This is a genomic window from Marinifilum sp. D737 (assembly GCF_026672275.1).
Taxonomy (GTDB): domain Bacteria; phylum Bacteroidota; class Bacteroidia; order Bacteroidales; family Marinifilaceae; genus Marinifilum.
On the sequence record NZ_JANQCD010000003.1, the window covers coordinates 115,344 to 173,014 of the forward strand.

At 38.8% G+C, this 57,671-nt stretch carries 28 protein-coding genes (1 of these 28 only partly in view); 24 read left to right on the forward strand and 4 right to left on the reverse strand.

Annotation, left to right across the window (positions count from 1 at the left end):
- Positions 1 to 249 precede the first annotated feature (249 nt).
- The 3 genes from NQ163_RS03760 to NQ163_RS03770 all read right to left on the reverse strand — a co-directional run bounded on the left by NQ163_RS03760 (position 250) and on the right by NQ163_RS03770 (position 10,343).
- Positions 250 to 888, reverse strand: a complete 639-nt coding sequence (locus NQ163_RS03760; protein ID WP_268188950.1) for a hypothetical protein — start codon at positions 886 to 888, stop codon at positions 250 to 252.
- 1,652 nt (positions 889 to 2,540) lie between these two features.
- Positions 2,541 to 3,536 (reverse strand): DUF4421 family protein, encoded by a 996-nt coding sequence (locus tag NQ163_RS03765; RefSeq protein WP_268188951.1) that lies wholly within the window; start codon positions 3,534 to 3,536, stop codon positions 2,541 to 2,543.
- Positions 3,537 to 3,758: 222 nt separating this feature from the next.
- Entirely contained in the window at positions 3,759 to 10,343 is a 6,585-nt protein-coding gene (locus tag NQ163_RS03770) for a carboxypeptidase-like regulatory domain-containing protein (protein ID WP_268188952.1), read from the reverse strand.
- Positions 10,344 to 10,733: 390 nt separating this feature from the next.
- Between NQ163_RS03770 and NQ163_RS03775 the strand changes: the two genes are divergently transcribed.
- Entirely contained in the window at positions 10,734 to 11,438 is a 705-nt protein-coding gene (locus tag NQ163_RS03775) for an NUDIX hydrolase (RefSeq protein ID WP_268188953.1), read from the forward strand.
- A 165-nt stretch (positions 11,439 to 11,603) separates the two neighbouring features.
- Entirely contained in the window at positions 11,604 to 13,934 is a 2,331-nt protein-coding gene (locus NQ163_RS03780) for a glycoside hydrolase family 3 N-terminal domain-containing protein (protein WP_268188954.1), read from the forward strand.
- An 80-nt stretch (positions 13,935 to 14,014) separates the two neighbouring features.
- Here NQ163_RS03780 and NQ163_RS03785 read toward each other — a convergent pair whose 3' ends face one another.
- Positions 14,015 to 18,019, reverse strand: a complete 4,005-nt coding sequence (locus tag NQ163_RS03785; RefSeq protein ID WP_268188955.1) for a hybrid sensor histidine kinase/response regulator transcription factor — start codon at positions 18,017 to 18,019, stop codon at positions 14,015 to 14,017.
- 485 nt (positions 18,020 to 18,504) lie between these two features.
- On the opposite strand from NQ163_RS03785, the gene NQ163_RS03790 reads away from it, so the two are divergent.
- The 22 genes from NQ163_RS03790 to NQ163_RS03895 all read left to right on the forward strand — a co-directional run.
- Positions 18,505 to 21,684, forward strand: coding sequence for a SusC/RagA family TonB-linked outer membrane protein (locus tag NQ163_RS03790; protein WP_268188956.1), 3,180 nt, complete (start codon positions 18,505 to 18,507; stop codon positions 21,682 to 21,684).
- Between the two features lie 21 nt (positions 21,685 to 21,705).
- On the forward strand, positions 21,706 to 23,256 hold the full coding sequence (locus tag NQ163_RS03795) for a RagB/SusD family nutrient uptake outer membrane protein (protein WP_268188957.1): 1,551 nt from the start codon (positions 21,706 to 21,708) through the stop codon (positions 23,254 to 23,256).
- A gap of 88 nt (positions 23,257 to 23,344) precedes the next feature.
- Positions 23,345 to 24,958, forward strand: a complete 1,614-nt coding sequence (locus NQ163_RS03800; protein ID WP_268188958.1) for a hypothetical protein — start codon at positions 23,345 to 23,347, stop codon at positions 24,956 to 24,958.
- Positions 24,959 to 25,125: 167 nt separating this feature from the next.
- A complete protein-coding gene (locus NQ163_RS03805) occupies positions 25,126 to 26,613 on the forward strand; it encodes a sulfatase (RefSeq protein ID WP_268188959.1) in 1,488 nt (495 codons plus the stop codon).
- 83 nt (positions 26,614 to 26,696) lie between these two features.
- Positions 26,697 to 28,145, forward strand: coding sequence for a sulfatase (locus tag NQ163_RS03810; RefSeq protein ID WP_268188960.1), 1,449 nt, complete (start codon positions 26,697 to 26,699; stop codon positions 28,143 to 28,145).
- A gap of 51 nt (positions 28,146 to 28,196) precedes the next feature.
- Positions 28,197 to 29,693: a sulfatase gene (locus NQ163_RS03815; RefSeq protein ID WP_268188961.1), complete on the forward strand. Its 1,497-nt coding sequence runs from the start codon at positions 28,197 to 28,199 to the stop codon at positions 29,691 to 29,693.
- A gap of 56 nt (positions 29,694 to 29,749) precedes the next feature.
- Positions 29,750 to 31,243 (forward strand): sulfatase family protein, encoded by a 1,494-nt coding sequence (locus tag NQ163_RS03820; protein ID WP_120239164.1) that lies wholly within the window; start codon positions 29,750 to 29,752, stop codon positions 31,241 to 31,243.
- Between the two features lie 19 nt (positions 31,244 to 31,262).
- Positions 31,263 to 32,705, forward strand: a complete 1,443-nt coding sequence (locus NQ163_RS03825) for a sulfatase (protein WP_268188962.1) — start codon at positions 31,263 to 31,265, stop codon at positions 32,703 to 32,705.
- Between the two features lie 5 nt (positions 32,706 to 32,710).
- On the forward strand, positions 32,711 to 34,411 hold the full coding sequence (locus NQ163_RS03830; RefSeq protein WP_268188963.1) for a sulfatase family protein: 1,701 nt from the start codon (positions 32,711 to 32,713) through the stop codon (positions 34,409 to 34,411).
- Positions 34,412 to 34,414: 3 nt separating this feature from the next.
- Complete coding sequence (locus tag NQ163_RS03835; protein ID WP_268188964.1) at positions 34,415 to 35,965, forward strand: sulfatase; 1,551 nt, start codon at positions 34,415 to 34,417, stop codon at positions 35,963 to 35,965.
- Between the two features lie 111 nt (positions 35,966 to 36,076).
- Positions 36,077 to 37,825, forward strand: coding sequence for a glycoside hydrolase family 9 protein (locus NQ163_RS03840; RefSeq protein ID WP_268188965.1), 1,749 nt, complete (start codon positions 36,077 to 36,079; stop codon positions 37,823 to 37,825).
- 9 nt (positions 37,826 to 37,834) lie between these two features.
- On the forward strand, positions 37,835 to 39,637 hold the full coding sequence (locus NQ163_RS03845; protein ID WP_268188966.1) for a cellulase family glycosylhydrolase: 1,803 nt from the start codon (positions 37,835 to 37,837) through the stop codon (positions 39,635 to 39,637).
- A gap of 212 nt (positions 39,638 to 39,849) precedes the next feature.
- Positions 39,850 to 41,991 carry a sulfatase family protein gene (locus NQ163_RS03850; protein ID WP_268188967.1) on the forward strand — a complete coding sequence of 714 codons (2,142 nt, stop codon included), beginning with the start codon at positions 39,850 to 39,852 and terminating at the stop codon, positions 41,989 to 41,991.
- Position 41,992: 1 nt separating this feature from the next.
- On the forward strand, positions 41,993 to 43,477 hold the full coding sequence (locus tag NQ163_RS03855; protein WP_268188968.1) for a sulfatase: 1,485 nt from the start codon (positions 41,993 to 41,995) through the stop codon (positions 43,475 to 43,477).
- Between the two features lie 1,075 nt (positions 43,478 to 44,552).
- Entirely contained in the window at positions 44,553 to 46,268 is a 1,716-nt protein-coding gene (locus NQ163_RS03860) for a sulfatase family protein (protein WP_268188969.1), read from the forward strand.
- A gap of 98 nt (positions 46,269 to 46,366) precedes the next feature.
- Complete coding sequence (locus NQ163_RS03865; protein ID WP_268188970.1) at positions 46,367 to 48,805, forward strand: GH36-type glycosyl hydrolase domain-containing protein; 2,439 nt, start codon at positions 46,367 to 46,369, stop codon at positions 48,803 to 48,805.
- 137 nt (positions 48,806 to 48,942) lie between these two features.
- Entirely contained in the window at positions 48,943 to 50,571 is a 1,629-nt protein-coding gene (locus tag NQ163_RS03870; protein WP_268188971.1) for an MFS transporter, read from the forward strand.
- A gap of 136 nt (positions 50,572 to 50,707) precedes the next feature.
- A complete protein-coding gene (locus tag NQ163_RS03875) occupies positions 50,708 to 52,396 on the forward strand; it encodes a polysaccharide deacetylase family protein (RefSeq protein ID WP_268188972.1) in 1,689 nt (562 codons plus the stop codon).
- 12 nt (positions 52,397 to 52,408) lie between these two features.
- On the forward strand, positions 52,409 to 54,802 hold the full coding sequence (locus NQ163_RS03880; RefSeq protein WP_268188973.1) for a GH36-type glycosyl hydrolase domain-containing protein: 2,394 nt from the start codon (positions 52,409 to 52,411) through the stop codon (positions 54,800 to 54,802).
- An 18-nt stretch (positions 54,803 to 54,820) separates the two neighbouring features.
- On the forward strand, positions 54,821 to 55,771 hold the full coding sequence (locus NQ163_RS03885; protein WP_268188974.1) for a glycoside hydrolase family 5 protein: 951 nt from the start codon (positions 54,821 to 54,823) through the stop codon (positions 55,769 to 55,771).
- A 201-nt stretch (positions 55,772 to 55,972) separates the two neighbouring features.
- Positions 55,973 to 57,541: a sulfatase gene (locus NQ163_RS03890; protein WP_268188975.1), complete on the forward strand. Its 1,569-nt coding sequence runs from the start codon at positions 55,973 to 55,975 to the stop codon at positions 57,539 to 57,541.
- A gap of 28 nt (positions 57,542 to 57,569) precedes the next feature.
- On the forward strand, positions 57,570 to 57,671 hold the 5' end (the start) of the coding sequence (locus NQ163_RS03895; RefSeq protein ID WP_268188976.1) for a cellulase family glycosylhydrolase. Its footprint extends 1,242 nt past the window's final position; 102 of the gene's 1,344 nt are visible here — the first part of the coding sequence; its start codon is at positions 57,570 to 57,572; its stop codon lies beyond the right edge, outside the window.

Here is a 57,671-nt window from a genome sequence, read left to right on the forward strand (position 1 = left end):
GGAAAAGCAATAAAGTTATTTAGGAAAAAGAACTTTTACAAAACTAAGATAAATGAAAAAAGAGGCTGTCCAAAAAGCAATTTCTAAATATATGATTCATGTTAAAAGAATTGAAACATCTCATTTTCAAATCTGGAAAATTTCTCTCGAAACGGAATCAGCATGACTATAATATAGAACACTTTTTGAACAGCCCCGTGGCTATTGAAACGAAAATAAATGCTTACAAAAATTAATTATAGATGTAGCTTATTTTATGGCCTCCAGAGTGATGCTGGCCACATTTGATTTTTGCCCAACAATTTGTCCTTTGTATACGAAATAAGCATAATAGTACCTGGTTTCTGGTTTTGAAGGATCCATTCGAGCTTTGGAATCTTTCCAAATATGACGAATAATGGTTTCCTCATATTCTTTTTCTTCACTGCCGTAGCTAATTTTGCAAAACAAACGAATGCCATCAAATACCGATTTTTTGTATTTAATTTGAGGCACACCCGATACCAGGTCAACATCTAATATCGGACGTTGTATATCGGTATCGATAATACGTTGAGCAGGATTAAGTCCAAAATCTTCCAGAACGGCGGGAGTACAATTGGGATTGTTCACCAATTCCTTTCTCAGTCCACGAACCACCTTAATGCACTCATTGTGAATAATCTCATACTCTTTGGTTGTGGAGCGCGATTGAGCTTTAATAATGTTCTTCTTCTCGCTCAAGGCCTTGTCATCCTGAATTGACTTTACAATTTTGGCAACTTTTTCATCAGAAAGAGCTAAGACATCTTTATAAACAGGAAGTTTTGCAATGATGTTTTCGCCCTGTGCATTAAAATCCTCCTCAGATTTTGAAATGTAGTCGCCATTAATTTTGATTTGTGTCATGACATTTATTTATAGGTTTGATATTAATATTTTGTTATTAAAATCTTATATAATAAAATTGGGATGTATTTTTTAAAATGTCAATAGCAATTGGAGTGAATAACATTTTTTATCATGAAATAAAGTTCTTAAGCCCAGTAAATGCGCTTGTTAGACAAGATAAAAAATAAATGAAATTTTTTGAAAATAATTTTAAATGATGTTTATTTTATGAGCAAAATGAATTATTAGAAAATGCGTTAAAAATATATGATAATAAAAGTTGAGGAATTTTTTCATTAAGCAAGTATATCTCTTTTGAATAAGTATGAAAAAAGTCAGTGAATACAAAGCTTGTAGAGTTTTTGGAGAGTAGAGTGTGTTTTAGGAAGAATTTTGTGATTTAGATATGGTTTCATACAGTAAGTTTCTTATTCTTCTGAAAGTGCCTTAAAATAAGATTGTTGATCTGTATTGGATCTATAGGGTTAAAATTATTAAGTTCATAAATATTTTCATGAGATAAGAGTTTTTTTTCTCAAAAAAAACAAAATCACCTCTCAAAACAGATTTTTGAAGTGCAAATTAATTTTTCTGGAATTTATAAAAAGCTTTCTGGAAGAATTATTAGAGCTAGCGGAAGTTCAAAAAAGCATAAGCAAAGTTTAGAAATGCCAAATGAACTATAGAAAATGCCCAAGCGAAGTTCAAAAAAGCTTTTTGAAAGTTCGATTGGCCCTAACGGAAGTTCAAAAAAGCATAACCGAAATTCCGGAAACCTTTTTCTAAAGTCCGTTGGCTCTAATAAAAGTTCCGTAGGAATTAAAATGTTTTCAGAAAGTACTTTTCCATTTGACTATTTTAATCTATCATATTGCCTATACTATATTCTGTAGATATCAATTCAAATTTTGTAAAGAAAAAAATCAATTAAGTCACTTATTACGAAACAAAAACCATCATTAATCGGAGGTTTTTGATTCTCTTAAAATTTATTACTGTAAAATATTTGCATTAAAAATGATTGTTTATAAATTTAGCAGAAGAATAATTAGCAGATGTACAATACTACCAGCTACTGCGCGAATCTTAAAGTCACAGGAAGGAATCTGTGCGACAGCAAGGGGGATTTAATCAACTAAAAAGTTGGAATATAAAGAACTTCACGAAGGTAATATAGAATAAAAAATAGCTATAATTAAAACTTATTATTTAATCAATATATCATTTAACTCATTAATATGGAACAATCACTTTACCAACCAAACCCGTTAATGTCACTATTACCATTAATCTTGATGATGGTACCAATGGTATTTATCATTAATAGACTGGCAAAAGAAAAAGGAAAGAACGTTAGTTTATAGACAATATTGGCATGTATACCTTTTGTTAACATGATTATTTTACCATACATCGTGGGAACTCCAAGCAAGATTCATGAGAAAAAAATGAACAGGATTTTGGACTTATTAGAGAAGCGTGAAAAAGATGGCATTAACTAGAAAAAAACGCTAGTAAGAGCTTTTTAGTTTGTGCTTTAAGATCAAACCCAGACTATTATATTATAAATACATGATTGAGTCGTAAATATAAATTCCATAATAAAGAAGTATTATACTTTATAAGTTTTAGCAACCACATGCTGGATTGATGTATTTGTATGCAAAAACCTAGCCTTTGCCTTTCTTTTTAAATAGATTGGGAGCATTGAATCGCATTCCAAAAAAGATGTGATAGAAAACATTGGTTTCTGTATTCCTTGCCGTGCTATTCTCTTGTTTGAACCATGTGTCGGAAAAGGTGGCAAAAAAACCTGTATAAAACTTACTGCTGTTATAACCCATTCCAACTTTACAATCTGCTCTTAGCAAGAGGTTATTCTGATTCGTAACAAAATTTCCACCTTCTGTGCGTGTGGTAAGTTTGGTATTTAGGTAACCAATGCTCGCAAGCATTCCTATGGAAGCATATATTTTCTCTTTAAGCACAAATGTATGTGCATATCCCGGTCCGATATGCAACTCTATGTTTTTTGATTTCTGGGTGTTTACTGAATTGGATTTATCATTAATCCGGTAATAATCGAAGTTGAAAACCGGCATAAAACTCCCTGCACTTTTCAATTGGCGCTCTGTTTGGCTAGTTATACTGCGTAAAGAGAATTTTGAGTTGTGAATATAGCCCGATAAAATGGATACTCCTTCGTAATTTAAATCAGGAAATTGGATATATGCATCTCCTTTTGTCCAGTTGATATAATCATCGGTGTTTTTAAGATAATAGCCTTGAACTTTTGAGTAGGTGATATTCGAAAACCAATTTTTAAATACCAAGGCTGCATCAAGTTGAAATGCTGTTGTCTCGCCTTTTGAATCATTGTCTCCATTGCCTGGCAAAAAATCAGGAGCAAATTGAATGCCCAATGAAATGAACTCATAGTGTAACTTCAGTCGCAAGTTGTTGGGAGTATTTGGGTAAAGAATGGTTTTGTTTGAGGGAGTTTCAACCCGAAATGTTTCATATGAATTATTAAATGAAATATCAGTGGCAATTATGCCTTTCATTTTCTCGATCCAGCCTTCTTCGTAAATATTAGCTGGAGTATCTGATATTTGCGCTTCAGCTTTCAGAATCAGTATTGTAAAAATAGCACTGATCAGTGCCATTCGAATAAAATAGATCTTTTTTGCTGTTCCGCACATTCCTTTAAAATTATTTTGCTACCAATAACCAAAGATTACTCCTATACAAGATATTAAAAAAAAACGATAGCTGAGATTGTAGTTTGTGCTTAGCATGGTATTAAACAATATTGTATTGGTATAGTATAAAAAGCATCAATCTTTTGCAGGATTGATGCTTTTTATATTGAAAGTTCGATTTAAATCTTAATTGCTTTCCTGAATCGAAATTCGATTTCCTTTGGAATGTCCTGTAAATTCAGGAGCATACATACTTTGTATGCTGGCATTTCCATTGGAGAAATTCCCCTTGTTGTTGGCTCTCAGATCGTATTCAAATACATATCTGCCTTTAGGCAAATTGTCAAAGAAGAAATGGCTTGCCACATCTTTGGTACTTTGATAGTAGCCCAGGCCATCTTGCCATTTGTAGCCCGAAAGAACATCCAAAGGTTCCATTCCGGCAGCTCGTAAATCTTTCAGGTGAATGAATTCCAGATCATTTTTCGATTCTATTACCAATTGAACCGTAATTAAATCGCCAATTTTAATTGGAGTGTCTGCTGAGATAGGATCCAGAACTTCACCTTCATCTGTAGATCTCTTAATGTACATGCTTTTTTGTACGATCAAATCTCCCTGATCAGAATCGCTGATTTTATCCAGGTCTTCGAAGTATTGCCAGTAAACACCTCCAAAACCGGTTATATTGCTCTTGTTGCTAACTGTTACCTTAGCCATGGATGAATCGATTTCTTTCTTTTTCCAATTCAATTTAAAGTAACCTGTTCCAGCTTCCTTTTGAACCGGTTCCAGTTTCTCACTGCTTATTTTCTTATCTCCAATTGTGATTTGGGTATGCTGGTCAAGAGCCAGAGAATTGTTTCCGTGCATTAGCAAAGCATAAATGGCCTCGGTAGTAGCCTTTGTGGTTGGCCATTTGTTGGTTTGTTTCTTTTTAAGCAGCCATTGTTTTAAACGGTTCACTTTATTCATATTGCCATCTACTTCGCTAAAGGTTTCAATTAGTAAAGCCTGGCACTCAACGGCAGATTGATACCAATACCAACCATTTTTATTGCTCTTCCAGTACATGCCATTTTCCTCCTTAATAACAGCTTGTTCTGTTAAGGCATCCGTAATTTGCTTGGCGGCATTCTCTTCTCCGTTTCTTTGCAAAATCAATGCAATTAATGCCTTATTGTACAATGATTTGGTTAGCCAATCTTCTTTGCATGCTTCGATATACAATTTTGTGATTTCTTGCAGTTGGTCTGATAAAGGATAGTTCGCCTTAAAGAAACTTCTGCCATACAAATAATGCAAGCTGCTTGAAGATAGAGAAACATCCTTGTCTTCTTTTGAATTTTCAGCCCAAGTCTTGTGCTGTTCTATAAATTCTCTATCGAGATAAGCGATGGCTTTCTTTTCAATTTTTTTACATTGATCGCGGTATTCATTATTGATATTCAGCTTTTGCAAATGACCCAATCCAGCCAGAATATGTTGGGTAATAAAACGGTTTTCATTTCCACCGGCAAACCAAGGAAATGCTCCAGATGAAAGCTGCATTTCTCTAAGTTTGTTTAAAGATTGTAGTTGCTGTAATTTTAGTTTATCCTTTTCAAAAAGATTGGCCAATCTGGCTTTGTTTTTCTCATCATCCTGCGCATCTCTTAGCCAGGGAGATTCTGCAATCAGGATAGATTTCAATTCTTTATTGTTCTCCAATGGAGATGTCAACGATTGACCTTTTTTCCAGGCTTGAATGACCTCCTTTATTTTAGGATTCTTTGTAAGGATATCCCTGGCCAATGCATTGGCATAGAATCTTGAGAAGCTTTGTTCTGCACATTCATGTGGAAACTCCATCAGGTAAGGCAATGATTTTAAAGCCAACCATGCCGGATTGCTTGTATATTCTATCGTGTACTTGTGATTGCTTTGTGTATTAGAATTGCCATCCTTTAGCTTTTCGAACTGAATTTCCTTTGTAGTGCCCGGCTGAACCCAAATCGACTTTGCTTCTGTTACCAAGCTTCTGTTGGAAAGTACCGGAATAATTCCCATTTCACCATCGCTGTGCGATCCTGCTTTAGCTACAATTTTATATTGAAGGGCAGCAAGATCTTTAGGAACTTTTATGGTCCAGTTCAAACTTGTATTTCCTTTGGCATCTACTACAAAATTGTGCATTGGATTAAAATCCACTTGATTTTTATTGATAGGATTTCCAGTTGCGCCATCGAACAATTGCAAAGCAGCAGATCCTTGTAGCTTCTCTTTGGTAAGGTTACTGATTTTTGTACTTAGTGTAATGGTATCACCCTCTCTTAAAAAGCGTGGGACGTTAGGAATTACATTAAGATTTTTCTGTGTAACAACGAACTTTTCAACATAGCCATTTTCAGAGGATTTGTTGTGAGCAAAAAGCATCAATCTCCATTTTGTAAGTGCTTCCGGACTATTGAATTTGAAAATAATTTCACCCTTTTTATTGGTCCACAAGTGAGGGTAGAAGAAAGCCGTTTCTTTTAAGTCGTTCCTGCTTTCCACCTGTGTCAATTCTTTCAAGCCTTTTTTCGTGCTGATAACTACCACACCATTACTGGCTCTTGAACCGTATAGTGCAGTAGCAGATGCTCCTTTTAATACGGTAATGTCTGCCACATCTTTTGGAGAGAATTGTGCTCCTGTTTTTGCATCTACTGGTACTCCATCGATAATATACAAGGGAGAGTTAGAGTTTCCTGTACCACTATAACCTCGTATTTTAACAAAACATTCTTCATCCATTTCTTCATTCTCCTCAACTATTTCAATAATATCGACTCCTGATATTTGTCCATTCAACTGTAGCATAATATCATCTCTTATATCACTGGCTTTTACGTAGGCATATGTTCCGGTCCTTGATGTTTCTCGGGCAATTCCCATAGCGGTAACCACTACTTCATCACATCCAACATGATCATTCTGTAAAGCCATATTGTAGGTGCCAGCTTTCGAAACCATCATTTCTTGTGTACTCATTCCCACAAAACTGAAGGTCAGTTCAGAACCTTTGGGTGCATTGATCGAGTAGAATCCATCGATATCCGTGCTAACGCCAGTTTTTGTACCCTTAATCATGATTCTAACGCCAGGAATAGGCATACCCGTTTCATCCGTTACAATGCCATTCACATTACCTTGTACATGTTGTATTGTGTTCTGCTTTCGCTTCAGTTGCTTCAGATATATCTTATTGGTATACTCGGTATCACCAAAATGGCATCCAAATCGTTTCAATTCATGATATTGTTTTAGGTATGGAACGGTATTGGTAAAACGAAATGAATTAAAATTCGAAAAATACTGTAAGCCAAAGAATCTGCTTTGAATGTATGGTGCCGAAGAGTACCTTTTTTTACGGAATCCAATATTAGTTCTCCATGAATGAGGTTTAAACTGATCCAGGGAAGTATCGTACATGGAAGCCAGAACTTCGGCTTGTACCTTCTTGTTGTTCGAATTGGTAATTTTAAAACTCCAGCTCTCTTCCTGTCCTGGTGTAAGTTTATTTCTGAAGCTTAAGGTTTCAATATTCAGCTTGTTTTCTACTTCTTTAAAGACTGCAGAGAACTGTTCTTTTACAATGCTGTTGTATTTTACAAAGTAGAGGTTAAAGTCCAGTTTGTTCGTGTAAGATTCTTTCACTGGAATTTTTACAATGCTGTAGCCATCTTCAATATTTACCAGCTTTTTGAATACATTCTCATTTCTGTAGTAAGCTTCTACATGAACATTTAGTTGTTGGCAAGCCGTTTTTAGCTTTAATATTACGTACTTGTCTTTCTTAAAATCCAGGTTCACAATTTCATAAGAAAACATCTGGTGATCGGCCAATTCATTATTATCAGGATGAAAAACTTCAAAGTTCTTGCTTGTAATCACCGTATCCTTCTCATTATCGGTAGCTGTTACTTCCAGCTGATAAATACCAGCTTCCCACTTCGATAGTTTCGGAAGAGCGAACTCTTTTGATTCCTTTGGTCCTGCCTTTTTGATATAAACGGTATTTCCTTTTGTCCAATGTTGTTCTACATCGGTGCTGTCGTACACTTCATGTGGAAAGTCTTTGATAAATTGTTCTTTTGAAATGGAATGGATTTCTACGATCTCCCAAGGTTTTTTTCTAACCACTCTTCCTGGTCCATTCAATTTTTTAATACAAAGTTCCACATTGGCATCAATCAAATGGTCATTTAGATTTTTGGTCTGGATGCTAATCGTTTGATCCTTATCCGAATTCAGTCGACCGCCCATTAAAACATCTACTTTCAGGTTGTGATAAGCAACTTTAATGTTTTTGGAAGAACTCCTGGTTTCTCCATTTTGATCGGTTACGTCAGCTTTTATCGAGTAGAGAAAAATTGGTTTATCCTCTTTTTTTGCCAGTGAATCGGGAATGGCAACAAAATCAATGGAAAATTTGCCTTGTGCATTGGTTTTGCAAGTTCCTGTTTTAATAGTTTGGGACGAGCTGCCATAAAAGCCACGTCTCCAGTCATGCACTCTTTCTCTGCTGATGGTATAACTTACTTTTGAATCGCTGATATTCGACCCCAGAAAAGCTTTGGCAAAACCTGTAGCACTTACACTGTCGCCAATTACGTAATTGTTCTTTACAGCATTAAATATCACTTCAAATTTTGGTCGCTTGTATTCTTCTACCGAAAAACTTAGCTCTGCGTAGTCAAAGTCGTCAATTTGGTCATAGAATGGATCTGGATCCTCAATCTCATTACCGAAATCTTCATCCATTTCGATGGTGAATTGGCCTGTAAGCAAATTATCCGGCAAAGTAAATTCACCACTAACACTACCGTATTCATTGGTTTTTAATCGAAACTCTTTGAGTTCTTCATAATTGGCATCAGAAATGCATATCGATACATAGGTATTAGGAACTACTTGCGATTTTCCATCTTTCTTTTCGCTTAATATGCCTTTGAAATACATTGTTTGTCCGGGGCGGTAGATACTCCTGTCCAGGTACAAATAGCCTTTGGCCATATGTTCCTTGTCTTTGTTTCGATCTTTGTAAAATCTGTTGATGTAAGAATAATTGCTAATCGAGTCGGTACCATCTGTCGCAATAATTTGGTAATGGTGATTCTTGTTGTTCTTTTCAATTAAAAATTCACCATTGCTGTTGGTAAATCCATTGCGTTCGAAATTTTCAGGCTCACTGCTAACAGATATTTTTACATTTTCTTTGGGTGCTCCTGTTTCCCTGTCCAGAATTTTTATTAGCTCATGCTTTTTTTGCTTAATACTAAGCATTGTAAGTTTGCTTATTGAAATCACTGCATGGTTGTAGATTTCATCTATAGAGCTAATCTTTTTAGATCCTGAGGAAAGCAAAATGTAATTCCCAGCAGGCAGTGCAGGAACATCTACTTCGGTGGTATATTCGTAATAGTCCTTTTTTGGCTGAAGCAAATAGAATTTTGATGCACTCGCTTTTGTTTTCTTCAGTACATTCAATAATAAACTATCCTTTTTATAGGTGGATTTGTTCTTGTAAAAATCGTAGGGAACAGGATAGGCTGAAAGATACAAGCTATCAACACTTTTGAATTGAACTTTGGCAAGAAATGCTTTGTTAGGTATATTGTATTGCTCAGTTTGAAGGGATACAGAGGCTTGTTCAATTTTATTTTTCAAAATGGTACACAGCAATCCTCCATCGGAGTTTGGGTATTGTTTCACAACCGAATTGCAAAGATCTAATGCTTTAATGCGATAGTTTTTTAAGATGGGATCGTATTTGGCATTGTAAGTATTACTCTCCTTGAAATAGTAATCTGCAATTTTGTAATTGATCATGGCCGAAGCCGTATGCTTTGCAAATCGATTGGAAAGTCTGTTTAGTTCCTGGATATACAGTTCTTCTTTGTTCTCGATATTTCCTTGTTCCTTGGCAAAATTTAATCGCTCCAATAGCACATCAACATAGGCTGTTGTATCAGAACCCTCATGAAACAATTCAAGTTCTTGGTACAATAGTAAAGCATTTCGATTCGAGAATAAGCTATCTTTTGTGAGGAATAATTCTTTGCTAAATTCCTTTGTAGATTTAAACACCACAGGATTGTTGATGTAAAACTGTTCCTTTGGCCTGGTAAAATACCATGTGTTTTTTTGATAATACTGAATGGCTCGATGCGCAAGAAAATCGTATAAAGTAGGTCTGAATTTGTGAGAAGAGCGGCTTTCTGTTAGGATATCACGATAATCATCAATGGAGATGTTTTGAAGAATTTCTTTGTTTTTCAGGGATCGTTTGTAATGTAAAACAATTTGTTCCCCAAGAGTATTCATGTCCCATTTTTCAAAGTCCACAGCATTAACGAATCCCTTAAGTTTTGTCCTTTTGTTTATTTTGTATCGGTTCTTATCCAGGTATTGTTTAAGAAATTGTGCATAAATAGATTCCAGAAGAGCAGAAGTAGGAGCATCACTTTCTTTCAAGTGAGCTTCCAGGTTTTGAATAACCTTCTTTTGAGCATCTTCTTCTAACAGCAGGCTAAATTTCGATTGGTAAATAAACCCCTTGACAATTTGATCGCTTCGTTTTGATTTTTTGGCTTGCTGAAGAATTTGATTCGTAACTCGGTTTGCACTATGGAATCTTCCTTCTAACTCAAACTGTTCAAGCTCGGTCCATAATTTATCCAATTCTTTTTGTGCATGGCAGATGTTAATACCTAGAACTAACAAAATTAAGATGGCTAACTTTTTCACGATTGCATGATTTTTAATGTGATATGGATTAAAAGAGTATCAATCTCATAAATTTTATGTATTTCATAAAAATACAATTATTCATAATGTTTTTATCGATAGCATGATTTTTATTTTAAAATAGGATTTATATATAGAATAGGTCTAAACAAATGTGAACTTAATTAAGTGGGAAATAAAGCATGGAATTCTTACCATATGTCATGATTGGTTTAAGATAAGCTTCCAAAAAGAACCCAGTTTATACCATCTTGAATTCTAAGTAAACTATAGTTTCAGCATGATCAGCTTAATTTGAAGAGAATAATGTGAAGCAATTGAAGATTGTATGCTTTTAAATTTTTGTAGGAAAAAGCAAACATACCAATTGCAAGCTAAGAACTAAGCGGAATGGAATGTGCGATATTTAGGGGATTTATTTCAATTGAAAGTGTTGTGTTGCGTTACGACAAAAACGAACTTCAGGTTCTTGTTGATGAAAGAGCTGTGACACAAAACAGAGGCAATTCAGAAAGAGAAAACAATGCTTTTATTGCAGCTCAAATTACTGAACAAGAAAAATCACTTCATGAAATGGTAAGTGAAAATCTCAAGGAATTAATTTCTTTTGAGAAGATATATGTGGAGCAGGTTCAAACACGGATTCAATCCCAATATCCAAAACATATAGAAATCATGTATGATAATCATTCTGAAAATGCTTCCAAACATCCCGTTGTAATTATTGGCTGCTGTGTATTGGTGGCCTCTTCGGAAAACAAAGCGGATCATGAGAAGGCAAAATGGGTTCCCGTATCTGATTCTAACGAATTTGATACTGTTTTACATCCACTTTTACAAGAAGCGCTAACATTCCTGAATCGAAAAATTGAGCAGGATCCCATCGCATTTTATTTGTTACCTGAAAAATTTAGCCTGAATGAGTTACAGCAAGTATATGAAACGGTTACATGCAGACGCTTGGATAAGAGAAATTTCAGGAAAAAAATTGCTCAACTACAATACTTAACTCCATTAAACGAAAAACAGAAAAACGTAAGGCATAAACCAGCAAGTTTGTACTGTTTTAATGGTAGTGCTTTTGAAAGAAATTAAGTCTGAATTGTAGCTGTAATTATTTTAAAGTTCTTGTTATTCAGATGAATGATCTGTTTTTTGAAATCAAATTAAGAACCTAGTTTAAACCTAAATGAATTTAGATTAAACCATGAATTTTGTGCCAATATCTATGTTTAGATTTTGATTTAAACAGTAGCAACAATGAGAAGAAACAGAAAGAAATTACTGGCAATATATTTGGTTGGTTGTATAGGCTTTTATTCATCATGCAAGAGTAAAAATGATGGAGAAGCAAACTATCTTAATCCAGATTTACCAGTTGATATTAGGGTAGAAAATTTGCTGTCTCAAATGACTTTGGAGGAGAAGATTGCCCAAATGTGTCAGTATGTTGGACCTGATCATATCAGAGAGGCAGAGATGGTGATGAGTGAGAAAGACTTGCACGACAATGATGCAATGGGATATTACCCGGATTTGTCGGTAGAAGATCTGGAAGATATGACACGCAAAGGAATGGTAGGTTCGTTTTTACATGTGAAAACACCGGAAGAAGCCAATCATTTACAAAAACTGGCCAGAGAAAGCCGATTAAAAATCCCGGTATTAATAGGAATTGATGCAATTCATGGAAATGCCTTAAATGTAGGAGCAACTGTATATCCAACGCCCATAGGAATAGCAAGTACCTGGGAACCGGCTCTTGTTGAGCGTAGTGCTCGCGAAACCGCTCTTGAAATGCGTGCCATGGGTGCACAATGGGCATTTACTCCAAACATTGATATCGCTCGTGATGCTCGTTGGGGTAGAGTAGGTGAAACATTTGGAGAAGATCCACATTTGGTTTCAGAGATGGGAGTAGCCATGATTCAAGGAATGCAAGGAGATAATTTCACCGGAGAAGATAAGGTAATTGCCTGCGCCAAACATTTAATTGCTGGCAGCGAACCGGTAAACGGACTCAATGCTGCTCCTATGGATGTTTCGGAACGAACACTACGAGAAGTTTTTCTCCCTCCTTATCAGGCGGCAATTGATGCCAATGTATTCTCTATGATGGCAGCGCATAATGAACTCAACGGTGTGCCTTGTCATTCCAATCATTATATTATGACTGAATTAATGCGCAATGAAATGGGCTTCGATGGTTTCTTTGTCAGCGACTGGATGGATATTGAGCGATTGGTGGATCTGCATTTTGTAGCCGAAACTGAAAAGGAAGCCTGTTATTTATCGGTGGATGCTGGAATGGATATGCACATGCATGGGCCAAGATTTCACGAGCCTGTAAAGGAATTGGTTGAAGAGGGCCGACTAAGCGAAGAAAGAATTAACCAATCGGTGCGTAAAATTCTTGAGGCAAAGTTTCGTTTAGGCTTGTTCGAAAATCCTTTTACCGATTTGGAAATGGCCAAGAAGCAGATATTTGCCAAAGAACACCAGCAAACCGCTCTTGATATGGCACGAAAATCAATTGTCTTATTAAAGAATGAAGAGATATTGCCTATCAATACAACAAAATATCGAAGAATTCTGGTCACAGGACCCAATGCAAATAATCAAACGATTATGGGAGATTGGTCGGCAAAACAACCTGATGAAAATGTGCTTACCATATTTGAAGGTTTGAAACAGGAAGCGCCGGCAAACTGTAAATTAAGTTTTTACAATTGTGGCGAGACTTTATTGTCAATTGAAGATTCAAAAATTGTAAAGGCCGCATCACTCGCCAAAAATCATGATCTAACCATCGTAGTTGTTGGTGAAAATTCCATGCGTTACAAATGGGATGATAAAACCTGTGGAGAAAATACAGATCGTTCAAACATTCAGTTGCCAGGAAAACAACAAGAATTAGTAGAGGCTCTGCACAAAAGTGGAAAGCCTGTTGTTGTGGTATTGGTAAACGGGAGACCTTTGGGAGTGGAATGGATTGCCAATAATGTTTCTGCATTACTGGAAGCATGGGAACCCGGAAGTTTTGGAGGTCAGGCAGTGGCCGAAATTTTGTTTGGGAAGCTTAATCCAAGTGCAAAACTTCCTATTTCAATTCCACGAAATGCAGGGCAAATTCAAACCGTATATAACCACAAACCATCTCAGTATTTTCACAAATACAAAGCCGATGAAAGTAGTGCCTTATTTCCATTCGGATATGGTTTAAGCTACACCAATTTTGAATACAGCAATATAAAACTGAGCAAACAAAGAGTTAAAAAGAATGAAACAGTTCAGCTTTCAGTGCAGCTTACCAATGTGGGGAATCGAAGAGGTGATGAAATTGTACAGCTTTATATTCGTGATGAGTATAGCTCGGTAACCCGACCAGTAAAGGAATTGAAGGCTTTCAAAAAAATAGATCTTGCACCTAATGAAAGTTCAGTTCTGGAATTCCGGATATCGCCTAAGATGCTTGAATTCTATGATATTAATATGAATAAGAAGGTAGAAGCAGGCAAATTCATAGTAATGATTGGTGGATCATCGCTTGATGAGGATCTTCACAAGCTGACCTTTGAAGTGATTGAATAGAAATTATAAGAATAAAAAAGAGCAATAAATATCATTTATTGCTCTTTTTTTGCTGCCTGCAACAGCTCATATCATATGTTTTAGGAGCCATACTTACTTGGACTCACACCATAAAACTTTTTGAATGAAGTACTGAAATACTTAGGGTCGGAAAAGCCTGTGCTGTAAGCGATTTCACTAATGCTATATTTTCCTGTTTTTATAAGTTCAGCTGATTTTTTTAATCTGATAATTTTCACAAAATCCTGAGGAGACTGATCCGTCAATGCTTTTAGCTTTCTGTACAATACTGGTCTGCTCATAAAGAGTTTTTTACTGAACTCTTCAACCGAGAAATCGGTATTATCAAGATTTTCGTTTACAATATCCATACATTTCTGAATAAATTCCTGGTCGAGTTCATTTTTGTAATTGATTTGCTCTGTAGTGTCTTCCTGTTTCAAGAATTTCTCTTTCAGAACCTTATGAGAATTCAAAAGATTAGAGATTTTCGATTTTAAAATTCTCAAATCAAAAGGTTTCTCAATATACCCATCGGCACCTAATTCATAGCCTTCAATTTTGTAATCGGAAGAGGTTAGGGCTGTTACCAGTATAATTGGAATATGACAGGTTTCGATATTCTTTTTTAAATGATTACAGAATACTCTTCCATCCATTTCGGGCATCATAATATCCGATACAATAATATCAGGTTCTTCTTCTTTGATCAGTTCAAGAGCTTCTTTACCATTGGAAGCCTGCATAATTTGATACGAAGAGCTTAGTTCTTTTCCAAGAAAGGTATTCAGTTCTTTACTATCTTCTACAATTAAGAGTTTTGGAAGATTCGTATCTGGTTTTGGTAATTTATCTGCTTTGTTCTCTTTTACTTCAGGCTTAATGGAAGTTCTAAATACGGGAATGTATTTTTCGTCAGTTTGTTGGTCGATAAAATCGTTGACATTGAAATGCTTATTGCCCATTTTGAACTTGATAAAGAAGCTGGTGCCGGCTTTAGGTTTACTGGTAAAACTAATGGTGCCTGAATGAGCATTTACCAGTTGTTTCACAAGTAGCAAGCCTACGCCACTGCCGGTTTCCTCCGAGTTAATGGCATTTGTAGCACGGTAATATCTTTTAAAGATGTTTTCCTGTTGATTTTCAGGAATTCCTATCCCACTATCCTCAACTTTTATCAAACATTGATTACGCAGTAACTCAATGCATATGCTTATTTTTCCTTCCTCAGGAGTATATTTAATTGCATTGGAAATCAGGTTGTAAAAAATCTTGTCAAATTTTAAGTGGTCATACCATAATTCAATTACTTCCTGGCTTGATAGCAATTGAAAATGCAACCTTTTCTTTTCGAGCAGGGGTTGGAATGAACTGGATACTTCGGTCAGGTGTTCTACCAAATTGTGTCTGCCAACCTGCAGTTGCATCTTTTTCATTTCGGCCTTTTGAAAATCCAGGAGCTGAGTGAAATAGGTTGTGAGTTTATCTACATTTTTAAGAGCCATATGAAGCAATTCCGAATCTTGCTTAGGCAAATTTTCTCTTGACGAAAGGCTGGTTAAGGGCGATTTTATTAGAGTTAGTGGTGTTTTTAAGTCATGTGCTACATTAATGAAAAACTGAATTTTCTCATTGGAGTTCTTTTCTTGAATTCGGATTCGGATAAATTTGAAAATAAAACTAGCAATTCCTAAGAAAAGAATAAGGTAAATAGCATAAGCCCAGTAAGTTTGCCAGAAAGGAGGTTGTACCTTAATGGTAATTTCTCTTTGTTTTCCATTCCAATCATCTTGCAGGTTACTGGCTCTTACTTTAAATGTATAGGTTCCGGGATGAATGTTAGTATAGTTGGCTATGGAAGCAGAAGATGAAGGAGTCCATTCATCTTCGAATCCCTCTAATTTCCAAGAGTAACGATTCTTTACAGGATTAGTGTAGTTAATTCCTACAAAATCAAAAGAAAAGGAGTTTTGGTGGTAATCCAGCACAATTTCCCGGGTTAGGTCGATATGTTTTGAAAGTGGTGTATTAGGATTACCTATTGGATATGATTTATTGGATATTTTAAAATCCGTAAAAAATATCTTGGGCGCTATTAGTATTTTCTGAATCTGAAGAGGATCGAAGGATACAAAACCGCTTTCGCCTCCAAATATCATTTTACCCTGTGAGGTGATGCAAGAAGCTCCAATACTGAATTCTTTAATGGATAAACCATCCGAAATATCGTAATTAACAAACTTCCTGCCAGGAGGATTAAAAAGAGACAAGCCATTTGTCGTACTCAACCAAATTTGCTCCTTTTTGTCGGGAAGGATGCCATAAATTGTGTTAGAAGGTAAACCATCTTTCTTCGTAAAATGACTGAATTTCTCTGTTTTAGGATTGAAAATATTTAATCCACCTCCTTCTGTTCCAATATATACCTTGCCATTTTTATCTTCATAAAAACAAAAACAGGCACTACTGCTAATTGCATCAGGATTATTTTTGTCTGGCACAAAAAGTTTGAATTCCCCATTGCTTTTATTAAAAAGGTAGAATCCCTCACGACAACCAATATATAGGAAGTTGGAACTTCCTTCATATATATTCTGAACACTATAAATTGGATAAGAAATTATCTTTTTCGTAGTTGGATTGTATTTTAACAACTTTCCCCTGATTGAGCCAATCCATATATTCCCATCTCTGTCTTTTAAAATTTCATATACGTAAATGCTTCCTTCATTTTCTTCCAGCACATGTTTAGGAAATGCTGGCTGAATTTTGCCTGTCGATAAATTTAATTGATCTATTCCGCCACCATAACTGCCAATCCATATTTCGTTATTGCTCACCTGTTCAAGGCTAAGGATTGTATTGCTGCCTATTTGTTTCTTCTGATTTGTCCTGTTGTAAAAGTGTTGCCATTGATTGGTAGAAGGATTTAATTTGCTGATGCCTTTTTTGGTTCCAAACCACATGTTGCCAAATGAATCTTCAAGAACGGCCCTGCCTGTATTGTTGGCTAGAGAATTTTTCTTGTTTACAATGTGTTGTATTGGTTTAAAGGGTAGAAAGTTAGGGTCGTAAATGTTAACGCCTCCTCCGTAAGTAGCAATCCAAAAACGATTTTCGTCGTCACGCAGCAAATCATATACACCATTACTACTTAAAGAATTAGGTTTATCTTCGTTGTGATTAAAATTTCTCACAATTTCCAAAGATTCGTTGATTATATAGGCTCCAAGACCATCAACACCTACAAGATAGTATCCTGAATGAATAGGAATAATTTTTTTAATCCATATTCCATCTGCAATTTCACTGCTAAGACTATTGCATTTTATAATTTCTTTTTTGGCTAAGTCCCAAATAAAAACTCCATTGTCGATTGTACAGATCCATATTCGGTTTACTGCATCACGAAACAGGTAATTGCAATACGAATTTGACAATTGGTATTTGTTGGTTTTTAGTTCATTTAGCGGGCTTATTCTATAATTTTTAGCATCTATTTTAAATATCCCATTGCTTGTTCCAATAATAAAATGCTGTTGATCGAATGGCAGAATAGACAAAACTGGAGTGTTGATCTCTTTAATTTTAATCAAAGAATCTTCTTTTGATTTAAAAATGTAGGCTGAGTTATCAGCACCTATTAGGAGATTACCCTCACTATCTTCAGTCAATACATTGATACGCAAAGAAGCCAATTCTTTTGCGTTTGTGCCTTCTACCCTGAAATAAGTATCCTTTTCGGCATCATAGGAAAAAAGTCCATTTAGTGTTCCTACCCAAAGTTTGTCATTTTGATCCACTAATAAGGTTTTGGCAACATTTGTCTCCGAATTTAACTCATCTTCAGACATCAGTTTGTAATGTTTAAACTCATATCCATCGTATCGGTTAACCCCATTTCGTGTGCCGAACCAAAGAAGTCCTTTAGAATCTTCGGCAATAGAGTATACAATATTGTTGCTCAGTCCTTTGTGTATGGTAAGGTGCCTCAGGTCGATTCCTTTAACCGAAAAGCAAACTGAGATTAAAATTGAAGTAAGTAGTAAGTAAAATTTCTGCATCATATTGGCTAAAATATTCATCTCAATCAATAAAATTGACTGGTGATCAAACTTGTAACAAATATACGGATTGAAGCTTAAACTCGCAGAGAAACAGCGCGAAAAGAACGGAAAACACACCATTGAAGAACGATAGTTAAACCCTGGTATGTGACAACAGAAAGTATTTTCGTTTCTTTGTTGCAGAAAGAAATGTTAACGCTGTTAAGAAAGGATTTTAGTATTATTCTTTAATCTGGAAACCATGGTGTTTATTGCATTACAGAGCCCTTTGTTATTTTATGGCAAAGGTTAGGACATGTAGTTTGCAATTTAAGTTTAAGAAGAAGGTGTGAATGTTGAGTGATTATCTTCTTTAGGCTCAGAAAAACAGGTTGTTACCATTGGAGGTTTGCTTCGGAATAAGATGGAGAGAACGGTAATTTAAGCTTTTAGAACTATGAATGAACCCGTTTCGATTGTGGGATAGCGAATTTAGCAACTGTTAACATTAAATCTAAATTTCAATGAAACGACTTAAAATTATTCTTTTATTTCTGTTTTTGGGGCTGCAATCCTTTGCACAAAGCCAAATAACAGGAACAATAAGCGGAACTGACGGGTTGACCCTACCCGGTGTAAATGTATTGGTAAAAGGTACATCTGTTGGTACTACTACCGATATTAACGGAAAATACACGATTGAAGTTCCGGGAACAGAAGCGATCTTACTGTATTCTTTTATTGGTTTTGAAAGTCAGGAAATTCCTGTAGGAAACCAAAAGGTGATTGATATAGTATTGCAACAATCAACTGAATCACTGGAAGAGGTTGTAGTTGTAGGCTATGGTGAAGTTCGCAAACGTGATGTTACTGGTTCTATTTCAAAAGTAAAAGAGTCCGAAAACGTTGCCAGACAATACTCCAGCGTTGATGCTCTTTTGCAAGGGCGTTCTTCAGGTGTACAGGTAGTATCTAATCCGGGTTCTCCGGGAGCAGCGGTAAGTGTTCGTATTCGTGGTACAAACAGTTTGCGTGGAAACAACGAACCATTATATGTGGTTGATGGTGTTATTATTAGTTCTGCAGGTGAGGATGTATTGGATGCTTCAACAGATGCCAATGAGCTTCAGGCTCCTCAGAATGGGTTGACAGGTTTGAATCCTCGTGATATTGAAAGTATCGAAATTTTAAAAGATGCTTCGGCAACAGCAATTTACGGTTCTCGTGGTGCAAATGGTGTAGTTTTAATTACTACCAAGCAAGGTCAAAAAGGCGATGGCAAAGCAAAAATTAATGCCTATGGTTCTGTTGAGTTTTCATGGATTTCGAAGAAGTTAGACATGCTTGATGGTGTGGGATATGCGAAATATCGTAATGAAACTGCATTGTTGGAAGGAAATAAAGTAAACTTCCATATCTCTCCTGACAATAAAGTGTATGACATTACCTATGTAACGGATCCTAATACAGGAATAGAATCTCCGGTTATTGCACAGAATCCTATGGAGGATAAAAACTGGCAGGATGAAGTATATGAAATGGGAATTACTCATACCGAAGGTGTAACCGTTAGTGGTAGAGGTGAGAAGTCGAAATATTATTTCTCGGCTGGTTTTGCTGATCAGAAAGGGATTGTTGAAACTTCGCAAATTCAAAGAGGAGACCTTCGATTAAATATGACCAACGAACTAACTGATAAGTTAGAGTTGGATACCAGAGTTTCCATGATGTACCAGGATGGAAGTTTTGCACAATCAGGAAGTAAATCGGGAGGGAACCGAAGCTTTACCAAGCAGGTATTGTCGTATACTCCACTTGTAGGTTTTGGAGATGAAGATAGTGATGACCTAGATCTTGATGTTTCAAATCCATATGCCTGGCTTACTGATTACCAGGATGAAACCAAGGAGCTTAGAATTAATGCTTCATCATCACTTACTTACGAATTGGCAAAAGGATTAAAGTATAAGATTCAAGGAGGATTGGACTATCGTAATAAAGACAGGTCAAGATTCTGGAATACAGGTGTATTTAAAGGACAGAAGGAAAATGGTGTATTGGCCATGTCTACCCTTGATCGCTATTCTTATACAATGGATAACCTGTTGATGTACAACACAAAGTTGAATGAGAACCACCGTATCAATACTACTGTTGGTGTTACCTTCGATGGAAGTCATGCAGAAGCTTCGGTATATGAGGTTACCGACTTTCCAATTAAATCATTAGGGATAGATGCTCCTGAATTGGGACGTATTATTACCCAGCCATTGGATAAGATTACAACCGAAGAGTCAATTCTTTCATTCCTGGGGCGTGTGAACTATAGTTTAATGGATAAGTATGTATTTACCGTTAGTTTCCGTGCCGATGGATCTTCTAAATTTGCCGATGACAACAAATATGGTTACTTCCCGGCGGCTGCTTTTGCATGGAGAATGATTGAAGAAGATTTTGTAAAAGACCTAAACGTTTTTGAGAATTTAAAATTAAGAATGGGATGGGGACAAACAGGTAACCAGGCCATTGATGCTTATAGTACACTTAAAAACTACAATACGGTATACTATGTAGATTCCAATAATAATACATCTATCGGAAATGTGGCAGGAAACATTTCAAATCCTGATTTGACCTGGGAAACAACTACCCAATACAATGCAGGTTTGGATATGTCATTTTTCAGAGGTCGTTTGAGCCTGGTAACAGATGTTTACTATAAGAGAACAGAAGATCTTTTGCAGGAAATTCAAATTGGTTCTTCCAATGGTTTTACAACAATGCCAATTAACAGAGGAGAGATTGAAAACAAAGGGATTGAGCTATCTCTTGATGGAATTATTATCGATAAGAAAGACATTTCATTAAATGTTGGTGGTCATATCTCCTTTAACAGAAATAAAGTAGTTGAATTGGGCTTGGATCCATCTTCGGTATGGAACAATGGAGTTGAATCGAAAGAGGTATTCTACCTGGGAAACAATGTTTCTACAGGAACATATTTTAAAGCTCCTGCCAATATTTTTATGGAGGGTAAAGCTGTTGGAATGCTTTGGGGATATAAAACCAATGGGATTTATCAGAATGAGGCAGCGGCAGCAGAAGGACCAACTTACCAGGGAAATGCTAATGTAGCAGGTGATGTTGTTTTTGTAGATCAGAATGGTGATGGCAATATCAATGAATTGGATAGAACCTTTATTGGAGATCCAAATCCTGATTTTACTTATGGTTTTAATATCAATTTTAATTACAAGCGCTTTACTGCCAGTGCATTGTTCGAGGGAGTGTATGGCAACCAGATTGCCAATGGAAACTCAATGGAGATTGCATTTGCAGAAGGAAACAGTAAAAATGTACTTTCCGAAGCATATTACAAAGCATGGCGTCCGGGAGCAGCATCCAGTTCTCACCCAAGAGTTGGTTACGATTTAAATGAAGTGTTCACCGATCGTATTGTGGAAGATGGCAGCTATTTCAGAATGAGCAATATCACTTTAGGTTACGATCTTCCGGTAGAATCTCTTGGTCTTAGCAAAGTGAACCTATATGTAACAGGACGCAACCTGTTTACCATTACAGATTATAGTGGATACGATCCGCAGGTAACAAGTTTTATGTACGACGGAACCATTATGGGAGTTGACTGGACAGGTACTCCTAATGCCAAAAGCTTTTTGGTTGGTTTAAATGTAACATTCTAAGGATCTATAAAACGAAAAATTATGAAATTAAAGATAAAAAATATACTTTCTTTCATCTTGGTAGGAGCAATGTTGGGAGCATGTTCCTTAGATGAAGATCCAACTTTTCCTTCAGAAGAATTGCTTTTTTCGGATATTGAAGGAGCGAATACTGTTTTAAATGGTTGCTATTCCGGATTAGCTGATTTTAATTATTGGGGTGCAGATTTTCATCACCTTACCGATTTGGGTTCGGGAATGTACAACACCAATAAAGATGCAAACTTAAAGGATATTGCAGCTTTAAATCCATACTCTTCTCAAAATTACGTAGAGAATGTTTGGAAAGGATGTTTCAGAGCCATTGAGCGTTGCAATGATTTAATTGCAGGTATAAACAAGAGCAGTTTAAGTGAAGATGCTACCAGGGATATGTTGGGACAAGCTTACTTCCTAAGAGCATTTACTTACTTTAACCTTGTTCGTTTGTATGGTAAAGCACCATTACGTACCGAGCCTGCCAGCAGCGAAAATGTAAATGCAGGATTGAGTTCTTCAGCTCAAATTTATGAACAGCTTATTTCTGATGCTAAATTGGCAAAAGAAAATCTGGATGAATACAGACTAGATGGTCGCCCTACAACTTATGCTGCAAGCATGTTACTTGCAAAAGTATATATGACTCTGGCAGCTAATCAAACCAGTGCAGAAACAGAATATTGGCAGTTGGCTTACAATGAAGCAATCGAAGTGTATGGAAAATTCTCATTGGTTGCTGATTATCGTAGCCTATGGTTCGAAGAAACCAGCAACTATACTTCTGAATCCATTTTTGAGATTGCAGGAAATGTTGAAAATACACTTCGTCACCTACAACTTTTTACGGCCAGTAATGGTAACCTGGGGAGAAGTGTTTGGGGAAGAATTAAGCCTAATGTGGAAATGTATGACCAGCATGCAGCAGCTTATTCTGCCGATCCAAGAATTGGAGCAACTTTCCAGACAGAGTGGTACAAATACAATTCAACAGGAAAAGCTACGCTTCAGAAAACTTATCCTGTTTTCAAAGGCAGACAGAATAAGGATAAAAGTTATCCCTTTCTTGCCAAATATTTCATAAAGAACCCAGAATCTTTAAATTATAATACAAATATGAATTTGGTAGCATATCGTTACAGCGATTTGTTATTGATGCTGGCTGAAATAGAGAATGAACTGAATGGACCTGCCAATGCATATCAATATGTGAACGAAGTATTGGATCGTGCAAGAAATTCGGCAGATACACCTACGGCTGAACCAACAGACTGGACTGGCTTAAGTCAGGAACAATTCAGAGAAGCAATTATGGCAGAGTACAATTTTGAGTTGTTAGGAGAAGGACACGATTGGTTCAATGTTCGAAGAAGAGGATATGACTATTTTAAGGAAAAAGTAATTGACGCGCATAACAATACTCCAATCTATAATTTTACTAAATCAAGAGATGTTGAATATGCAGACAATGCGAGAACAATGTTGTTCCCAATTCCAGCGTCTGAAATTACGGCGAATCCTAATATTTCTGCCTCAGATCAAAATCCTGGATATTAAAACAAGTCCGAATGTATGATTGAATATGTGTTGGTCGTTTTTGGCTAGTACCAACGCATATTTATCACTAACCAAAAAATCTGAAAAAATGAAGAATTATATACGAACATATTTCATGTTTGCAGCATTGCTTGTACCTGTTTTTACAGCTTGTGATGATTCAAGTGAAATTAGTCCATTAGAAAAAGAACTATCCTTACCAGTTCTTTCAGCATATGAAACAGTGTCCTCAGGACCAAAAGAGTTGATTCAAACCGCAGAGGCAAATGTTAATGTTGCCATAGGCGATTATTCTTTTAATTTGGCAGGAGTTAGTACCGATAGTGGTGAAGATATTAGTGCTGTATCCGATTTGTTTAGCATTGATACTGAAACAGGAGTGATATCGATTAGCTCGACAAATGGTAAGAGTGCTTCAGAACTTGCATTTGGCAGATACAGCTTTAGCGTTGGTGTTAGTCATATTGGTGGTGTAGAAGTTTTTGAAAATATTGCTGCCATCGATATTGTTGATTTGCCTTTTACCATTGCTTACAATAACAACCAGTTTGAATTGGCTTTCGGACAGTTGGGAGAATTTGCCACAGTTGCAGTAAGTAGCGACAATGAAAACCTTGAAGTATTAAGCTATGAATTAACGGCGGCTCCGGAAGGTATCGAGATTAATGGTACAACGGGAGCATTGAGTAAAACCTCTAAGAATGTACCGGCAGGAGTGCACCAGTTGTCACTAAAAGTTCAAACCAACGAAGGAGTTAAGAACTTTACTAACCTTGTTGAGTTGACCGTAGGTGACCGACCACAATTGTATTACACAAACAATGGAGTACAGTTTACAAATGTAGCGATCTCTTCATGGTCTGGCTTTAGTACTGCAATTGGAGGAAAAACTGAAGATCTGGGTACTGGTTTGTCATACAGTTTAAAGGATACCGATATCCAAGGTTTAAGTATTGATGCCAATTCGGGTGAAATTACACTGGCAGAAGACAGCAATCTAAATGAAGGAAACTACACTGTCAATATTACAGTAGTGGATGAAGCTGGTTTTGAAGTAAACTATAATGAACTCTTTACCATTTCTGTAGCCAATAGCTGGGAACAGATTGCAATGGATGATATAGATGTATCGGCTTATGCGGATAAAGAAGCTCGTCCGGTGAATGACCAGTATGCCTATTTCGAAACAAGCAAGTTAAATGCTTCTGCAGTTGAGTTTATCTCATACAAACATGCACCTGATGGAGGTACAGGTTTTGTTGCCTACGGATGGTCTTTCAATCTTGGTAAGAACCTGGAAATTGATGCTCCATTATTGCGCGAAGTTAATATGGATGGCACTTACCGAAAAATGAAGGTTTCCTTTGGAGAAACTTCGGTTGGTAAAATTCAGTCGGATAATGTATTAAGAAGGTTGTACTTTGGATATACCAAAACAGAACTTATTGACAATTCAAACTTTGTAGATGCGGAGTGGAACTTATTAATTGATGAGAATAGCGACAAGTGGGCTGTAAATAATTATAAAACAGATTTTAAACAGATCGAAACAGAATTTGTAATTGATGATCCTGCTCAAGACAAGCTATACTTGCAATGGAGAGTAACATCTACTACACCAGCAACAGGCTTTACAAGAGCTTGCTTCAATGCTGTAAAGATTGAAGTTGTGAAGAAAACAGCTCCTGTTTTTGAAGAATAATTGAATAGAAGCTCTTTTTAGGTCAACGGAAAGATGACTTGAAAAGAAATAAATAAGTAAAGGAGAGTTGAGGATGGTTTATTCCATCATCCTCTCCTTTTTTTTAACCCTTTTTTTTGAGATCCATCTCAAGGAGTGATTTCAAAACAGACCAGAACAATCTAATTATGAAACGAATAAAAAACTCCTCACTTTTGTTAACTGGCTTACTGGGGCTGGCAGCTACAGAATCCTGTTCCGTTCATCAGGAGGAAGTTAAGCCCAATATCCTATACTTTCTTGTGGATGATATGGGGGGAATGGATGCCCATTATCTGGGGTCGGATTTTTATGAAACCCCAAATATGGATAGGCTGGCATCTCAGGGGGTAAAATTTACCAATGCCTACGTTAGCCATCCGCGTTGTGTTCCATCCCGTTATTCAATAATGACAGGGAAATATCCGGCAAGAATAAACCGTCCGGGGCCAGGAAAAATGAAGCTTGAAGAATTAACTGTTGCAGAAGGTTTGAAGGAAGCTGGCTACTCTACATTCTTTGCTGGCAAATGGCATCTGACGATGGGAGGAGAAAGTATGCCGGAGAATCAAGGTTTTGACTACAATATTGCAGGAGGAAATGCAGGAGCACCTATTTCTTATTTTTACCCCTATAATTCACCTGCACATCACCAGTTTAAAACACCTATCCTGGGACTGGAAGATTGTCATGAAGACGAATATCTTACCGACAGATTAACCACCGAGACAATTGAGTATTTGAAGCAACATGTTGGCAATCATCCGGATCAACCTTTTTTTGCTTTCCTGTCTCATTACGGAGTGCATGAGCCTTTTCATGCTAAGAAAGAGTACATTGAAAAGTTTAAAAGGAAATTGGACTCCATTGAATTTAAGCAGCCAGAATTTATCAGAGAAAGTCATGGATATACTAAAATGAGGCAAGACAATGCTGAATATGCTGCCATGCTTTACAGTGTAGACGAGAGTTTAGGGAGGCTTATGAAAACATTGGAAGACCTAAAACAAATGGACAATACGATTGTAGTATTTTACTCTGACAATGGAGGATTATCAAATACAGGAACGGAAGTTCGTCCATTGGCTACCTCAAATTATCCATTGGCTACCTCAAATTATCCATTGCGAGCCGGTAAAGGTCATTTGTATGAAGGCGGAGTGCGTGTTCCTTTGTTCGTAAAATGGAATGGAGTGACAAAACCAGGTTCCGTTTGTAATGCATTTATTACGGGTACAGACTTTTTTCCCACTTTTCTGGAGGCAAGTGGAATGAGCTTGCGCCCACAGGATCATTTAGATGGTCAAAGTTTTCTTTGGGCATTGAAGGGAGAACAGAACCCTAATCCACAACGAGCAATTTACTGGCACAACTGTTTGGCCAGACCATTAAGAACAGGAGACTACAATAGCACAGCAGTAAGAAGGGGCAAGTATAAGCTTATCGATTTTTATCTGAAAGATTCTTTGGAATTGTATAATGTAGAAGATGATATTATGGAGAGCGAGAACCTTGCCGACAAGCTACCTGAAGAGCGAGATGAGCTATTGCAACTAATTCAGCACTGGCGCAAGAATGTAAATGCGAATATGACAATGAAGGAGAGTAAAAGTACAGTAAAAGAGTACAATCATTAATTGCTCACTGAGCTGTGAAATACAATTTTGGATAAGATTAAACCTGTGGTTTTTTATATCTTCTAAGTCTTAAAATCAAAAAAATGAATTACAAAAATATATTGCTTACCGGAATGGTGGGATTGGGATTAACACCAGCCTGTACTCCTGAAAAGAAAGAGATAAAACCAAATGTATTGTTCTTTCTGGTTGATGATATGGGGTGGATGGATGCAGGCTATCAAGGCTCAAAATTCTATGAGACTCCCAATATCGACAAACTGGCTGAGCAGGGAGTACAATTTACAAATGCCTATGCTACGCACCCAAGGTGTGTGCCTTCAAGGTATTCTTTGATTACAGGAAAATATCCCGCAAGGGCACAAATGCCTGGACCGGGCGAGGGAAAACTTCGACCTGGAGATGAAGGCAAGCTAAAGGCTGATGAAGTTTGTTTGGCTGATGCTCTAAAGGCAGGTGGATATTCTACTTTTTTTGCCGGTAAATGGCACTTGGCAACCTCAGGAACATACCCACAGAATGTAGGTTTCGATATCAATATTGCAGGAGGCCATGCTGGATCTCCAATTTCGTACTTCTATCCTTACAATGACGGAAAACAAGCAGGCAAAAAGAATCCGATAGAAGGTCTGGATGAAGGAACCAAAGGGGAATATTTGACAGACAGGATTACGGAAGAAACGGTTGAATATATTGAAAGTCAGGTTGCAAATCATCCGGATCAACCTTTTCTGGCATATGTATCTCATTATGCAGTTCATGAACCCTTGGAGGCCAAGGAAGAATATGTGAATAAGTTTAAACAGAAACTTAAGACCATGAGCTACGAAGCACCTGAATTCATTGAAGAAGGAACTGGAACCACGAAAATGAGGCAAGACGATCCGGTTTACGCAGCCATGATTTACAGCATGGATGAAAGTTTGGGAAGGATTATCAAAACATTGGAAAAGCTGGGACAACTTGATAATACCATCATCATCTTTTTCTCTGATAATGGTGGTTTGTCGAACAGAGGTTTTAGGCCTAGAAGGGTAGCTACCTCCAATTATCCTTTGCGAGCAGGAAAAGGACATTTGTATGAAGGGGGAGTCAGGGAACCTATGATTGTGAAATGGCCTGGAGTTACTAAGGCAGGAACAAAGACTGATGCAATTGTAACGGGAACGGATTTTTTTCCTACGATTCTGGAAATGGCTGGCTTGCCATTACAACAGGAAGCTCATGTTGATGGGGAGAGTTTTGCCTGGGCTCTGACCAGGGATAAAGTCCCAAAAAAGGATAGGGCTATTTTTTGGCACTCACCAATCTCTCGCCCTCATGCAACAGGAGATGAGAACTGTAGTGCCATTAGAAAAGGGCCTTACAAGCTGATTGAGTGGTATGATGAAGGTCGAATTGAATTGTACGATCTGGAAAAAGATATTCAAGAGAAAGACAATATAGCAGGTGAAAATCCTAAACTAGTTAAAGAACTCTTAGTGGAACTCACAGACTGGAAAAAAGAAGTGAATGCGTATATAAAGGAATAATTTTATAGTGATAAAAGTACTAGTTGTAGTAACTGCAAAATATATTAAATAATGAATTTGAATTTTAAATCATTATCCTGTTTAGGACTTGGATTATTGGGTGCCATGGGTGCCATGGCTGTAAAGAAGGAAAAACCAAATATATTGTATTTCCTGGTAGATGACATGGGGTGGACTGATACGGGTTATCAGGGATCAAAATTCTACGAAACACCAAATATTGACAAGTTGGCACAGGAAGGGGTTAAATTTACAAATGCCTATGTAAGTCATCCTCGTTGTTTGCCATCGCGTTATTCTATTATAACAGGAAAATACCCGGCTAGAGATTGGGTGCCAGGATCAAATGAGAAACAATTAAAAGGAGGAGAGACTACCTTTGCTGTGCCATTTAAAGAGGCTGGGTACTCAACTTATTTTACCGGGAAATGGCATTTGGCTTCCAATGAAAGTTTACCGGAAGATCAAGGGTTTGAAATTAACATTGGCGGAGGTCACGCAGGAGCACCTACATCTTATTTCTATCCATATAATGTAAGGAAGAGTGGAAAACCTGGTAAGGAGCGTCCTATTCATGGATTGGATGAAGGAGTAGAGGGCGAGTATCTTACCGATAGATTGACTGATGAAACCATTCAGTATTTGAAAAAGCAACATGAGGAAACACCAGAGAAACCATTCCTTGCCTACGTATCGCATTATGCTGTTCATACCCCTTTTCAGGCGAAAGAGGAGTATGTGAAAAAGTTCAGAAAGAAATTAAAAACAATGCATTACGATGGACCTGAGTATATCAGCGAGGGTACGGGGCAAAGAAAAATGCGTCAGGATAATGCTGTTTATGCAGCCATGATTTACAGCATGGATGAGAGTTTGGGCCGTTTGGTGAAAACCCTCAAAGAGTTGGGAGAGTACGACAATACCATTATCATTTTATTTTCTGATAACGGTGGTTTGTCGAATCGAGGAACAAATCAGCGTCAATTGGCTACTACCAATACCCCATTGAAGGCCGGAAAGGGACATCTTTATGAAGGTGGAATTCGTGAGCCTATGCTTGTAAGATGGCCAGGAGTAACCAAAGCTGGAACAGAAACAGATGCTGTGATTATCGGATCAGACTTTTTCCCAACAATGCTTGATATGGCCGGATTGCCATTGCATCCTGAAGCTCACCTTGATGGAGAAAGCTTTGTTTGGGCATTAAAAAACAAGGCAAATCCAAATCCTGATCGTGCATTTTTCTGGCATTCGCCAACAGGAAGACCTCATTCAACAGGTGATTCTAACTGTAGTGCTGTTCGCCAGGGCGATTATAAACTGATGGAATTCTTTGACCAGGGACGAGTGGAGCTTTACAATGTGAAAGAAGATATATCTGAAGCGAATAACTTAAGTGAAGAAATGCCTGAGAAAACGGCAGAGATGTTGGAAACCCTTCATAACTGGAAGAAAGAAATTGACGCCTTTAAAAAAGTAAAGAAGGACAAAAACAAGAAGAAGGGAAAAGGCAAAGGCAAGAAAGGTAAAAAGGTACAAAGTCATTAGTAATTATCGACAAATAACTAAGGACTTGTAACGAATTACAATAAAAAACGCAATCAATGAATGGATTTAAATATGCAGTTGCAGGCTTAGGGCTGGGGTTATGCTTTAATATGGCGGCCCAAGCTCAGCAATTGCCAAAGCTAGAAAAAATTAAAAAACAAAAGCCACGTAATGTGATCTTCATTTTGACCGATGATCACCGTAACGATTTCATGGGCTTTACAGGGAAAGTACCTTGGCTGGAAACACCTAATATGGACAAACTGGCTAAAGAAGGTGCTCATTTCAAGAATACATTTGTTACCACCTCTTTGTGTTCGCCAAGTCGTGCATCTATTTTAACAGGTCAGTATTCGCATTGTCATACAATTGTAGATAATTATGCACCAGATCCTGGCAATCTTGTTTATTTTCCACAATACCTCCAAAAAGTAGGGTATGAAACGGCTTTCCTTGGAAAATGGCATATGGGTGACCATGGTGATAAACCACAGCCGGGTTTTGATCATTGGGAAAGTTTCAAAGGACAAGGAATCTATTACAATCCCGAATTGAATATTAACGGGGAGCGTATTCAGTATAAGGACTCAACCTACATTACGGACTTGTTGACTGAACATGCCATCGACTGGTTGGATCACAGAGACAAGGATAAACCTTTTTTTATGTATCTATCTCACAAGGCGGTTCATGCTGAATTTGAGCCTGCCAAAAGACATAAAGGCAGATACAAAGGAAAAAAAATCACATTGCCTCCAACTTTCGACCAGACCAAAAATGGTGAATACCAGGATTTAAAATGGCCGGAATGGGTAAAGCAGCAGCGCATTAGTTGGCATGGTGTTGATTATATGTACCATGGAAATGCTGATTTTAATGAAATGGTGCAGAAATATTGTGAGACATTACTAGGCGTTGACGAGAGCATTGGTTCTGTTTTGGATTATCTTAAAGAGCATGATCTTGATGAATCTACCATGGTTATTTACATGGGAGATAATGGCTTTAGCTGGGGAGAGCATGGTTTGATTGATAAAAGACATTTCTACGAAGAGTCGGTTAAAGTTCCTTTCCTGGTTCGTTGTCCTGAACTTTTCAAAGGAGGGAAAACAATAGAAAAAATGGTGCAAAATATTGATGTTGCGCCTACTATACTGGAAATGGCTGGATTGAATAAGCCTGAATACATGCCGGGACATTCATTTACACCATTACTGAAAGGTGATGAAAGCAATTGGAGAGATCGTATTTTCTATGAATACTATTGGGAGTATGATTTTCCAATGACCCCAACCGTTTTTGGTCTGCGTACCGATCAATACAAATACATTCGCTATCATGGTGTTTGGGATAGAAATGAATTGTATGACATTAAAAATGATCCCGATGAAATGTACAATTTGATTGATAAGCCAGAACATCAAGAACTGGTGAAAGATTTGGCCAATCAGCTATATGATTGGTTGGAAAATACCGATGGTATGAATATTCCTTTAAAGCGAACAGTAAAATATCGTTGGGGCGATTATCGTCATGAAAATCAATATTAATAAAGGATAAGGTTTAGAAATGAAAAAAGAACTTCTATATATGGGGCTTTTGGCTGTAGCAGGAGTGAATCCTGCACAGTCTATGGCCAATGACAAAGCAGAACAAGCAGAAAAGAAAAATGTACTTTTTATCATGGTGGATGATTTGCGTCCACAATTGGGGTGTTATGGACAAACTCAAATTAAGTCGCCTAATATTGATAAACTTGCCAGTGAGGGTACATTATTCAGAAAAGCCTATTGTAACTATCCGGTTTGTGGTCCATCAAGAGCCAGCTTATTAAGCGGTCTTCGTCCGAATGCAACTCGTTATATCAATAACCAGAGCAGTGTGGAGAAAGATGAGCCTAATATTGTTCCTATTCAAAAAGCTTTTAAGGACAATGGGTATTATACTGTAAGTTTAGGTAAAGTATATCACCATAGATTTGATATGGTTGAAGGGTGGACCGAAAGACCGTGGCACGCAACTGACGGAGAAAAACGAAAAGATCATCCGGATGGTTGGCGTGACTACCAGGATAAAGACAATCTTGCCCTTTGCAGGGATAATAAGGGGAGAGCAAATTCCTTCGAAATTGGAGAGGTGAAGGATGAGGATTACTTTGATGGAAAGATTGCCAACAGAGCCATTGAAAAACTGAAGAAGTTCAAGAAATCAGGACAGCCATTCTTTATGACTGTGGGATTTATCAAGCCTCACTTGCCATTTAATGCGCCAAAGAAATATTTCGATTTATATCCAAAGAACTCAATTGAGCTGCCAACTAACTACCATGCACCTCAAAATGCACCTGAACAATCACTTCACAATTGGTGGGAGTTAAGAGCTTATCATGATATCCCATCAAAAGAGGGGAATTTGACCGATGAGAAAGCCAAAGAAGTGATTCGTGGCTATTACGCCTGTGTTAGCTATGTAGATGCCATGGTGGGTAAGGTTTTGGATAAACTAAAAGAGTTGAATTTAGATGAGAATACAGTTGTATGTTTAATCGGAGATCATGGATGGCAATTGGGAGAGCATTCGTTGTGGTGTAAACACAGTAACTTTAACAAGGCATTGAATACGACCATGATTGTAAAAGCCCCTGGAATGAAAGGTGGTCACGAAACAAATTCTTTAGTTGAACTGATTGATTTATACCCTAGTTTTTGCGATTTAACAGGAATTGATGCCCCTGATCATTTGGAGGGAAAAAGTTTTGTTCCTGTTTTGAGGAATCCTAAAAAGAAATGGAAGGAAGTGGTGTATTCTAAAATGGGTGATGGCTGGACCGCAATTACTCAGCAATACCTTTATACAGAATGGAAGAATAAAAAAGGCGAGACTACAGAACGAATGCTATTCGATCATAAAAATGACCCGGAAGAAAATGTGAACGTTGTTGACGAAGCGAAAATGAAAAAAGTAGTGGCGAAAATGTCAACACTTTTAAACCGATATGTTGAAGCAGAATAAGAAAGATGAGAAATGAACTGATTAAAAATACTTACCATTGGTCGTTGTTTTTATTGGGAGGAATTGCTTTGCATTCGTGTGATGTAAACCAAAACTCACAGGAGAAAGGCTGTGGGCAACCTAATATTCTTTGGATTACTTGTGAAGATATCAGTCCCAATTTGGGTTGCTATGGTGATTCAGCTGCAAAAACTCCTGTCATTGATCAGCTGGCTGCTGAGGGAGTGTTGTTTACCAATGCTTTTGCTACGGTAGGAGTTTGCGCACCAAGCCGATCGTCTATCATTACTGGTATGTATCCTGTTTCCCTTGGAACTCATAATATGAGAACCGGAAAAGACATAACAGGAATTTCCAAAGGGAATTATAATAAGGAAACGGGTATAGTAGATCCAAAAGGAAACTCAGTACCTCAGTATTCGGCAGTTATTCCTTCTCAGGTGAAGTGTTTTACTGAATATCTGCGAAAAGCAGGATACTATTGTACCAATAATGCGAAGACAGATTATCAGTTCGCTGCACCGATTACGGCATGGGATGAAAACGATACGCAGGCACATTGGCGAAACAGACCCAAAGGAAAACCATTCTTTTCGGTATTCAATTTGAACGTGTCGCATGAATCACAAATTTGGAAGAAGAAAAACGATTCATTGCGCATAGATCCAAAGGCTCCCGCCCTTCCTCCTTATTTTCCTGAAGATTCCATTGTGCGAAAAGATATGGCTCGCAACTATTCCAACATTAGTGAAATGGATCAACAGGTTGGTGAAATCCTGGAGCAGTTGAAAGAGGATGGCCTGTTGGATAAAACCATTGTTTTTTTCTATAGCGACCATGGAGGCCCTTTGCCAAGAGGGAAAAGAGCCATTTATGATTCAGGTTTGAAGGTTCCTATGGTAATCAGGTTTCCAAAGCAAAAGCATAGAGGAGTTGTGAACAGGGAAATGGTATCCTTTGTCGATTTGGCACCTACCATTCTTTCCCTGGCAGGAGTTGAGGCTCCTGACTATATGCAGGGACAGGCTTTCCTTGGACCATACAAAGCCAAAGAACCAAGAACTGAAATATATGGTTCCAAGGATAGAATGGATGAGTTTTATGATATGGTTCGTAGTGTTCGTGATACCCAATACCTGTATGTGAAGAATTTTCATCCGGAATGGTCCTATTACAAGGATATCAAATATCGCAGACAATTGGATATGATGAATCGTTTGTTGGACTTGGAGGCTAAAGGAGAGTTGACTAAAGAGCAGAAACTCTTTTTTAGGACCAGTAAGCCAACTGAGGAATTGTATGATGTGAAAGCAGATCCTTTTCAACTAGATAACCTGGCTCAGGATCCAAAATACAAAGCCATTATGATTAAGATGTCTGCAAAGTTGGATAACTGGCAGAAAGCGGTTGGAGATAAGGGAAATATCCCGGAAGGAGAACTGGTAAGGCAAATGTGGCCAAATCTGGAGCAACCTGTTACAGCCAAACCAAGCATTGAAAAAGTGGGCGATGCCTATGAAATACATTGCGCAACGAAAGGTGCATCGGTGGCTTACCAGGTTACCCGTGATGGGGAAAGCAAAAATACGTGGAAGCATTGGCAGGTTTATCAAAAGCCAATACAATTGAAAGCAGGAGAATGTTTACATGCTGTTGCAATTCGTATTGGCTACAAACAGAGTTTTGAGAATAAATTGAGGAAATAGAAGATGCAAAAAATAAAAAAATACATGGCCTTGGCCTTGGCAACATTGCCATTATTGGGACAAGCTCAGGAAAAAAAGAATGTCCTGTTTATTGCAGTAGACGATTTAAAACCCATTTTAGGTTGCTATGGTGATGATTTGGTGAAAACACCCAACATTGACCGATTGGCCAAACGTGGAGTAGTATTTGCCAATAACCATTGCCAGCAAGCTGTTTGTGCTCCTTCAAGAGCCAGTCTATTGTGTGGGATACAGCCAGATAAGACAAAAGTATGGGATTTGAAAACACTGATTCGAGATATGAATCCCGATATTTTAACCTTACCGCAGCACTTCAGACAAAATGGATACTTCACGACCAGTGTGGGAAAAATCTACGACAAGAGAAGTGTGGATGAACATCATGACAAAGTATCGTGGAGCGAAGCTCAAGCCTTTGAAGGAGATTATAAATATTACGACGATAAGTGTGGAGAGCCTGCTTTAGGCTATTACCAATTGCCGGAGACCAAGGAAAAAGTAGCCAAATACCGTAAGGAAGCAGAGGCTATGGGCAAGAAAGGATATGGAATTACCAAATATGCAATTTCCTTTGTTAAGCCAACTACCGAATGTGCCGATGTGCCAGACAATGCTTATGTAGATGGCGTGTTGGCCTTATCGGCTATCGATCGTTTGGAAAAGCTTTCTAAAAAGGAAGAACCATTCTTCCTGGGTGTTGGCTTTAAGCGTCCACATTTGCCTTTTGTGGCTCCCAAGAAATATTGGGATTTGTACCAGAGAGAGGAAATGCCATTGGCAAAATATCAGAAAGCAGCTGAGAATGGGCCTCTTTTAGCCTATCACAATTCTGGTGAGTTGCGATCTTATACCGATATTCCTCCTTTGAAATCTTTTTCGGATATTGAATCTGATTTGATTCCAGTTGAGAAACAAAAAGAAATGATTCATGGATACTATGCAGCGGTTTCTTATATAGATGCACAGGTTGGTAAGGTGTTGAATGCTTTGGATTCTCTGGGATTAACAGAAAATACTGTTGTTGTCCTGTGGGGTGATCATGGCTGGCACCTGGGCGATCATGGCATTTGGTGTAAGCATACCAATTTCGAACAGGCTACTCGAAGTCCAATGATCATTGCTGACGGAGAGAATCATACTGGTGTATGCAAAACACCTACTGAATTTTTGGATTTGTTTCCTACACTTTGCGATTTGGCAAATATTGAAACTCCGGAGCACCTGGATGGGATAAGCTTACTACCTGTACTGAAGGATCCGAAGAAAGAGGTGAAACCTTATGCCGTGAGTCAGTTTCAACGAGGAAAGGCAGAAGGTTATGCTTTCAGATCGGAAAGGTATCGTTATGTGGTTTGGGTGAAAAACATGTTTAGAAATCCATCACAATTTTCAAAGGATTTAATATCTGTTGAAGAGCTTTACGATTATGAGAAGGATCCTCTGGAGACCAGAAATGTTGTAAATGATAAGAAATATAGTAAAGTAAAAAAACAGATGGAGAAATACTGTTTGGATTACTTTAAAAACAGATAAAATGGTATCGCCTGCCGGATTGATCCCCCTCCAACTAATTCGGCGGGTTGATATTTTTATCAATAAAGAAATGGTCTTAAAAGGAAATACAGAATGGTTAATTACTCAAGGATGAAAAACAAGAATGTGATAAAGGCTTTATTTTGCATCTTCTTATTTCTACTTCCCAGTTTGAATTTTGCGCAGGAAGGTGGAGAGGATATTTATTTAAATCAGCTTGGTTTTTTGCCCAATGTGGAAAAGATTGCTTCAATTCATGCTGTGGATGAGGGAGACTTTCTGATTCGCAGGACTGCAAACAATCAAATTGCATTCTCCGGGCAATTGGAAAAAGCAGCTTACTGGAAAAGTTCTGGTGAGAAGATCCTGATTGCTGATTTTTCAAAACTACAGGAAGAGGGAGAATACTATTTGGAAGTTCCGGGAGGTGGAAAATCAAGCAAGTTTACCATTTCCAAAGACTGTTTCAAAAAAGTACTAAAGGCTACATCTAAAGCCTATTATTACTGGCGTTCTGCCTTCCCGATAACAAAAGAATTTGGTGGTGAATGGAACCGTCCTTTAGCCCACCCGGATACAGTGGTGTTTATTCATCCCTCAGCTGCATCAAAAAAGAGACCTGCCGGAACTGTAATTAGTGCTCCCGGAGGTTGGTATGATGCAGGCGATTACAACAAGTATGTGGTAAACTCAGGCATTACCTGTTACAGCTTGATGTCTTCCTATGAATTTTCAAAACAAAGATTCAACTCCTTGAATTTGAATATTCCGGAGTCCAATGACAACATTCCCGATATTCTAAATGAAGTGTACTATAATCTGAAATGGATGATGAGTATGCAAGATCCGCATGACGGGGGAGTATATCATAAACTAACAACAGCAAACTTTGCCGGAGAACATATGCCGCACCAGGTAAAGAACAGGAAAAGGTTCGTGGTTCAAAAAACCACAGCTGCAACATTGAACTTTGCTGCGGTGATGGCCATGTCTCATCGAGTATTAAAAAAGGATTATCCAAAGTTTGCAGATCAATGTTTGCTTGCTGCAGAAAAGGCCTGGACCTGGGCAGGAAGATATCCTGTGACCTTTTACGAACAGGAAGAACTCAATAAAAAGTATGATCCTGATATTAACACAGGAGCTTATGACAATAAAAAGCTTAAGGATGAATTTGCCTGGGCTGCAAGTGAACTGTTCCTGAGTACGAAGAATAATGAGTATCTTCATCATGCCATGAATTATTATAAAACAATTCATCATATTGCGGTACCAAGTTGGGGAAATACAGCCATGCTTGGAATATACTCCTTATTGAATAACAGAAAAAACATTCCTTTTTCAGAGAGAAAGGAGTTTCATATTTTAAATCGAAAACTATTGAAAATGGCTGATGCCTTGCTTGACTCCTATTTAGAATCGCCAAACAGAACGGCTTTCGGAAATCAGGAGGCTCAATTTAAGTGGGGATCAAATGCCATTGCAGCCAATCAGGGAATGCTTTTGTTGCAGGCTTGGAGACTAACTGGCAAACAGATGTATTATGATGCTGCTTATTCAAACCTGGACTATATTTTGGGACGAAATGCAACCGGATACTGTTTTGTGACTGGTTTTGGTCATCAGAATCCCAAATATCCGCATCATAGAATTTCTGCAGCAGACGGAGTAAAGGAGCCTGTGCCAGGTCTTTTGGTTGGTGGTGCCAGCAATATGAAACTACCAGCCTTTCAATTTCCATCAAAGTATTCAGCAAAAAGGTATCAGGATGAATACAAATGTTACCTTACCAATGAAGTCGCAATTAACTGGAATGCTCCCTTGGTTTTCCTGATTAGCGGACTAAGCAATAACTTTTAAATCTATAACATGTATCGACCGAGAAGACTAAGGATAAAACTATTTTTGCTATTTATTGGATTTCTATTCCTATCCTCCTCTTTTGCCCAGAGCAAGACGGAAGAAGAGAGAACAAAGGCCTTTGAATTTGTTCGGGAAATGGGCCGGGGAGCCAATTTTATGGCAGCCAAAATGGAAGGACGTTTTCACTCCAATCATGATTTTCAGCTTTTAAAGGAAAATCATTTTACCCACTGTAGAATAGGGGGAAAGCTAAATCTTCATATGGGACAAGCTCCCAATTATGCAGTTGATGCTGATAGAATTGATGATTTAAAGGAGGCAGCAGACATGTGTTTGGCAAATGGACTGATCGCGGTGATTGATCCTTTGCACTTGTATAATGAGCATTACAGCGATGATCAGTTACCTGCTCTGAAGAAAATCTGGTCGCAGGTGGCTCAGGCATTTGCTTCATATCCTACCGATAAACTGGCTTTCGAAATCATGAACGAGCCGCACAAAGGCTACGATTTAAAGAGTATGATTCATGAAAGTATTGCTGAGATAAGAAAAGTGGAAGGCAATGAAGAGCGATTGGTTATTGTGTCGGGACAAGGATTTACCACAAGGAAAGCTTTAATTAATGCTTTTGACGACGATGTATTTCCCACTGGCGACCCTTACTTGATTGGAACTTTTCATTACTACGATCCCAAGAGTTTTACCAAGCAAGGTACTTTTGGTGTGACAACCCATTGGGGAGAAAATGGAGTAAATGATTCAGGTTGGTCAGTAGTAGAAGAAGCTTTTGACGAGGTAGAGGAAGCAAACAATAGCTGGGCTCAGCGAAATCAAACGACTATCTTACCTCTTTATTTGGGAGAGTTTGGCGTGGACAACCAGGCGCCTGACGCCGATAGAAAAAGATGGCTTTCCTGGATAAGAATGCAAGCTGAAAAGCGTGGTTATTCAACCTCCCTGTGGAACATGTACAATTTGAATAGCAAGGGAATTGGCCCCTGGGAGCGCGAGCAGAAAGATGATCCTTCCACAAGATATTTTGAGCAGGATGTGGTTGAGGTTTTAATGACCCGATACGAAATGGAAGATGCCGATCTAAGCGGACAACTGGAAATTGTAGACGAAACGGAGAATGTTTCGGGAGAACAGTATCTTACTTATTCAAACGCACAGCATGGCGATCAGGCTGTTTTGAATAGTGTTTATATCCCCAAATCAGATCAATATACCTTGACCATTCGATATAAAAATCAGGATGAGCAAAATGCAGTTTTAAGCATTGCTGCTTTGGATCAGAATGGAAATAAAGTATCGGAGCAAGAGGAGGTATTCTTTCCGTCAACTGCGGATATTGAGGGATGGGGAAAGATTCTTGTGAAGCTTGATTTGGAAGCAGGAGAGGATAATCAGATCAAGCTGACAGGTCTTGACCAATTGGAATCATTAAAGCTTGATTACCTCTGTATCTCTCTGGGAGAATATCACGACAGGCTTTATCCTGCGGAACAAAAAGAGGCTGATGTGCCAACTGCTGTCATTTCTCCTGCTGAAGAAAGAAAAGTAAACATACAAGTCTATCCAACCATCTTTTCAAATCATACCAATATCTATTCTAATCTGAATGGTGGTGAGAAAGTCACTTTTCAAGTGAATGATTTATTGGGAAGACCCGTTCAAAAAGGAAGCTTACCTCCTGCGAAGTCGAGTTTGTTGTTGGGCCAAAATTATCAGAGCGGCTATTACCTGTTGAATTTTGTGGGAGAAGATTGGCGCAAGTGTATCAAATTGGTTAAAAAGTCAGGAATATAAGTTAGGTTATATATCAATCGTTTGTGCTTTCCCCTAAAACGCTTCTGTTTTAGGGGAAAGTTGTTTGTTGTCTCAGGGGTCCCAATTTTTGAAAGTGAACTTTTGGGATATTGCTGGAACCAAAAACCAACCTTCGTGAACGCATTTTTAACTTCAATGCACTATCATTGGAATATTTTTGAGATAGAAGAATCAAAAAACAACAAACAGATATGGATCGGAGAGTTTTTGTAAAACAATTTTCATTAACCGTTCTGGGAACAGCTTTGCTTCCCATGGGCTTATCGGCAAAGAATAAGAATTTGTGGGGAAAGAAGATTACGCCTCAAATCTTATTTGATGAAGGAAAACTGGATGTGATATTGCCGGAAGAGGCATTTAATCCCATGGGAAATTGGGAACAAAGCTGGAGAATTTGGATGCCTTTTAGAGGAAAGCCAGGTGAAGCTTCCGGGTATTTATATGTGACAAGAAATGTTGCAGATCATTCGGGAAAGGTAGAATATGGCGTTGAGCAGGCAATTTCTGAGAACAAGCAATGGATGCATCTTACCAAGGTTGCCATCAGGGCCAGGAACAATCAATATGGAACTCCTTTGAACTGGGAGGCTGCCACTGAATACATTAAAGCTCCTGGAAAAGGCTTTAAGGAAGAAGTTGGTGCCTACCAAAGCTCCGATCTGACAAATGAAAAAGAGGACATCTGTTTGAACTTTACCTTGCTTGATACGGTTCAGAGAATGAAAATGGAAGGGGTAAAGGAACTGAACTTTACGCTTTTCGATGAACTGGATAAGGAGAAGAAAAATCACAGCATCAGATACAAGGAAGATACAACAATTCAAATTGGCGGAAAAACCGTTGAGGTTCATTCTTATGAGCAAATTGGTGAGGGAATGCTTCCCTGGATGTATTATGTGGATGCCAATGGGCGATTGCTTCTTGCCATAAATGGGATGCGTGTTCTTATTGCCGATGTGGAATGTAAAAGCAAATATCAGGCTTCTTACCCTGAAATTGGCGAAATCTCCATTGAGAAAAGAGCTGCACTCTCAGGAAGAAGAGGAGAGATAAGAAAGGATAAGCGTCCGAATATTCTGTTTTTAAGTACCGATCAGCAAACTTGGAATACCCTGTCGGCATTAGGAAACAAACGCTTGAATACTCCTAACCTGGATCGATTGGCAGGCAAAGGAGTCACATTTAGTCAATGTTATAGCCCAAATCCGATTTGTTCTCCTACACGAGCAAGCTGGATTACGGGATTGGCAAGCAGTGAACATGGGGTAATTAAGAACGGGAAATCGATTATTTCAGGATTAAAAACTGTGGGACATTCACTTCGTGATGCAGGATATGAAACCGTGTTTGCAGGCAAGTTACATGTTGGTATTCCTGATTCCTATGGTGAGAAAATACCCGGTTTCGATAAGGTATTGTGTATGGGAATTGGAGGGAAAGGAACCCTGGGCGATCAGGCGGTTTCCAGTGTGGCTGTTGGCTATTTGCAAAACAGGGACCGATTCAAGCCGTTTTATCTTACGGTAAACTTCTTACAGCCTCACGACATCTGTAATTGGATTAAAAGACACAACAAAAATCGCAAGGACAGGCATTTGGATTCGGTACTGAATGAATTGCCTCCTTTGCCTGATAATTTCAATGCACTCTTGGAGGAACCTCAAAAAATGATTGTTCCCAGAAAGACGGATTGGACCGAGACTGACTGGCGCTACTACCTGTGGGCATACTACAGGATGGTTGAGGAAGTGGATGCTGAGATTGGTCGTGTACTGCAAGCTTTGGAGGAAACTGGAGAAGCTGATAATACGCTTGTGTTATTTAATTCCGATCATGGAGAAGGAAGTGCAAGTCACCAGTCGGTAACCAAAAACTATTTGTACGATGAGGCTTGCCGAGTGCCGATGATCGTTTCTTATCCGAAAGAGTTAAGAGCTGGAGTTATCGATCATGAGAATTTACTCTCTTGTTTGGATATCGTACCTACTGTATGTGATTTTGCAGGAGCCAAAGTGCCTGAAAACTGCAGTGGAATAAGTATGCGAAAACTGGCTGCTGGCAAGAAGAGAAAGCTTCGCGATTTTGTAGTGTCTGAGGTGAATAATGATAAGGGGCGAATGGTAAGAAGCGAGGATTTTAAATTGATCGTTTATCGAAATGATACGAACTATCTGTTTTTCGATATGAAGAATGATCCCGGGGAGACCATCAATCTGGCTGGAGACTCCAAATACAATCAGCAAGTAAAAGAGCATTTTACCATGCTTGAACAATGGGAGTCGAAACTAAGGAAAGCTCCATTTTGTAAGCCTTTTAACACGCAAATCAGTTAATATGAAGAACTTCTTTAACTCAATAATGAAACCAGCATCCGTTTTGGCATTGGCATCTTTGCTGGCGGTATCCTGTCAAAGCAAAAAAGTACAGGAAATTCATCAGCAACACCCCAATGTCCTTTTTATTGCCATTGATGATTTAAAACCCATGTTGGGTTGTTATGGCGATAGTTTGATACAAACGCCAAACATTGATCACTTGGCACAAACAGGAGTAGTTTTTACAAATACTCACTGTCAGCAGGCGGTGTGTGGCCCTTCCCGTGCCAGTTTGCTAACGGGAATGCGACCTGATTTTACGAAAATATACGACCTGAAGACATTCATACGAGATAAAAATCCTGATATTACCACGCTTCCGCAGCATTTCAAAAACAATGGATACAGCACCGCAGCAGTGGGGAAGGTTTTCGATGTTCGCTCGGTAGATCAGTATCATGATTCCCTTTCGTGGAGTGAGCCTTACGAGCTTTTGGAAGGTTCCAACCCAATTGGAGAAGGATGGATCTATTCCAAAAAACGAATTAGTACCGAAGCTCCAGATGTTGCCGACAGCATTACTGTTGATGGAAAGATTTTGATGAGGGGAAATGAGTTGATGCAGCAATTGTCCGGGCAGTCAAAACCTTTCTTTTTGGCTGTAGGCTTTCATAAGCCACACTTGCCCTTTGTGGCTCCCAAAAAATACTGGGATCTCTATGATCGAAATGATTTTAAGGTGCATCCTTTCCAGGAGAAACCAGAAAATGCACCAGACTTTGCCTATCAGCCAGGTTGGGAAATCAGAAGTTTGTATGAAGATGTTCCCAAAAAAGGGAAGATTACAGACAGCAAACAACTGGAGTTGATTCATGGGTATCATGCCTGTGTTTCTTTTATAGACCAGCAAGTAGGCCTGTTGTTGAAACAGTTGGACGATTTGGAATTGAGAGAGAATACCATTGTGGTATTGTGGGGCGATCATGGATGGCATTTGGGCGACCATGACATGTGGTGCAAACACACCAATTACGAGCAGTCTACACGCTCTCCGCTCATCGTTTCCTATGGTTCCAAATATAAAGGGAGCAATGCTTCACCTACCGAATTTGTTGATATTTTTCCTACCCTTTGTGAGTTAAGCGGTGTGAATATTCCAGCTAAACTTGATGGAACAAGTCTGCTTTCCATCATGAGTAGAGAAAAGGAAAAGGTGAAAGATGTTGCGGTGAGTCAGTTTCACAGAAATGGGAATCTTATGGGATATGCTTTTAGAAATGAACGTTACCGTTATGTGGTGTGGTTCAAAAGCAAATTCAAACAAGAGGAGATTGGTGCTTTTGGCGAGGGTATGATAGTTGCCAAAGAGCTTTACGACTATAAAATGGATCCTTTGGAAACCTGCAACCTGATTGATGACAGTGCTTACACTTCGGCCAGAAAAGAGATGGAGCAATTGAGCAAAGACTATTTTCAAAAGAGTGTGAAACTTGTTCAGAATTGAAGCAGGACAGAATTCTAAATACAATAACGCAGATATTGCAATGAGCAATGTCTGCGTTTTTCATTTTTGAGACTTGTGGGTATGTTCCAATAATTTTTAATATCGATTAAACTTTCGGCTTTGTATGATTTGTAGTGGGTAAATACTATAAGTGCCTAGAGTACTTGGAATACTTGCAGTACTTAAAATGAAAATGTTAGAGATAAAAAGATCGTGAGGTGATCTACAATAAACTGCTCAATTTGAGCGGGCTTTGCGGGCATTGGAAGGTCAAGCTGATTAGACGCAGAAAACATTTAGAGAGACGGGGAAGCTTCGAAGAATTGAGAAGATCACCCCGCCGAACTTAATGTTTTCAAGTATAAGTAGCTTGAGCTTACCCGCCCTAGATCTTTTGCTTCTTTTCCAGCAATGGGAAAAGAAGAGCCATGCGGCTTGAGCAAAAAATAAATCGTTGAGTAATCTATGCTATATGATGGAATAATTAATCCAACAGTAAGCAATTTGTAAGGATGATAAAGAACTCTTAAAATGAATTACCCATTGTATTCCATATAGCACCAAATTTTTGGAAGAATGCCCATAAAAATTGAGTGCCAAATTTTCGCTTTGGCTCAAATTATGGGAATTTGAAACTCAAAATATCACTTAACAAGTGTTGTTTCCTTCCCGAAAAATCGCTTGAAAAACTACTGTTTTTGGTTCATCTATTTTCTTTTAGAGTATTCAAATACATTAGTTGGAAAAGCTAAAAAAGAGCCTTTGTATTTCTGTAGTAGGCTGGCAATTAGTTTTTTCAAGTAAGCTTCTTTTTTGCGGTCAATCCCGATAGATCGTAAAACCTACCTTTCCGATTCATGAGTGAACCATCTTTCGTCCCCCTCAATCTATTTTTGCTACTGTTCCTTAAGGTTAAAAACGAGGTCTTCTACAGTGTGCCATCGTTTGTGCCGATAAGGAACAAGGGATAACGAAACTCAAAGATAATTGATAAATTTTTCAATTGGCAGAGGTTTTTTCAAGCAAATAGAAATTGAGAGTAAGCAGGCTGGTTGAAGGAAAAAATAACAAATACATGAACGAAACTATAAAAACAAGAAGAAGCACAGGTCTTTTATCAAGATCAGCTAAGAGCTTAAGTTTAGCGATGTTGCCATTCTGTTTATTGGCAGGAGAAAATCAGGCGCAGGCTTCTGCATCTGTAAGTAAAAACGGTGATTCGGCAGGGAAGCATATCGCTTCGCAGCAGGAAAAACCAAATATCATCTTTTTTATTGCGGATGATATGGAACGTTTTCAATTTAATTGTTTGCCAGAAGGGAAGGGGAAAAACCTAACACCCAATATAGATCGTTTGGCGAAGGAGGGAACTGTGATGTTCGGACAGCATGTGAGTTCAGCTGTTTGCACGCCAAGTCGTTTTTCTTGTTTGACTGGTCAGTATGCAAGTCGCGCTCAAAACGAAGGGTTTTTGAAGGATACCAAGAGAATGGATGGGGAAACTGTGGTGCAATGGAATTCTTTTATGACACCAAAATCGAATTCAATTGCCAAGCTTTTGAAAAAGCAGGGATATACCACAGGTTTTTTCGGAAAAGATCATGTAATTGAGGCAGAAGGTTGGAGAAAACTTCCTTTGGATACGGATCCTACTTCGCCGGATGCTGTGAAAGTACTGAAACGCAATGCCAATCTGATTTCCGATGCCATGAACAAGTGTGGTTTTGATTATGCTGGTGCAAATTATTACGATAATCCAAGCTACCTGGGACCTGAAAAGTTGAGATATCACAATCTGGACTGGATTACTGAGAAGAGTCTGGATTTTATGGATAAAGCAGAGGATCAGCCTTTCTTCCTTTACTATGCTACAACGGTTCCTCACGGACCAACAAATGCAGAGCAGGCCTGGGATGCGGATCGCAGAATCACCTCAGAAGGAATTTTGGATAAAGCACCTAATGTTCAACCAGCCAAAGAGACAATTGGTCAGCGTTTAATTGATGCAGGATTGGCAACGCCGGGAAATATTCCTGAAAACAAAGCCAATGTATTGTGGATTGACGATGCTCTTGGTGCTTTAATGCAAAGGCTGGAAGATGAAGGAAAGTTAGACAATACCATCATTTTCTTCTTTAGCGATCACGGTCAGTATGCCAAAGGATCGGTTTACGAAGGCGGTGTAAGTAGCCCGTCAATTGTATGGAAAAAGGGAGGATTCAAGTGCGGTAATAGAAACGAGGCCTTGGTTTCAAACATCGACTTTGCACCAACCATCTACGATATGGCCGGTGGAAAAGTTGAAAAGGTGAAAGCCTTTGATGGAAAAAGTTTCTTGCCAATTCTGGATGGAAAGAAGGAAAAGATTCACGAGTCGCTTTATTTCGAAATGGGATTCTCTCGCGGGGTGTTGATGGACAATCACAAATACATTGCTTTGCGCTACCCTGAGTATGCTATGAACTGGAGCATGAAAGAGCGTCAGCAGAAGTTGGATGACTGGAACAATTTCCGTATCGCAAACAAATTGAAATACCATTTCGATGATGCAAGTCTTCCTTTTTCACACTTGATGTTGATACCTGGAGGTGGTGATGCTGAATACCCTTCAACAAAACGCTATAAGCACTATTACGATGCCGATCAGCTTTACGATTTAAATAAAGACCCTAAGGAACAAGATAACCTGTATGAAAACGAGGCTTACAGCGCCAAGTTAAAGGGATTGAAGAAAGAGTTGAAAAAGTATTTGAATGACTTACCGGGTATTTTCGGTGAATTTAAGAAGTAGAAATTAGTTGGTTAGAAAAGAGTAGGAACTATTTGTTACGTCCTGCTCTTTGTCCCGAAAATGATCAATCGGCAACAGAAACATTAATGACTAAGAAAATGAAGTACGGATTTTTTGATGATGAAAGAAGAGAGTATGTAATTACTCAGCCCAATACCCCATTTCCATGGATCAATTATTTAGGTAACGAGGATTTTTTCTCCTTGGTTTCAAATACAGCAGGAGGTTACAGTTTTTATAAGGATGCCAAGTTTCGTCGCTTGAACAGGTATCGTTACAACAATGTGCCAATGGATAACGGTGGACGTTATTTCTATATCAAGGACAATGACACAATTTGGTCGCCAGGGTGGAAACCTGTAAAGACAGAATTGGACAAGTATGAGTGTCGTCATGGTTTGAGTTATACTAAGATTACAGGTGAAAAAAATGGACTGGAGTCAGAAGTTACTCTTTTCATTCCACTTGGGAATTGGTGCGAAATTCAGAAAATGAAATTGACCAACAAGAGTGAAGAAGTTAAAAAGTTTAAGCTTTTCTCTTACAATGAGTGGTGTTTGTGGAATGCCGAGGATGATCAAAACAATCTTCAGCGTAACCTTTCTACCGGAGAAGTTGAGATTGATGGCTCTACATTGTACCACAAAACAGAATACAAGGAACGTAGAAATCACTTTGCGTTTTATCATGTAAATGCCGATATCGATGGTTATGATACCGACCGCGAATCATTCATGGGATTGTATAATGAAGCTTCAGGACCACAGGCTGTTTTAGATGGAGCTCCTCGCAATTCAGAAGCCCACGGATGGTCTCCAATTGCATCTCATTATTTCGAGATTGAGTTGCAGCCAGGAGAAAGTAAAGATTTGATTTTTGTTTTGGGATACGTTGAAAATGCAGAAGACGACAAGTGGGAGAGCAAAGGCGTTATCAATAAAACAAAAGCAAAGGCACAGATTGCCAAATTTGATACAGTTGAAAAGGTAGATGCTGCCCTGGCAGAACTGGCTGCTTACTGGGAAAACCTATTGAGTATTATTACGCTGGATCACGAGGATGATAAGTTGAACCGAATGGTAAACATCTGGAACCAGTACCAGTGTATGGTTACCTTTAACATGTCTCGTTCTGCATCTTTCTTCGAGGTAGGTATCGGACGTGGTATGGGATTCCGTGATTCAAACCAGGATTTAATCGGATTTGTACACCAGGTTCCTGAACGTGCCCGTGAGAGAATCATCGATATTGCTTCTACTCAGTTTCCTGATGGAGGATGTTACCACCAGTATCAGCCACTTACCAAAAGAGGTAACGATGCCATTGGTGGAGGATTTAACGATGATCCAATGTGGTTGATTTTAGGAACTGTTAGCTATATCAAGGAAAGTGGTGATTTCTCAATTCTTGATGAAATGGTACCATTTGATAATGATGAAAGCCTGGCTCAGCCATTGTTTAATCACCTAACGGTTTCTTTCGATCATGTGATTAACAACTTAGGACCAAATGGGCTGCCATTGATCGGAAGAGCTGACTGGAACGACTGTTTGAACTTAAACTGTTTCTCAACCAATCCGAATGAATCTTTCCAAACAACTGAGAACAACACCGAAGGTTCGAAAGCAGAATCATTGATGATTGCAGGTTTGTTTGTTGTTTATGGAAACGATTATATCGATTTGTGTAAGCAACTGGGCAAAACAGAAGAAGCCGGGCGTGCACAGAAAGCTGTGGATGCAATGAAAGAAGCTGTTAAAGCCAAAGGTTGGGATGGAGAATGGTTCCTTCGCGCCTACGATTTTCATGGAAACAAAGTAGGATCTGACGAAAATGAAGAAGGAAAGATCTTTATTGAATCTCAGGGATGGTGCTCCATGGCTGAAATCGGAATCGAAGAAGGCATGGTAGAGAAATCATTAAATAGTGTAAAGGAAAGATTGAATACACCTTACGGTATTGTATTGAATAATCCTGCTTTCAGCAAGTATATGATTGAATATGGCGAAATCTCAACTTATCCTGCCGGATACAAGGAGAATGCCGGAATTTTCTGTCACAACAACCCATGGATTATTATCGGGGAAACCAAAATTGGTCGCGGTAAGGAAGCATGGAATTACTTCAAGCAAATCTGTCCTTCTTATTTAGAGGAAGTTCAGGAACTTCATAAGGTAGAGCCTTATGTGTATTGCCAGATGATTGCAGGTAAGGATGCTTACAAACCAGGTGAAGGTAAAAACAGCTGGTTGTCAGGTACAGCCGCATGGAATTTCTATGCAGTTGTTCAATATATCCTGGGAATACAGCCAGACTATAATGGAATAAAAATAGATCCTTGTATTCCTGAAGAATGGAAAACCTATACTGTAAACCGTAAGTTCAGAGGTGCAAATTATCAGATTGAAGTGGTAAATCCTGAGGGTGTTTCCAAAGGAGTTAAAGAGCTTTGGTTGAATGATCAGAAATTGGATGCCAATATCGTTCCTGTAATGGATAAAGGAACCTGTAATAAGGTGAAAGTTGTTATGGGATAAAAGCAAGAACAAAATCAATGCTTAGTAATAATTAACTATACAGTGGATAGCCCGGCTTGCGACAGACAATTAATCTGCCTCAGGTTCGGGCTATTGAAATACAATATAGACAAGACTTTTTAACCAAACGAAATTCGATGAATAACGAAAAGATACATATCAAAGAAAAGATTGGATACGGTTTAGGGGATACGGCCTCAAACCTGTTCTTTCAATCCTTCATGCTGTTTCTTCTGTATTTTTATACAGATGTATTCGGTATTCCTGCTGCGGCAGCAGGAACCATGTTTCTGGTAACCAGAATCTGGGATTCGGTAAACGATCCTTTAATGGGAATTTTATCAGACAGAACCAACACCAAGTGGGGAAAGTTTCGACCATATATTCTGTGGTTGGCCATTCCATTTGGAATTATCGGAGTGCTAACATTTACGACTCCTGATTGGTCTGTAGCCAGTAAAATTGTATATGCATACATTACCTATACACTAATGATGATGGTGTATACAGCTATCAATATTCCTTACTCTGCCTTGATGGGAGTGGTTTCATCCAACCCTATTCAGCGTACAAGCTTTTCTCAGTACCGATTTATTTTTGCTTTTGCCGGGGCTTTTATTGTGCAGGGGATTACTCTTCCTTTGGTTCAACAATTTGGAGGAAACGATGATTCCGTTGTAATCGCAGAGCAGGTTCAGAATGAAATTGTGATCACTGAAAAAGGAACCGGAACATCTAAAATTGAATTGGAAGCTACCCTACCTGGCGAAGAACCGGTTGAAGGAAAAATATCACTTTGTGTACTTACTCCTGAAATGTTTGCTGAGGCAGATACTACAAGTGGACTACTGACTTTGCAGAAGGGATTTGAAAAGAGAAGCGTATCCGTGACCGATTATATGGAAGGCGTGGATTTGAGCAAGGCTCAACTGAAAGTAAGTGTTGTGAATGAACGCAAAGGTTTTATGTGGGCCATGGTGGTTATGGCTACCCTGGCGGTGATCATGTTCCTGATTACTTTTGCGACTACCAAAGAGAGAGTTCAGCCTGCGAAAGAGCAAAAAACATCACTTAAAGATGACATCAAAGATTTGGCAGCCAACAAGCCATGGTGGATTTTGTTTGTGCTGGGAATCTTTACCTTATCCTACGTTTCCGTTCGAAATGGTGCCATCATGTATTACTTTAAATACTATGTGGGGAATGATGCCCTGGCCTCAGGCTTTATGATTGCAGGTACCATTGCAACCATTGCATCTATCACCTTAACGGAGTGGTTGTCGAAAACCTTCGGGAAAAAGAGAGCCTACATCTATAGCATGATCCTTACCAGTGTCTTAACCGTTGCCTTCTATTTTGTTGGCAAGGACGATATTGTAGCAATGTTTGTATTACAGGTATTGATCAGTTTCGTATTTGGGCCAACCGCACCTTTGGTGTTTGCCATGTATACCGATGCGGCAGACTATTCAGAGTGGAAAACCGGGCGAAGAGCTACAGGACTGGTAATGTCGGCATCAACCATGGCACAAAAGTTTGGATGGACCATTGGAGGAGCATTGGCAGGATGGTTATTGGCTGCATTTGGTTTCAAGGCCAATGTAGAGCAAGCCGAAGGAGCTTTAACAGGAATTCAATTGATGATGAGTTTGATTCCTGCTGCGGGAAGTGTGCTGGCAGCCATCTTTATGCTGTTCTACAAGCTGGATGAGAAATTTTTGGGCGAAGTAGAACAGGAGTTGAAGTTAAGAAGAGTAAAGGCCTAATTTTTAATTGTAAATTGAATAGGGGCTGCAAGGCGTAGAGGTTTTGTTATTTGGTAGAGTACATTTTGTAGTGGTGTACTCGATTTGGCAGCCCCTCATTCATTTGAATTAGTTCGAACTTGAAAAGTTGAATTGCATGAATAAGAGAGTAATTATATCGATAGGAATTTTCCTGCTGGCAGCTTTGTCTGTCATGAGTCAGACAATTGAACCTTTACAATCTGTTAAGACAAAGCAGAAGTTGCTTGCTTTCACATTTGATGATGGACCCAATCCGCAGACTACTGCTGAAATCATGAACTTGTTTGAGAAAGCAGAAGGAAAAGCCACTTTCTTTACCATTGGGAAAAACCTGTCGAAGCATACGGCCTTAGCCAAAGAGGTATTGCAAAGAGGGCACGAAATAGGCAACCATAGCATGACGCACAAGCGTCCGTTGGAAACTACCACGGAAGATGAATCGATGCTGGAGATAAAAGGCTTTCAGGAGATGATACAAAAAGAATTGGGATACTCACCAAGCTTGTATCGTGCCCCTTTTCTAAAGTATGATATGCTGAATAGTGATAGTTTGGAATCTCTTGGCTTGAAAGCGGTGAATGCTTCCGTTTATGCCAGGGATGCAAAGAAAGATGTACCGGTTGAGGGAATCGTAAAACGAATCATGGAAGGAGTTCATTCAGGGGCGATTGTTCTTTGCCATGAGAGACAACATACCATCAAAGCATTGAAACAAGTACTTCCTCAGTTAAAATCAGAGGGATATCAGTTTGTCACCGTATCGCAATTGCTGTCTTCGGGTGAAGAAAATTCCATAGCAGCCAATCATCCGCTGATTGAGATTAAAGGAAGTAAATATCATTACATCAAGAATGGAGTGATGGTATTTCCTCGTCATTCAGCCAGCTTATTGGCAATGTCGAAAACCAAAAGCAAGTTTAGTCCTGTAAAAGCACAAACAAACACGGGTGTTATTGTGTCCTTTAAAACGGCCAGTCCCAAAGTAAAAATCAACTTTAAAGTATTGGAAGGAGACAATCGAGGACCTGTTTTCGGAATCTACCAAAATAAGGAGTTTGTAAAAGTCGCCAAGTTTGGAAAAAAGGATGGACCCTTATTGTCATTTGATATAGAATCTGCGCATAAAGCTAAAGAAGTTAGCTATGAAATCAGTCTTCCGAACTGGTCCAATGTAGGTCTTGTAAATATTGAACTGGAAGAAGGACATCACTTGGAAGAAATCAAATCGGAAGAGAAACCTGTTTATGTGGCTTACGGAAATTCCATTACCCATGGTACCGGTCAGCAGGCAAGTCATCAAAGCTATCCTTTTATACTGTCCCGTGAAATGAACTGGGATTTGTATAACCTGGCAGTAGGAGGAGGGAAAACTTCTGTGCCTATGGCTGAAATGATCAGGGATGACTTTTCCCATATCGATTACATGACCATCCTGATTGGATACAATGATTATAATGGAGAGGGAATATCAGCGAAAGCGTACAGCAAAAGATTGGAGAATTTCCTGAAAACCCTACGAGAAAAGCACAGCCTTACCAAATTGTTCTGTATAACACCAACCCACACAAAAACTTTGCGCAGTAAAAAGAGTGGGGAGAGTATAGGTGAATTTAGAAAGAGTATGACTCAGGTGGTGAAAGAGTTTCAACAGAATGGCGATCAGAATATTTTCCTAATCAGGGGAGAAGAGATTTCCAAACTCGAAGACCTGAAAGATGCCGTTCACTTTAATGTGGAAGGTGCCAAAAGCTTTGGCGAGAAACTATCAATAGAATTAAAGAAGAGACTAGCTACTAATAACTAGAGATTGAAGAAAATGAAGTACGGATATTTTGACGATAAGAATAAAGAATATGTAGTGGAACGACCGGATACTCCGGCATCATGGACCAACTACCTTGGAGATACAAACTACGGAGCGATTATAACCAATAATGCCGGAGGATACAGCTTTTACAAATCAGCAGCTCAGGGGCGCTTTACCCGATTGCGTTTCAACTCAGTTCCTATGGATCAGGCAGGGCGTTACCTGTATTTTCACGACAAGGATTCCAAAGATTTTTGGTCAGCTTCATGGCAGCCAGTTGGAAAGTCGCTGGAGCAATTTAAAACCGAGTGCCGACACGGAACTGCTTACACAAAAATTAGTTCGGAATACAAAGATATCGCTTCGGAAGTAAGTTACTTTGTTCCCAGGGGAAAGGCTTACGAAGCATGGATGGTGAAGCTTACCAATAAGGGCAAGGAGACAAGAAACTTAAGAGCTTTTCCGTTTGTAGAGTATGCCTGTAACTGGAATGCAGGGGATGATTTGGGCAACCTTCAGTACACGCAGTACATCGCAAACATGTCGGTTGTTGATGGCATTATCGATCATGGATCGAATATCAACATGCCTGAAATGCCTGAGGATTTTCAGCAGAAGGATCAGCAGCGCCATACTTTCTTTGCCATGGTAGGTGCAGAGGTTTCAGGTTATGATACCGATAGGGATGTATTTATAGGCAGATACAATGGCTATGGTAATCCTGAGGTTGTTCAAAAAGGGGAATGCGCAGGCTCACTGGCCGAAGGAGGAAATCCTTGTGGGGTTTTACAAACAGACATTTGTTTGCAGCCAGGAGAATCTGTTGAGTTCGCCATTGTCATGGGAATTGGTAGTGCACAAAAAGAAGGTGCTGAGGTAAAAGAGAAATATGCAGACCTATCGATTCTGAAAAATGAATTGGAAGAGTTAAAGAACTACTGGCACAGCCGTTTGGAAGTAATGCAAGTTGAAACTCCTGATGCTGATGTTAACAGCATGCTGAACGTTTGGAGTCCATACAATTGTCAGATTACCTATGCATGGTCAAGAGCTGCCAGTTTAGTATATGCTGGAGTTCGTGATGGTTTAGGTTATCGTGATTCAGTGCAGGATATGTTGGGCGTGATGCATTCGGTTCCCGAAGAGGCAGGAGAACGTCTGGAGCTATTGATCACAGGTCAGGCTTCAACCGGAGGAGCGATGCCAGTAGTGAAGCCATTCGCACACAAACCAGGACAGGAGAAAGAACCTGAGGCAAATGAATACCGTTCAGACGATTGTTTGTGGTTGTTCAATGCCATTCCTGAATATGTAAATGAAACCGGGAATTTTGATTTCTACCTAAAAGAACTACCCTATGCCGATAAGGGGAAAGATTCTGTACTTGGACATTTAAGAAGAGCCATTGAGTTTAACCTGGAGCGTTCAGGAGCCCATGGTATTCCTTGTGGATTGGCTGCCGACTGGAATGACTGTCTGGTTTTAGGCTATAAGGGTGAATCAGTTTTTGTAGCCTTCCAGTTACGATATGGTTTGGCAAAATACATGGAGATTGCTGGTAAGCTTGGCTTGGAAAGTGAAGTGGAATGGGCAGAACAGGAGTTAAGAATTTTGGATAAGAGCCTGGAAGAGAATTGCTGGGATGAGGACAGATATGTTCGTGCCTTTAGCGATAAAGGATTCCGTTTTGGAGCCAAAGAGAATGAAGAAGGTAATATTTTCATGAATCCACAGGTTTGGGCTGTGATTAGTGGTCATGCCAATAGGGAAAAAGCCGAAAAGGCAATGAATGTTGTTCACGACGATTTGTATACCGATTATGGTATCATGTTGTGTGCTCCACCATTCGAAAAATCAGATTTTGATATCGTTCGTGCCGTATTGTTCAACCCTGGAATGAAAGAGAATGCTGGGATTTTCAACCATACGCAAGGTTGGGGAGTGATGGCTGAAAGTATGCTGGGAAATGGAAACAGAGCATACAAGTATTACAAGAGCTACTTGCCAGCTGCCTATAACGACAAGGCAGAAATCAGAGAGATAGAGCCTTATGTATATGCACAATCAACACATAGTGTTTACAGCAAGCGATTTGGTTCTTCTCGTTTGCCATGGTTGAGTGGAACAGCTACCTGGGCCTATTATGCAGCAACGCGTTACCTTTTGGGAATTCGTCCTGAAATTGATGGATTGACAGTAGATCCTTGTATTCCGGATTCATGGGAAGGCTTTAAAGTGCTTAGAAATTTCAGAGGTGCGGTTTATAACATCTCTGTTTCAAACCCTAATCGTGTGATGAAAGGGATTGCCTGCCTAAAAATAAACGGTGAAATTATTGAAGGAAACAAGCTACCTGTTGGCGAAGAAGGCAAAGAATATCAGGTGGAAGTAATTATGGGATAATCTTACAAATAAATAAGTATGAGACAAAAAATTCTTATTCTAATAGCTGCTCTGTTTGTATGCGGAGAAGCCCTGGCAAAAGCTCCGGTTAGGAAACACGGAAAATTAAAAGTGGTTGGTCGTCAGTTGTGCGATGAAAATGGTAGTGTTGTTCAAATCAAGGGGATGAGTTCCCATGGTTTGTATTGGTTTGCACACTGTATGAACAGAAGTTCTATGGAAGTTTTGGCCAAAAACTGGAAGGTTGATGCAGTGCGATTCGCTTTGTATCCAAAGAACTATAAAGACAATCCGGCCTATTATACCAGGCAAGTTGATGAGTTGGTTGAAATAGCGGAAGAATTGGGGCTGTATTGTATTATCGACTGGCATGCTATGGATTCAGGAAATCCGAATAAAGTGCTGGATGATGCGAAAGTGTTCTGGGAGCACATGTCGAAAACCCATGCAGGCAAGGAGCATGTGATTTATGAGATTTGTAACGAACCCAATAAAACAACCTGGGAAGAGGTGAAGAAATATGCAAATGTGATTATTCCATTGATTCGTAAAAACGATAAGGAAACCGTTATTCTGGTAGGAACACCTGATTGGAGTTCAAATCTTGCAGCGGCGGCTAAGGATCCTTTGAATTTTGAGAATATCATGTATACTTTCCATTTTTATGCCAAGAGTCACAAAAACAGGAAGGCATTTATCGAGGCCATTCAACAAATTCCGGTATTCGTTTCGGAATGGGGTACCAGTAGCTACAATGGAGATGATGGAAATGATTACGAGAGTGCCAAAATCTGGTTGGATATTCTGGCAGGAAACAATCCGGAGCAGCTTAAAATTAGTTGGATGAACTGGAATTTGAGTGACAAACCAGAAGCTTCATCGGTATTTAAACCAGGAAGCGGTGTACGTCAGGAATGGGATCAGTTGACTGAGACCGGGGAGTGGATTAAAAAGCAGTTTGGGAGATAGCAGCTATCAGCTATCAGCAGTCAGCGTTCAGTCTTTAGTTGTTTACTAAAAATCATTTACTAAAATTTCGAAGAATCGGATTGAGTTTTATGACTGAGATTTTTCTTTTAGCTGATAGCTTGTAGCTGACCGCTGATCGCTATAAAAACACCATTTTAGAGATTAAATTAGACTTAGATCGAATACACTATAACTAAGACCATGAAGAAGCATATCATAAAAAAAGGAATAGGTCTGGCAATGGTAGTAATGCCATTACTAGGGCAAGCACAGGAAAAGAAAAATGTTCTTTTCATTGCTGTGGATGATTTGAAACCTGTTTTGGGATGCTATGGTGCGGAGCAAATGAAGACTCCCAATATAGATCAACTGGCAAAGCAAGGGGTTGTTTTTATGAATAATCATTGTCAGCAGGCAGTATGTGCTCCATCCAGAGCTAGTTTGCTAACAGGAGTTCGTCCCGATAGTACCAGGGTGTGGGATTTGAAAACGAAGATCAGAGATAAGAATCCTGATATTTTGACTTTGCCACAGTATTTTAAAAATCAGGGATACACAACTACAGGAGTGGGTAAGATTTACGATCGCCGCAGTGTAGATGCAAAACACGACAAGCTTTCCTGGAGTGAGGAATTTGCCTTTAGTGGTGATGAAAAATACAAGAATACAGAACTTGGGGAAGAAGTTCTGGGTCATTATCAGTCTGCAGAAACAAAGGATAAAGTAGCTTTCTATACTGCAGAAGGGAAAAAGAAGAATAAAAAAAGAGGTGCTTTAAACAAGTATGTGATGAAGCACATTAAACCTTCAACCGAATGTGTGGATGTTCCTGATAACGCTTACACTGATGGTGTACTTGCTTTATCAGCAGTTGAAAGGTTGGAGAGGTTATCGAAAGAGGAACAGCCTTTCTTTTTAGCGGTTGGTTTTAAGAAACCGCACTTGCCATTTGTGGCTCCTAAAAAGTATTGGGATTTGTACGACAGAAATGAGCTTCCTTTGGCAGCTTATCAGAAGTTTTCTAAAAACGGGCCAAAAATCGCTTATCACAAATCAGGAGAAATTCAGTCGTATAGCGATATTCCTAAATTGAAGTCTTTCTCAGATATTGGACCAGATCTACTTCCTGAAGAGAAACAAAGGGAATTGATTCATGGCTACTATGCATCGGTTTCCTATATGGATGCACAGGTGGGAAAAGTGTTGCAAGCCTTGGATTCACTTGGCTTACGAGAGAGTACCATAATTGTATTGTGGGGCGATCATGGTTGGCATTTGGGGGATCATGGCCTGTGGTGCAAGCATTCCAACTTTGAACAGGCAACACGTTCTCCTTTGATTTTTTCAGCACCTGAGGCACAGAAAGGAACAAAAGTGAATGCTCCATCGGAGTTTGTAGATATTTTTCCAACACTTTGTGAGCTTTCAGGTATCGAAGAGCCGGAACATTTAGCTGGAACCAGCCTTGTGCCTTTACTTAGAGGAGAGAAGAAATCTGTAAAGGAATACTCGGTAAGTCAGTTCCGAAGAGGAAAAGCAATGGGCTATGCATTCCGTACCGAGAGATATCGTTACGTGCTTTGGATGGGAGAAAACTTTAGAACGACACAAGCTTTCAATAAAGATTTGATCGTAGGGGAAGAACTTTACGATTATCAAAAAGATGAATTGGAAACCCGTAACCTGCTTGGGAATAAAGAATACAAAAAAGTGTATGAGCAAATGAAAGCTACCAGTGTTGATTTTTTCCAGGCTCAATTCAAAAGATAGTTTAACCAGACAAGAAATACGATAAGACATGAATCGAAAATTGATGTACTGCCTGTCTCTGTCTCTTTTTTTTCTATGTGCCTGTGGAAGCTCTTCCATTGTTGAGGAGGTAACAGAGACGATTGACGAG

What these genes read in the sequence shown, in the direction of transcription:
- NQ163_RS03760 (WP_268188950.1), bottom strand. Translation starts at nt 888, where the DNA reads ATGACACAAATCAAAATTAATGGCGACTACATTTCAAAATCTGAGGAG.
- NQ163_RS03765 (WP_268188951.1), bottom strand. Translation starts at nt 3,536, where the DNA reads ATGGCACTGATCAGTGCTATTTTTACAATACTGATTCTGAAAGCTGAA.
- NQ163_RS03775 (WP_268188953.1), top strand. Translation starts at nt 10,734, where the DNA reads ATGGAATGTGCGATATTTAGGGGATTTATTTCAATTGAAAGTGTTGTG.
- NQ163_RS03780 (WP_268188954.1), top strand. Translation starts at nt 11,604, where the DNA reads ATGAGAAGAAACAGAAAGAAATTACTGGCAATATATTTGGTTGGTTGT.
- NQ163_RS03785 (WP_268188955.1), bottom strand. Translation starts at nt 18,019, where the DNA reads ATGAATATTTTAGCCAATATGATGCAGAAATTTTACTTACTACTTACT.
- NQ163_RS03790 (WP_268188956.1), top strand. Translation starts at nt 18,505, where the DNA reads ATGAAACGACTTAAAATTATTCTTTTATTTCTGTTTTTGGGGCTGCAA.
- NQ163_RS03795 (WP_268188957.1), top strand. Translation starts at nt 21,706, where the DNA reads ATGAAATTAAAGATAAAAAATATACTTTCTTTCATCTTGGTAGGAGCA.
- NQ163_RS03800 (WP_268188958.1), top strand. Translation starts at nt 23,345, where the DNA reads ATGAAGAATTATATACGAACATATTTCATGTTTGCAGCATTGCTTGTA.
- NQ163_RS03805 (WP_268188959.1), top strand. Translation starts at nt 25,126, where the DNA reads ATGAAACGAATAAAAAACTCCTCACTTTTGTTAACTGGCTTACTGGGG.
- NQ163_RS03810 (WP_268188960.1), top strand. Translation starts at nt 26,697, where the DNA reads ATGAATTACAAAAATATATTGCTTACCGGAATGGTGGGATTGGGATTA.
- NQ163_RS03815 (WP_268188961.1), top strand. Translation starts at nt 28,197, where the DNA reads ATGAATTTGAATTTTAAATCATTATCCTGTTTAGGACTTGGATTATTG.
- NQ163_RS03820 (WP_120239164.1), top strand. Translation starts at nt 29,750, where the DNA reads ATGAATGGATTTAAATATGCAGTTGCAGGCTTAGGGCTGGGGTTATGC.
- NQ163_RS03825 (WP_268188962.1), top strand. Translation starts at nt 31,263, where the DNA reads ATGAAAAAAGAACTTCTATATATGGGGCTTTTGGCTGTAGCAGGAGTG.
- NQ163_RS03830 (WP_268188963.1), top strand. Translation starts at nt 32,711, where the DNA reads ATGAGAAATGAACTGATTAAAAATACTTACCATTGGTCGTTGTTTTTA.
- NQ163_RS03835 (WP_268188964.1), top strand. Translation starts at nt 34,415, where the DNA reads ATGCAAAAAATAAAAAAATACATGGCCTTGGCCTTGGCAACATTGCCA.
- NQ163_RS03840 (WP_268188965.1), top strand. Translation starts at nt 36,077, where the DNA reads ATGAAAAACAAGAATGTGATAAAGGCTTTATTTTGCATCTTCTTATTT.
- NQ163_RS03845 (WP_268188966.1), top strand. Translation starts at nt 37,835, where the DNA reads ATGTATCGACCGAGAAGACTAAGGATAAAACTATTTTTGCTATTTATT.
- NQ163_RS03850 (WP_268188967.1), top strand. Translation starts at nt 39,850, where the DNA reads ATGGATCGGAGAGTTTTTGTAAAACAATTTTCATTAACCGTTCTGGGA.
- NQ163_RS03855 (WP_268188968.1), top strand. Translation starts at nt 41,993, where the DNA reads ATGAAGAACTTCTTTAACTCAATAATGAAACCAGCATCCGTTTTGGCA.
- NQ163_RS03860 (WP_268188969.1), top strand. Translation starts at nt 44,553, where the DNA reads ATGAACGAAACTATAAAAACAAGAAGAAGCACAGGTCTTTTATCAAGA.
- NQ163_RS03865 (WP_268188970.1), top strand. Translation starts at nt 46,367, where the DNA reads ATGAAGTACGGATTTTTTGATGATGAAAGAAGAGAGTATGTAATTACT.
- NQ163_RS03870 (WP_268188971.1), top strand. Translation starts at nt 48,943, where the DNA reads ATGAATAACGAAAAGATACATATCAAAGAAAAGATTGGATACGGTTTA.
- NQ163_RS03875 (WP_268188972.1), top strand. Translation starts at nt 50,708, where the DNA reads ATGAATAAGAGAGTAATTATATCGATAGGAATTTTCCTGCTGGCAGCT.
- NQ163_RS03880 (WP_268188973.1), top strand. Translation starts at nt 52,409, where the DNA reads ATGAAGTACGGATATTTTGACGATAAGAATAAAGAATATGTAGTGGAA.
- NQ163_RS03885 (WP_268188974.1), top strand. Translation starts at nt 54,821, where the DNA reads ATGAGACAAAAAATTCTTATTCTAATAGCTGCTCTGTTTGTATGCGGA.
- NQ163_RS03890 (WP_268188975.1), top strand. Translation starts at nt 55,973, where the DNA reads ATGAAGAAGCATATCATAAAAAAAGGAATAGGTCTGGCAATGGTAGTA.